Genomic DNA, 53,395 nt, shown 5'->3' on the forward strand with positions numbered 1-53,395 from the left:
CTCGACTTCCTCGCCGACCTTGACGATGCCGCGCTCGACGCGGCCGGTCACGACCGTACCACGGCCCGAGATCGAGAAGACGTCTTCCACCGGCATCAGGAACGGCAGGTCCACCGGACGCTCCGGCTGCGGGATGTAGGCGTCCACCGTCTCCATCAGCTTCAGCACCGACTGCTCGCCGATTTCCGGGTTCACGCCGTCGGTGGCGGCCTTGGCCGAACCGGCGGTGATCGGAATGTCGTCGCCCGGGAACTGGTACGACGAAAGCAGCTCGCGCACCTCCATCTCGACCAGCTCCAGCAGCTCGGCGTCGTCCACCAGGTCGACCTTGTTCAGATAGACCACCAGCGCCGGCACGCCGACCTGACGGGCCAGCAGGATGTGCTCGCGCGTCTGCGGCATCGGGCCGTCAGCGGCCGAAACCACCAGGATGGCGCCGTCCATCTGCGCGGCGCCCGTGATCATGTTCTTCACATAGTCGGCGTGGCCCGGGCAGTCGACGTGGGCGTAGTGACGGTTGGCCGTCTCATATTCCACGTGCGCCGTGTTGATCGTGATGCCGCGCGCCTTCTCTTCCGGGGCCGCGTCGATGTCCGCATAGGCCATCGCCTTGGCGCCGCCGGCCTTGGCCAGCGTCATCGTGATCGCCGCCGTCAGCGTCGTCTTGCCATGGTCAACGTGACCGATCGTGCCGATGTTGCAGTGCGGCTTGGTGCGTTCGAACTTTTCCTTGGCCATGGCCAAAACTCCTGTGGCCCGGGAAGGGGCGATTGGGTCAGCTTAAGAATTCTGGAGCGGGTAGACGGAATCGAACCGACATATTCAGCTTGGAAGGCTGCTGTACTACCATTGTACTATACCCGCACGGAGACGGCCTCGGGCCCGAAAGCCGTTGGCCGCCGACCCGATATGGGGTCCGGACCTTCGTTTCGAAACCGCGTGGTGGGGGAAGCAGGACTCGAACCTGCGAAGCTTACGCAGGGGATTTACAGTCCCCCCCCTTTGCCGCTCGGGACATTCCCCCAGCGCGTTTTCGAACCGTCGGACCGATGCCTCGCAGACCTTTCGGTCGTCGAAACAACAAAAGCTCTCGGTGTCCCGCGTCGCCTGGTTTAGGAGGGGCGCCTGACCCGAAAGCCCTCAGGGCTCCAAATCGGAGGGCGTCTTATAGTGTCGAGAAATCCAGAACGCAACGACCGGAAATCGGGCAAAAAACCGGCCTTCGGCGACCGGTCCGCACCCCGTTCCGGCGGGCCCGGAGCGGGCGCCAAGGGTCCATCCGCCGGCGGTCCCGACCGCGGCGGCTGGAACCCCAATCCCAAGCCGAAGAGCTTCTCTGATTCCGCCCCGCGCCCCTCGCGCGCCAAGGCGGACGCCGACAATTTCGTCTGGGGCCGTCATCCGGTCCTCGCCGCCCTCGCCAACCCGGCCCGCAAGGGCATGGGCCGGCTGCTGGCGACCGCCGACCGCGCCGCCGAGCTGGAGCGGGACAGGCTGGCCCACGGCCACAGGATCGAGATCATCGAGGCTCAGGCGCTCGACCGCATGCTGCCGCCCGGCGCGGTGCATCAGGGCCTGGCCTTCAAGGTCCAGCCGCTGGAAGGCGTGGCGCTGGAGGACCTGGCGGGCGAAGGCGGCGTCATCGTCATGCTGGACCAACTGACCGACCCCCAGAACGTCGGCGCCATCTTCCGCTCGGCCCTGGCCTTCGGCGCGAAAGGCATCGTGGTTCAGGATCGCCACTCCCCCGCCCTCGCCGGAGCCCTGGCCAAGGCGGCGGCGGGCGCGACCGAACGCCTGCCCTGCGCCCGCGTGACCAATCTGAGCCGCGCGCTCGAGAAACTGGCCGATCTGGGCTGGCGCGCCGTGGGCCTCGACGGCTCGGCCGAGCTGACGCTGGACCAGGCGCTGGACAGCCGGCCCACGGTGCTGGTCATGGGCTCGGAAGGCGATGGCATCCGCCGTCTGGTGGCCGAACATTGCGACGTACTGGCCAGGATTCCCATGCCTGGCGGGTTCGAAAGCCTGAACGTGTCCAATGCGGCGGCGGTAGCCCTGTATGAGGCGTCCCGGAAGCAGACCGCCTGATCCCGCATTGATGCGCGACTGATCCTGCCCTAGAGCGCCTGCATGGAATTTCTCTCGTCTCCCGAACTCGCCAGCCAGGCCTCCGCCCTGGGCCAGGTGCTGATGATCGACCTCGTGCTGGCCGGCGACAACGCCGTGGCCGTCGGTCTGGCGGCCGCCGCCCTCGCGCCGGAACAGCGCAAGAAGGCCATCCTGATCGGCTTGGCCGCCGCTGTCGTCCTGCGGATCGGCTTCGCCCTGATCACCGTGCAGTTGCTGGCCATAATCGGCCTGCTGCTCGCCGGCGGCGTCCTGCTGCTCTGGGTGTGCTGGAAGATGTGGCGCGAACTGCAGGAGCAGCGCACCCACGACCAGGCCGAGGCGGAGGCCGAGCTGGAGACCGCCCTGTCGGCCCACCACGGCGGCGGCCCGCCGCCCGAGGCCCTGGGCCTGAAGCGCAAGACATTCGGCGCGGCGCTGCTGCAGATCATGATCGCCGACGTCACCATGTCGCTGGATAACGTCCTGGCCGTCGCGGGCGCGGCGCATGACCACCCGATGATCATGGTGTTCGGCCTGATCCTGTCGATCGCCCTGATGGGCGTGGCGGCGACCTTCATCGCCAAGATGCTGAATAAATTCCGCTGGATCGGCTACGTCGGTCTGGTGATCGTGCTCTACGTCGCCCTGCACATGATCTGGGACGGCTACAGGTCGGTCGTCGTGCGCACCGGCAACACTGAACAGTTCAACGCCGCCGCCCCCGCCTTCCTCGAAATTTCCCCTCACGAGGTCGAGGAGTTCCAGCGCGGGATGAGCGGGCCAAAGGCGCCGGCGGCCGGAACGCCGGCGGCCTCCTCGGCTCCGCCGGCTACGACGGTTTCACCCGCGCCCGCTCCCGCCACGCCGCCCAACGCCTGAGGGCCGGCTTCAACCACTCCGGCGCACCGGCCAGATCGGGCTGGGCGTCGGTGATGGCCGCCGCCCGGGCCTCGAGTTCGGCCAAGGGCGGCACGTCGTTGGTCAGACGCTCGGCGTCCGTGGTCGCAGGATCGACGTCCCAGACCCGATAGGCGACGCCGTCGGGGACAATGTTTGTCCCGTATTTTTGCGGCTTGCCGGCGTACATCAGCGACCGGTCCAGCGCCGCAGCGGCCAGCCAGCGCGCCTTCGGATGACCAAGCTCCGCCGCCCGCGCCGCCAGCCGGCTGGCCAGCGCGGCCTCTTCGGCCTCATCCCCGTGGTTCAGGATCCAGGCGGCGGCGTAGAGATCGTCGGCGGCCTCGGGCCAGCCGTCCTCCAGCAGCGCCATCACCGCCTCCCGGCGCCCCCGGTCGCGGCTCCGCAGGGCCGTATAGACGGGCGTTCCGGCCAGAACCGCCCGGTCCTCGGCCTGATCCTCGGCCAGCAGCCTGATGAAGGCGGCGGACCGGGCGTCCGTCACGGGGCCTCGGCGCCGCCGAAGCGTTCAGACCACTCGGCCACCTGGGCGTCCTCGATCTTGGTGAACAGCACCCCGGCCGCGGCCACAGCCTGACCGCGCGGCAGTGCGTCCAGCAGGGGCGCGTCGGCCGCGGGCCAGCTGAGGTCCGTCGCCCCCACCGCCGCGGCGATCTTCACCGCCGAGTCCGGCATCACCGGCGCCGCCAGCCGGGCGAACAGGGCGACCAGGTTCAGGCCCGTGCGCACCCCGACCGCCGACCGTTCGACGTCGGTCTTGAAGGCGGTCCAGGGCGCCGCCTCCTGCAGATACTCATTGCCCAGCACCCAGACGGCGCGCAGGGCCACGGCGGCCTTGCGGAACTCCATGGCCTCGAACTGGGCCGTGGCCTCGGCGATGCCGGCGCGCAGGTCGGCCTCCAGCTTCGCTTCCAGCGGACCGGGTTCGCCCGCGTCCGGCACGACGCCGTCGAACTTGCTCTCGGCGAATTTGACGATGCGGTTGACGAAATTGCCCAGCACGTCGGCCAGGTCCTTGTTCGTCGTCGACTGGAACTGCTCCCAGGTGAAGGCCGCGTCCGAATGCTCGGGGCCATAGGCGGTCAGGTGCCAGCGCCAGTAGTCGGCGGGCAGCAGTTCCAGCGCCTGGTCCATGAAGACGCCGCGCTTCTGGCTGGTCGAGAATTTGCCGCCGTACCAGTTCAGCCAGTTGAAGGCCTTCAGAGTGTCGACCGTCTTCCACGGCTCGCCCGAGCCGAGAATGGTCGCCGGGAAGCTGACGGTGTGGAAGGCGACATTGTCCTTGCCCATGAACTGGACGTAGCGGACGTCGTCCGCCCCCTCGTCCGTCCGCCACCAGTCGCGCCAGGTGCGGCCGGTGGCGTCGGCCCATTCTTCGGTCGCGCCGATGTATTCGATCGGGGCGTCGAACCAGACGTAGAAGACCTTGCCCTCCATGCCCGGCCGCGGTTCGCCGTCGGGCCCCACAACCGGCACGCCCCATTTCAGATCGCGGGTGATGCCCCGGTCGATCAGGCCCTCGTCGAGGTGTTTCAGGGCGATCGACTTCGCCAGCGTCTGCCAGTCGCTCTTCGAATTGATCCATGAACGGATGCGGTCGGCCAGCTTCGTCTGCAGCAGATAGAGGTGCCGCGTGTCCCGCACCTCGAGATTGCGCGAGCCGGAGACCGCCGAATACGGATCGATCAGGTCGGTCGGATCCAGCAACCGCCCGCAGTTGTCGCACTGGTCCCCGCGCGCGCCGACGTGGGCGCAGTGCGGACAGGTGCCCTCGACATAGCGGTCGGGCAGGAAGCGGGCGTCGTCGACGGAATAGATCATCCGGTCGACGCGTTCCTCGATCAGGCCGTTCTGCTCCAGCACATGGGCGAAATGCTGGGTCAGGCGATGGTTGGGCGCGTTCGAGGACCGGCCGAACCAGTCGTAGCTCAGGCCGAACGCCTGCCCGGCCGCCTTCTGGACCTCATGCTGTTCGTCGCAATAGGTCCGCACCTCCTGACCGGCGGCGGCGGCGGCCAGCTCGGCCGGCGTGCCGTGTTCGTCGGTGGCGCAGATGTAGAGGACCTCATGGCCCTGAGCCCGCTTGAAGCGCGCCCAGACATCCGCCGGCAGCATCGAGCCCGCCAGATTCCCCAGATGCTTGATGCCGTTGATGTACGGCAGCGCCGAGGTGATGAGGATGCGGGCCATGGGAATCCGAAGTCTTGGGGGAGGCGACGGATATAGAGGGCGCGGGCGCGGGCGTCACCTCGGCTGTGCAATCAGGGTCCGCTCCTGTAAATTCGGGGCATGGCCATCATCCCGACCATGAAATGCAGCGACATCCGGCGCTCGGTCGACTTCTACACCGGCGTGCTGGATTTCGAGGTCCGGCGGGAATGGTCCGAGCTGACCGATCCGGGGTTCGCATGGCTGACGCGGGACGGCCATGTGCTGAACCTGTCCAGCCATAGCGGCGACGGCGTCTTCGGCCAGGCCGTCGTGGTCGAGGTGAAAGGCATCGACGCCCTGTTCGAGACCTTCCTGTCCCGGGGCCTGAAGACGCCCGGCTCGCCGGACTCGCCGGTCCACGAGGGCCCGCTGGACCAGAGCTGGGGCACGCGGGAGTTCTACGTCAACGACCCGGACGGCAATACGCTGCGCTTCACCCAGCGTTGACGGGAAGCCTTCTGGCCACGCGGATGAACCGCCCTGTGAGCAGGGCCGACGACACCAGACTGGCGACGATCACGGCCCAGACCAGACCGTCGACGCCGATCCGGTGCGCCCACCACCAGCCCAGCGGCATCATGATCAGGCTGTAGGCCCCGAAATGCATGATGGTCGGCCACCAGACGTCGCCCGCCGCGCGGTTGGCCGAGGCCGAGACCACCTGAATGCCGTCGGCGACGAAAAACAGCGTCGTCAGCACCAGCGCCGGTATCACCACGGCCAGCAGGTCAGGATCGCGGTTGTAGGCGCTGGCGATCAGCGGCGCACCGGGCCAGACGAACAGCGCCACCGCCAGCGTCAGGGCGATCACCACCCCGATCCCGACCAGACCCGCACGCAGCACGCCCTGCCCGTCCCGCGCTCCATAGGCCCGGCCGACCAGCACGGCCGTGGCGGCCGACAGCCCCATCGGGACCATAAAGACGATGGCCGAGACGTTCAGAACAATGGCCCAGGCCGCGGTCTCGATCGCGCCCAGCTGGCCGGCGATGAAGGTCATGGCCGCGAAGGCGCCGACCTCGATGAAGTACGAACTGCCGGCGCCGTAGCCGACCTTGCGCTGCTCGCGCTCGTCGGTCGGGTTGCGCTCGGGACGCCGGAACACGCCCAGGGCCCGCGCCTCGGGCAGGCGGACGATATAGACCAGCAGGAAGACGGCCAGCGAGGTCCGGGCGAAGAAGGTCGCCCAGGCCGAGGCCACGGCGCCATCGAGCCCGATGCCCAGGATGTCGGGCACCAGCAACAGGTTCAGCGCCAGGTTCAGGCCGTTGGCGATCCACATGGCCCACATGCCCGCGCGCGGCCGGTGCAGGGCCTCCAGGAAGAATTGCGCCGCCACGCTGACCAGATAGCCGGGCATGGACAGGGCGAAGACCACCAGCACCGGCGAGGCCCCTTCGCCCAGCCCCGGCGCCAGACCCATATGCCTCAACGCCCACGGGCCGATCAGGATCAGGCCGATCATCGAGCCGAAGCCGATCTGCATCGAATAGACTACGCCGCGGCGCAGCACGCCGCCGACCTCGCCGCGCCGACCCTCGCCGATCAGGCGGGCGGTCATGACCTGCACCCCCATCATCAGACCGACGGCCGTGGTGACGATGATGGCCGTAGGGGCCAGGGCCAGCGAGCTGTAGGCCAGCTCGATGCCGGACCAGTTTCCGACCACGATCACGTCGGTCAGCCCCATGGTCATGATGCCGATGCGCGCCAGCACCACCGGCCACGCGAGGTGCAGCAGCTCGGTCAGGGTCGCGCGGGTCCGGGTGTTGAAGCCGATCATGGGACGCGCGACAGGCCACGGCGGCGGTTGAAGGTCAACCAAGGAAAGCCGATGGAGCCATAAGCCCGGCATCAGGTGCGGCCGCGTGCCCGCGCCTGACCCCGTTGACGGATCGACCGTGGCCGGAGAACCTGACCCTCCAACTTCAGGACCCGTCCATGCTGGAATTGCTGTTCGCCGCCGCCCTGGTCGCCGCCCCCGTCCAGGACGAGGAGCCGCCGTGTGACGCCTATGGCAGCGACGACAGCCTGAGCATCGGCGCCGCCGTCTCGCCGGCCCGGCCGGGCGGCGAAATCTCCCTTTACGCCAACGAGGGCCTGCACGGCATGATCGGCGTACCGCTGAAATGCTTCAGCGGCTGGACCTCCTCCGATCCCGCCGTGACCGTCGCAGCCGCGCGCGGCAAGATCGTCATCGGTCGCGACGCGACGCCCGGACGGGATGTCGAAATCGCCGGAACCCTGGGCGCCCGCACTGTTCGGACCCGCTTCCGCATCGCCCCGGCCGAGGGCCCCGTGCTGACCGGCTTCTGGTCGCAGGCCTCGGTCGACTGCGGCGGGCCGATCCCGCGGGATCCGCTGCGCGAGCTCCGGTTCAACAGCGACGGGCATTTCGCCATCACCTTCGTGCCGTTCGAGGTGCGTCAGGACTATTGGGGCTCGGTCGAGTTCGATCCGGCCGCGGGGCGGATCGGCTTCGTGGTCGACCGCGGCAACACCGTGCCCGCCGGTCTGATGCTGAAGGGACAGGCGCGGGTCGAGGGCGACAACCGGCTGTTCATGGACGGAGTCTATTTCGGCGGATTGGACGCCGCCCCCGCCGCCGGCTGCAGCTACGTGTTCCAGAAGCGCTAGGGCTTTTCCCGACGCGGCAAGCCCCCTACACCAGCGGCATGCCCAAGCTGACTTCCGCGATCGATCCGCAAAGCCCCGCCTTCAAGGCTCTGGACGCCCGTAACCGGGCGCTCCGCGACGAACTTCACACCAAGGTGGCCAAGGCGGCGCGCGGCGGCTCCGACGCGTCGCGCGACCGCCACGTCTCGCGCGGCAAGTTGCTGCCGCGGGACCGCGTAGACCGCCTGCTGGACCCCGGCTCGCCCTTCCTCGAGATCGGCCAGCTGGCCGCCAACGGCATGTACGGGGACGCGAAGGATCCGGACGGAGCCCCCGGCGCGGGCATGATCTGCGGCGTCGGCCGGATCTCGGGCCGCGAGGTCATGATCGTCGCCAACGATCCGACGGTGAAGGGCGGCGCCTACTTCCCCCTGACCGTAAAAAAGCACCTGCGGGCGCAGGAGATCGCCGAACAGAACAACCTGCCCTGCGTCTATCTGGTCGATTCCGGCGGGGCCAACCTGCCGCATCAGGCCGAGGTCTTCCCCGACCGCGACCATTTCGGCCGCATCTTCTTCAACCAGGCGCGAATGAGCGCGAAGGGCATCCCCCAGATCGCCTGCGTCATGGGATCGTGCACGGCCGGCGGCGCCTATGTCCCGGCCATGTCGGACGAGAGCGTCATCGTCCGCAATCAGGGCACTATCTTCCTGGCCGGTCCGCCGCTGGTGAAGGCCGCTACGGGCGAGGTCATCTCGGCCGAGGAACTGGGCGGGGCCGAGACCCACGGTCGCCGCTCCGGCGTCGTCGACTACGTCGCCGAGAACGACGAGCACGCGCTGCAGATCGTCCGCACCATCGTCGACAGCCTGAACACGGTGAAACGGGTCGATCTCGACGTCCGTGAACCCCGCGCCCCCGCCTTCGACCCCGAAGAGCTGTACGGCCTGATCCCTGACGACGTCCGCGCCCCCTATGACGTGCGCGAGGTCATCGCCCGCCTCGTCGACGGCTCGGAGTTCGACGAGTTCAAGGCGCTGTACGGCACGACCCTGGTCTGCGGCTTCGCTCGCATCTGGGGCTATCCGGTCGCCATTCTGGCCAACAACGGCGTGCTGTTCTCGGAAAGCGCGCTCAAGGGCGCCCACTTCATCGAACTGGCCTGCAAGCGGAAGATCCCGCTGGTCTTCCTGCAGAACATCTCGGGCTTCATGGTCGGCGGCAAATACGAGGCCGAGGGCATAGCGAAGAACGGGGCCAAGCTGGTCACCGCGGTCTCATCGGCCGAGGTCCCCAAATTCACGATCCTGATCGGCGGCAGTTTCGGGGCCGGCAACTACGGCATGTGCGGCCGCGCCTTCGGCCCGCGCTTCCTGTTCACCTGGCCCAACAGCCGGATCAGCGTCATGGGCGGCGAGCAGGCGGCCGCGGTGCTGGCCACCGTCCACCGTGACGCCGACAGCTGGACGCCGGAACAGGCCGAGGCCTTCAAGGCCCCGGTGCGTCAGAAATACGAGGACGAGGGCAATCCGTACCACGCCACGGCCCGGCTATGGGACGACGGGATCATCGACCCCGTCCAGACGCGCGACGTGCTGGGCCTTGCCATCTCCGCCTCGCTGAACGCCCCGATCCCGGAGACGACGTTCGGCGTGTTCAGGATGTAAGCGGCGGCCTGACCGTCCCGTCCAGCGCCCAGCGGTAGGACTCCGGGCCGAACGGCAGTTCGAACAGATGGGGCGCGCCACACTCCTCGGCCGCGTCGGCGTGCAGTTCGAAGGCGGACAACAGCGCGCGCCTCGTGCGGTCGGCGGCGAGACCGCTCAGGCCCTTGCGCTGCAGGATGCGGCCGATGACCACGTCGCGGTGCGCGGCCCCGCCCTGGTCCATGAGCTGCTGTCTGATTTCGGCGGCCAGCTTCGCCTTCCGGGGCGTCAGGCGGGCCGGTTTTCGGGATCGTCTCGCATGCGGCATCGGGTTCCTCGCAGGCTCCTGACCTGCGGCGATCAATTCCCCCCTTCCCTGCCCTGTCAAGAAACGAGGCCGGGATTGACGAGCGTCGCTGCCATTCCGCGAGCCATGCGCTACAATCGATCATCCCCGAAGGACCGATCATGACCGACAAGCCAACCGAAGCCGACCTCAACGCCCTCGACATCACCGACGCCGAGGCTGCGGAGATCAACGCCATCGCCCATCCGCTGCTCGCCGACCCGGCGCCGGACGCAAACGACGATCTGGTCCAGATCGATTCCACCGCCGACGGCGTGGTCTTCGTCACCATCAACCGGCCCGACAGGCGCAACGCCTTCGACGCCCCGACCATCGCCGCCCTGTACGAGGCGTTCGAGACCCTGCACGGGGCCGACAATGTGCGTCTGGTCTTCGTTCGCGGCGCGGGCGGCACCTTCAGCGCCGGCGCGGACCTGGGCTGGATGCGCGACGCGGCCGGCTGGTCCGAGAGCGACAACCGCGACGACGCCATGGGTCTGGCAAAGATGCTGAAGGCCCTGCACGACGTACCGGCCCTGACCTGCGCCATCGTGGAGGGCGCGGCCATGGGCGGCGGCGCCGGCATCGTCGCCGCCTGCGACATGGCCGTGGCCGTCGAGGCGACCCGGTTCGCCTTCTCCGAGGTCAAGCTGGGCCTGATCCCGGCGACCATCGCCCCCTATGTCGTCGAGGCTATCGGCGCCCGCCGGGCGCGGCAGCTGTTCCTGTCGGCCAACATCTTCGACGCCGACTATGCGGCGCACGCCGGGCTGATCGACATGGTCCTGCCCGAGGGCTCGGTCGACGAATTCATCTCCATGCTGACCGACAGCATCAGCGCCAATGCACCCGGCGCCATGGGCGACGCCAAACGGCTGGTGAATGACGTCGCGGGCCAGAAGATCGATCATGGCATGATGGAAGACACCGCCAGACGCATCGCCCGCGCCCGCGTGTCGGCCGAAGGTCAGGAGGGGGTGCGCGCCTTCCTCGAAAAACGTAAACCGGCCTGGGCTCAGTAGGAATCAGACGGGGTATCGATGTCGGGGGAACTGGAAACGGCCGCGGCGGCCTCGGTCGGCGGCTGGCTGAAGTGGAAGCGCCAGCACGCGGATATTCCGGTCGGCACGCCCTGCGCCAACTGCGAAACCCCGCTGGCCGGGCCGCACTGCCATCAATGCGGCCAGCTGGCCGAGGATTTCCACAAGTCCATCTGGAAGCTGACCGTCGAGGCGGTGGAAAGCCTGCTGCACCTGGACGGCCGGCTGTTCAGCACCCTGCCTAACCTGATCCGCAATCCCGGCAAGCTGACCCGCGACTATATGGAGGGCAAGCGCGCCTCCCAGGTCGCGCCGTTCCGCATGTTCCTGGTCATCCTGCTGATCGCCTTCTTCGTCGGCCACGCCGCCATGAAGGCCGGGGGCGACAAGCATGAGGCGGCCGACGGAGATCACGCGCCGGCGGCCTCGGAACGGACGTTCAAATACAACGGCCGCGTCGTCACGCCGGGCAGCGCCGCCATGGCCGAATTCGAACGCGACGTCATGGCCGACCCCGACCTGAGCGAGGCCGAAAAACAGACCCAGATCGCGGCCGCGCGCGGCGACTGGGTCGGCTTCAGCCGCAGCCTGGCCGCCAACGTCACCGAGGAGGCCCGGACAAACGCCGCCGAGGCTCCGAAGATGAAGGACGGGCCCGACGCCGAAAACCTCCGCGGCTTCAAGGAATGGATCGAGACCCGGCAGGCCGCGATCCAGGACGACCCCGAACGGTTCGCCCTGATCCTGGAGATCTGGGCCCACCGCGTCGCCATCCTGGCCCTGCCGGTGTCGGCCCTGATGCTGACCCTGCTGTTCGCCTTCAACCGCCGCTTCTACGTATTCGACCACGTCATCTTCTCGATGCACTCGCTGTCGTTCCAGCTGCTGCTCCTGATCGTGATCATGGCGCTCGGCGTCCTGACGCCGCTGGCCTGGTGGCTGTTGTGGCTGGCTCCCGTGCACCTGTTCCTGCACATGAAGGGCGCCTATCAGCGCAGCGTCATCGGCACCCTGGCGCGGATGTTCGTCCTGTTCACCCTGACGACGGTGACCTTCACCCTGCTCGCGCTGCTGTGGCTCTATCTGGGCTTCAACGAGATGGCGGGACACTGATGGCGGCGGCGACGGTCTGCGGCTAGAGAGACGACATGTTCAAATCCGTCCTGGTCGCCAATCGCGGCGAGATCGCCTGCCGCGTCTTCCGCACCGCCCGCCGCATGGGCATCCGCGCCATCGCCGTCTATTCCGAGGCCGACGCCGGGGCCCTGCATGTGCGCGAGGCCGACGAGGCGGTGCTGATCGGCCCGGCTCCGGCGCGCGAGAGCTATCTGGACGCGGCGAAGGTGCTGGCGGCGGCGAAGGCGACCGGCGCCGAGGCGATCCATCCCGGCTACGGCTTCCTGTCCGAGAACGCGGACTTCGCCGAGGCCGTGACCGCCGCCGGCCTGGTCTGGATCGGCCCGCCGCCCGCCGCCATCCGCGCCATGGGTCTGAAGGACGCAGCCAAGAAATTGATGATCGAGGCCGGGGTGCCCGTGACCCCCGGCTATCAGGGCGAGGACCAGTCGCTCGAGACCCTGACCGCCGAGGCGGCCCGCATCGGCTATCCGGTTCTGATCAAGGCCGTGGCCGGCGGCGGCGGCAAGGGCATGAAACGCGTCGACCGGGCCGAGGACTTCGCCGACGGCCTCGCCTCGGCCCAGCGCGAGGGGCAGTCGTCCTTCGGCGATCCGCGCGTCCTGATCGAGAGCTACATCACCCGCCCCCGCCACATCGAGGTTCAGGTCTTTGGCGACAGCCACGGCAACGCCGTCCACCTGTACGAACGCGACTGCTCCCTGCAGCGCCGCCACCAGAAGGTGATCGAGGAGGCCCCGGCCCCGGGCATGGACGCCGCCACCCGCAAGGCCGTCACCGACGCGGCCGTCCGCGCCGCCCGCGCCGTGAACTACGAAGGGGCCGGCACCATCGAATTCATCGCCGACGCCTCGGACGGGCTCAAGGCGGACCGTATCTGGTTCATGGAGATGAACACCCGGCTGCAGGTCGAGCATCCGGTCACCGAGGCCGTCACGGGCGTCGATCTGGTCGAATGGCAGTTCCGCGTCGCCGCCGGCGAGCCGATTCCGCTGAAGCAGGAAGACATTCCGCTGAACGGCTGGGCCATGGAGGCGCGGCTGTATGCCGAGGATCCCGCCAACGGCTTCCTGCCGAGCATCGGCAAGCTCGAGCATTTCGACCTGCCTGGCCCGGATCGCAATCATCGGTCGGTCGACGTTCGCGTCGACACCGGCGTCGAGCAGGGCGGCGAGGTCAGCCAGTTCTACGACCCGATGATCGCCAAGCTGATCGTCCACGCCGACAACCGCGAGGAGGCCGCGCGGCGCCTGGCCGACGTCTGCGGGCAGGTCGAGGTCTGGCCTGTTAAAGCCAACGCCGGCTTCCTGAAACGCTGCCTCGAACATTCCCGCTTCGTCGCCGGCGACGTCGATACCGGATTTATCGCAGCAGAGGAGGATGAACTTATCCCCGCGGGCGTCCCGGGCGTCGTCGTCGCGGCCGCGTTCATCGCCCAGACCGACATCGACGACTATTACCGGACGAAGATGCATGGCGACGGCCAGGAAATCTGGCGCTCCTCCTCGGACGCCCTTTACGGTCTGCGCCTGAACGGGCCGCGCTGGCTGGAACGCCGTCTGCAGATCAATGGCTTGCCGGTCATGCTCAGCGCCCGGCCCCAGGAACATAACCAGTGGTGGACGCTCGACACGGACGACGGCCGTTGGATCGGGGGCGGAACGAGCGGAGTCTTTGTCACCGTCGGCCGCGAGGACGAGGACGCGCTGACCGAACTGCACCTGGTCATGGATCAGCCGGTCTTGTTCCATGAGGGACAGGCGTATGTTTTCGGCCCGGTGACCTACGGCGCCGGATCCGGGTCAGGCGTCGCCTCCGACGGCTCCCTCCGCGCGCCCATGCCGGGCAAGATCGTGGCCACGCCGGCCAAGGCCGGCGACGCCGTGACCAAAGGTCAGCCCGTCGTCGTGCTCGAAGCCATGAAGATGGAGCACGCCCTCGTCGCCCCCTTCGACGGCGTGGTCGGCGAGGTCGGGGTCGGGGTCGGCGATCAGGTCGCGGACGGAACCGTGCTGGCGGTGGTGACGGCGGCTGATAAATAGTTTCCGCGCCCGTCGCCGGGCGGCGGACTTGCGCCGGCCGGAGTCATCGCCGAGGCCGGCCGGCCGGCGGCGGTCGCCTGATGCTGCTGCTCAACCCGCGAAGCCCCGCCCTTGGCGCCGCGCCGACGATCACGAAGGGAAGGCCGCCGAGACCCAGCACCGTTTCGCCGACCTCGACGCCGGGCGGATAGAGAACGGAAGGCCCCACGATCCACGGGCAATGCGCCACGTCCGTCACCATGGAGCCTTGGGCCGCTTCTATCCGGACGGCGTGAAGTTCGGCCGGCAGGAAACGGCACATCGACCAACCCAGGTCGGGACGGGGCAACCTCACGCTGAGCAGGTTTGCGCCGACGCCGGGACTGCCCGTCGACGTCTCCCGGATGATTGCGGCGAGGCGCATCTCGACATCTTCGATGGTGCAGCACAGCCCGCGCGCAGTGCGCAATGACGCGAAATGCGCCTGGGCCGCCTCAGCCGACACCCTGGCGCCAATGCTGTGGACCCGGAACTCCTGTCCCTTGGGAAACCGGCGAGGCGAACGCCGTATCGTCGTGACGCCGGCCCGTCGCTCGATCTCGATCACGACAGGCCGCATCCCGTTACGATTTTCCTGCCATCCGGCGATGGTCAGATACAGACCGTGCGCCTCAATCGCCGCGGAGCCCAGCCCCCCGATCGCCTGTTTGAGGTGGGCGACAGCCTGGCCGATATCGCGAGTGACCGGCGCAAAACCCAGGCTCTTTGCAGGTCGGACGCCGTCCGCGCCGCGCGGGGGGAGTCCGCCCCACAGCGTCCCGGCGATCCACTCGTCCATCGGCATATCCCCGACATAGGCCACGCCGGAATAGCCGATCGACACCAGTGCATCCTTTGCACGGTAGATGACGGTCTTGTTGGAGACGGCGTCATGATCGCGGCCTCCCGCCGTAACGAGCCGGTCGCTGACCTGCACCACATGGAATGGAGACGCAGCTGTGAGAACGAGCGTCACGGTATTCGACCTTCAGGAACGCCCCATCGCGGCGCTATTGTTGCGCCAGCCCCGCCCCGCCCACCGGCGCCGTGACCTTCACTTCGTCGAACGTCGCGATCAGCGGCATCCCCCGCCGGATCGCTTCCTTGACCTCGGGAATCTGCAGCGAGGCCCGGTGCGACGCCTCGTCGGTCCAGACCTCGGTCACCCAGATGGCGGTCTCGTCGGCCGGGTCATGGGCGACGATATAGCTGAGGCAGCCCGGCATGGTCCCGAGGCTCTCCAGCAGGATCGCCGTCAGGGCGTCACGCTGGCCGGGAAGGGCCGTCATCTTGCCGATCAGTCCGTACATCGAAGTCTCTTTCAGCCTGGCGCGGACCGGCGGCGCGAGGCCCAGACTGGCCAGTCCCGCCAATCCCGCCGTCACGACTCGCCGGTTCACTCGCATGGCCATAAATCTAGCCGCATCGGGCCCGCAGGTCTCCCGCCTCGCGCGGATAGTGCTAAATCCCCGCCATGCCTCTCCACATGATCAAACTGTGCGTCGGCGTCGCCAAGGTGGAGACGCTGGAACGCCGCGCCGCCAAGGGTCAATGGCTGACGGTCAACACCCGGATGACGCCCAAACGCGCCGCGGAGCTCGAGGACGGCGGTTCGCTGTTCTGGGTCATGAAGGGCTCGGTCACCTGCCGCATGCCGATCCTCGACATCACGACCAAAGGCGAGGGCAGGACGTCACACTGCCTGATCAAGCTGTCGCCGGACGTGATCCGCACCGCGCCCCAGGCCCGCCGCCCCTTCCAGGGATGGCGCTATCTGGAGCCGAAGGACGCGCCGATGGACCTGTCGACCCTCGACGCCGGCGATGTGCCCGAGGATCTGGCGAAGCGGCTGAGAGAGATGGGGGCGTGGTAGACGAGGTCGGGCGCTGGCGTCAAACTGGCGGTCCCCTGGAAGGAGGCCGACATGGCGGACAACAACAACCACCGCGCCGGAGAACTGCCCCTCTCTCCCCATCCGGCCATGAAGCAACTCGAACACCTGATCGGTGTCTGGAAGAACGAAGGCGGTGCCCCGGGCACGTCGACATACCGTTGGGCGCTGGGCGGGCACTATGTCATCCAGGAATTCGAAACCGAAACCCCGAGAGGTCGGCGCCTGAGCGGTATCGAATACATCACCTGGGATAAGGATACCCGGTCCCTGCGTTCGCATCTCATGGCCGATGACGGCAGCAACTTCACCTATACTCACCAGACGGACGACGACGGCACGATCTGGACCTGGTTCGGGGACAAGGGTTCGAGCAACTACTTCAAGGGCAAGCTCAGCGACGACGGCCGGACGATCACTGGACGATGGCAGTGGCCGGGGGGCGGCTTTGATGCAAGGGCGACGCGACTTTCGGACTAATCGCTAATCACCTTCACCGACTCCCACTAGCCTGCCGTCATGCCCGCTCCCCGCTCCGACCGGCTTGAAGACGCCCTGCACCGCATCTTCGAAGGCGGCAAGACAACTCGCGCCAGCTGGTTCGCCCTGACGGGCGGCGAGACCCTGTTCGCGGAGGGCGACGGAGCCGACACCCTCTACCTGCTGCGCAGCGGCCGCCTGGGCGTATTCCGCCGCGATCCGGACGAGGACCGCCCGCCCCAGTTCGTCGGCGTCATCCGGCCTGGCGAACCGGCCGGCGAAATGGCCATGCTGGCCGGCACGGCCCATACGGCCGACGTTGTCGCCCTGCGCGACTGCGAGATCCTGGCCCTGCCCCGCGACGCCTTCTTCGAGGCCGCCCGCACCGAGCCCGATCTGATGGTCGAGCTGTCGCGGCTGATGATCCAGCGCGCCCGCGACCGCCGGTCCGGCGGCGGCGAGCCCAGCGTCTTCGGCTTCGTCTCCGCCCGCCCGCGTCCCATCCGCGCGTTCGTCGAGCGGATCGCGGCGGCGATCGAGGCGGACGGCTTCAGCTGTCAGGTCATCGACCATTCGGCCCTGGCCTCGGCCGCCGAATGGTTCAGCCGGGTCGAGGACGCCCACGACTTCGTCCTCTATGTCGCGGAACAGGACGAGCCCGCCTGGGCCGCCCTGTGCGCGCGCCAGGTCGACCGGGTGTTCGTCGTCGGCAACGGCCTGAACGCGCCGCCGAACCGGCCCCTGCCCCACGCCGGGGTGCTGGACGCCCAGAGACGAACCGACCTGATCCTGCTGCGCGATCCGCGCATGCTGCGGCCCGCAAACACAGCCGTCTGGCTGGATTCGATCCAGCCCGGCCGCTGGTTCCAATGTGTCGAGGGCGACCAGTCGGACGCGGACCGGATGGCGCGGGTGGTCACCGGCTCGGCCGTCGGCGTCGTCATGTCGGGCGGCGGCGCGCGGGCCTATGCCCACATCGGCGCCCTGCGGGCCCTGAAGGAAGCGCGCGTGCCCATCGACTTCGTCGGCGGATCGTCGATGGGGGCGGTGATCGCCGCGGGCCCCGCGCTCGGCTGGACACAGGAGGAACTGGAGGAGCGCATCCACAGGTCGTTCGTCGAAAGCGACCCCCTGTCGGACCTGGCCTTCCCCATGCTGGCCATGACGCGGGCGAAGAAAGTCGAACGCCTGCTGCTCCAGGCCTATGGCGAGATGGATCTGGCGGACCTGCAGCGTCCGTTCTTCGCCGTATCCACCAACCTGACCAGCGGCCGGATCGAGGTGCACCGGCGCGGACTGATGAGACAGGCCATCCGCGCCTCGATCTCCATCCCCGGCCTCCTGCCGCCGGTGGTCATGAACGGTCAGGTGCTGGTCGACGGCGCCGTGCTGAAGAACCTGCCAACCGAGGTGATGCGCCAGATGCACGGCGGGCCGATTATCGCCGTCGACATGTCGGAGGCGCGCGGCGTGGACCCGGCCCTGATCGAGCATCCGCCGTCGATCTGGCGGCTGATCGCCACCGGGGCGTGGCGGCGCGGCCCGCCCATCGTCTCGATCCTGATGCGGTCGGCGACCCTGACGACGGACGCCGATATCGAAAGCTCGCGCGCGGCCACCGACATCCTGATCCAGCCCACGCCGGACGGGCTGGATATCCGCGACTGGAAGGGTTTCGACGTGGGAGTCGCGGCCGGCTATCAGGCCACCCACGAAGTACTGGCGCTGCTGGACCGGCCGGTCACCGCCCTGCGTCGGCGCCGCTCGGTCAACGACGACGCGCCACCAGAAACAGCCGTGGAAACGGCAGCAACGTCGCTCCGTCCGGACGTGCTGGAAAAGCTTCGGCGAGGCGCGCGCCGAGGGCGGAAAGAAATGCCGCGCTTGTAGCGGGGTCGCCCTGAAGCGCAGACAGGTAAGGCCGCAGGGCCGTGCCCTTCATCCACTCCATCACCGGGTCCGGCCCGCCCAGGACATGCAGGTAGCGGGTCGACCAGATGTCGATCCCGGCGCAGTCGCGGGCCAGGAGGTCGTAATAGGCCTCGGCGGACAACAGCGGCGCGATGGTCCGGACGCCGGACAGACGGTCCCCCCAGGGCCCCCTGCCCGCGACCTCGCGCATCAGGGTGTGCTGAAGACTCTCATGGGCCATCGGCATCTGCACGGCGACGACGCCGCCGTGCGCCAGCGCCTCGATCAGCCGGGGAAACAGGACGGCGTGGTCCGGGACCCATTGCAGCGAGGCGTTGGCGAAGATCAGGTCCGCCGGGACCTCGGGACTCCAGTCGGCCAGGTCGCCCAGCCGCCAGTCGACATCCGGCCTCGCCGCCCTCGCCCGCTCCAGCATGGCCGGGCTGGAATCCACACCGTGGACGGCGGCCCCGGGATGACGGCGGTGCAGCTGGATCGCGTGCTGGCCGGCGCCGCAGCCCAGGTCCCAGATTTCGCGCGGCGTCATGTCAGCGGGCAGGCGCGCCAGAAGGTCCTGGGCGGCGCGATCGCGCTCGGCCTCGAACCGCTGATACTGTGAAGGATCCCAGCCTGTTCCGGGCTGCGGACGGGACGTATCGGTCATGCCGGAAACGCCCTCCGCCACGGTGAGGATGGTACCGCCTCTCAGGCTTGAACTGAGGACCTCCGGTTCCACAAACCGGCGCTCTAACCAACTGAGCTAAGGCGGCGCAATCAGCGCGAGGGCGGTATCTACCGGGACAGCCTCGCCCGATCAAGCGACCGGGCGGGATTATTCGCAGCCGAACGCTTCAGCTCCAGCCGCGGCTGGCGATGTACTGTTCCAGCGCGGCGATCCGTGTCGAGTCCGACGGGTGAGTCGAGGCGAATTCCGGATTGGATCCCTGACGCTGCTGCGCCATCAGCCGCCACAGCGCCACGGCCTCGGAGGGGCGATAGCCCGCACGCTGCAGATAGTCGACGCCGAGCCGATCCGCCTCAAGCTCGTGGCTGCGCGAGAACGGCAACAGGAAGCCCAGTTGCGCGCCCAGGCCGCCGATCGCGCCCGCTGCGCGGCCATAGTCGCCCGCGACGCCCTGAACCCCGCTGAGGCCGATGTTCGTCAAGGCGGTGGTCGAATAGCGTTCCGCCGCATGGCGCGCGACCACATGGCCGACCTCATGGCCGAGGACCGTCGCCAGCTGGTCGTCGTTGCGGACGAGGGCCAGCAGACCCGTGGTCACGCCGATCTTGCCGGAGGGCAGGACGAAGGCGTTGGGACTGTCGCTCACAAACAGGGCGTACTCCCAGCGGCGGTCGGTCAGGCCCGCGGCCTGGACGATCTTGTCGCCGACCCGGCGGATGCGGGCGTTGCCGGCGGCGTCGGAGGAAACCCGCTGGGTGCGAAGAGCCTCCGCCCACGCCGCATCGGACTGTTGCGCGAGGGAACTGTCGTCGACAATCAGCAGCTGGTTGCGGCCAAGGGTTTCATTGTAGGCGCACCCGCCGAGGGCGGCGGCGGAACAGGCCAGTAGGGCGGCGGCGGCAAGTGATCTCATGAGGACGTCTCCTGAACAGCGCCCTCATAATGTCCGGGGCCCCGAAAAGCTCCGCACAAAGAAAAACACCCCGGAGCGCTCCCCGGGGTGTTCCTGGGCCTGATGCCGGAGACGAACCTCGCCACCCTGCTACGCCTTCAAAGCCCGACAGGCTGAAGCGTGATCTAGCACTCGATCCGGCAGTACAGCAGCCGATGGGTATCCCGATCATAATAGCAGACGAGGGTTTCCGCCGGTTCTCCGGTCTCGGGACAGATGTAGGGCATCTGTTGCGCGGCGGCGGTTCCAACGCCGACAGGCGCTCCCAGGCAAGCGCCGACGATACCAACCACAGCCATCGCCCGGGTGACCAACTTACGCATGTCTCTCTCCTCAATGTCGCATTCAGACGCGCCGGAATGGACACGTCAAACGCGAATCTATCAGATTGTTTCTCGTTAGAAACACACGCTTAGGTGATAGCGAGGGTCAAAAAAACGCCCCGGAGGAGACCCCCGGGGCGTTCTGGTCGGAACCGGAAGGTTCCTATTCCTCGGCGGCGCGGAACCGCGTCGTGAACACGACCCGCGCATTGGTGGCGGCGCCGTCGACGGTGCGGGGCGAAAGCCTCGCCCGACGGGCCCCCGCTTGCGCGGCTTGTGCGAACCCGGCGCCCGCAGGCGTCTCCGAAACCACGTTGCAGTCCGTCAGGCTGCCATTGGCGTTCACCAGGCAGTTCATGACGACCGTACCGTTCTCGATACCGCGCGACATGGCGCGTTCCGGGAACTCACCAGCCGGCTGGCGTGACCAGCTGGGGTTGGTGATGGTCGACGGCCGCGGCGGAGCCGGCGGAGCCGGCGGCGGCGGAGGTCCGGGGACGATGACGGGCGGACCCGTATATTCGACCCGGTCTTCCTTCTTCGTCGGTTCGATCGGCAGCGTCACCGGAGGCGGCGGAGCGTTCGGAACGACGACCGGGGGACGCACCTGCAGCTTGGGCGGCGGGGGCGTGTCCGGCGGAGGCGGCGGCGGAGGCGGCGGCGGCGGCGGGATCGGCTCGATGATCTCGACGTCGACGGCGTCATCCGAATAGTTCACTTCGCGCAGTTTGAACTGGGCGTTGATGAAGTAGAAGGCCAGGGCCGCGAACAGGATCGAGACGATCAGCAGGCTGATCAGCAGGACCCCGGGGGGCACGCCGAACAAGCCTTTGGGCTTCGGCGCGTCGTACCTGGAGCGGTGGTATTCAACGTCTGTCATGTGCCCGGCGCCTTCGTGTCTTCACCCACCAGGGCGACGCTGTAGAAGCCGTTGTCCTGCAGCGAGTTCATGACCTGCATGAAATCACCGTAACGGGTGGTCCGGTCCGCACGGATGAAGATCCGTTCGTCCGCGGGGTTACGACGGCCGATCTGGCCCGTCAGTTCCGTACCGATCTGGTCCAGCTCGACGGGGAAATCGCCCAGGTAAGCCCGACCGTTCGGCGTGATCGAAATATAGATCGGCACGGGCGGGTTCGTCTGCGGAGGAGCGACAGCTCGCGGCAACTTCACTTCCACGGACGGGGTCGCCAGAGGCGCCGCGACCATGAAGATGATGAGCAGAACAAGCATGATGTCCACGAACGGCGTGACGTTGATCTCGCTGTTCTGCTCGACGTTGTACTTGCCGCCACCGCCGCCTGAAAGTTTGGCGGCCATCGGGCTTACGCTCCCTTGTCGAGGTTACGCGAGATGGCGTTGGTCAGCTCGGCCGAGAAGCCGTCCGAACGGGTGCCGTACGCCGAGATGCGGGTGTTGAAGTAGTTGTAGAAGATAACGGCCGGGATAGCGGCGAACAGACCGATACCGGTGGCGAGCAGCGCCTCGGCGATACCGGGGGCGACGACGGCCAGGTTGGTCGTGTTGGTGTTCGCGATGCCGATGAAGGAGTTCATGATCCCGTAAACGGTGCCGAACAGACCGATGAACGGACCGGTCGAACCCACCGAGGCGAGGAACTGCTGGCCGCCCGAGAGGCGCTTGGCCAGGCCGGCCTGAACGGCGCCGACGGCCTGCTGGGCGCGCATCAGGGCCGAGTCGGCGTGATCGCCGGTGACCGAGAGGCCCGCCTGGCGGGACAGTTCGATTTCGTCGGTGGCCGCGGCGGCCATGTCGGCCAGCGGGTTGCCGTCGAACTCGTCCGACGTGGCCACGCGGCGCATGTCGGCGATGGTGCGCGCCTGGCGGAAGTTCTCGAGGAACACGTCCGTCTTGCGGTTCAGCGAGCCGAACTCGAAGATCTTGATGAGCAGCAGCACCCAGGTGAAGACCGAGGCGAGCAGCAGGCCGGTCATGACGACCTTAACGACCACGTCCGCGTCCATGAACATGCGGGCCGGGGTCAGCTTGCCGTGCGATTCACCGCCGACGACGGCGGGTTCGGCGACATCGGCGGCCGGGGCGGCGTCAGCGGCGGGGGTAGCGGCCGGAGCGGCGGCGTCAGCGGCCGGAGCAGCTGCAGCGGCGGCCGGGGCGGCGGCGGGGGCATCCTGCGCGAGAACCGGCGTACCAGCCATAAGGACGGCGGCGCCGGCCATGGCCAGGAGGATGTTGGTTTTCTTGATATCGAACATAGTTCGCCAGTTCCTGCTGTTTTGGTCTGACTTGTGGAACCCAAAAGAAACGGCCGCAGACGACGACCGCCCTCGATGAAATTCTTGCCCGTAGAGCAGGGTTAAGGAACCCCGGTCTTTGGAACGCCTGCTGACGCTTCCGGTTGCCAAATGGCTTCCGGTGCGGCGCCGATGAACAGGGAAACCGTTTTCCCTCTTCGCCGACTGCCCGCCAAGGAAAGCGGTCAAGCTCCTTTGGCGAACGCATACCAGAGCGTCAAGTGCGGGAACGTGCTTTTCCCCTCGCGGGGGAGCCAAGGCCCCGATCACTGAAGATTGGGGCCGAAAGCGACATTTTCATGATGGTGGACCGGCCCGGTTCGGGCGTTCGCCGCACGCCGGGATCGGAAGCGATGGTGCCTGGGGGCGGATTCGAACCACCGACACGTGGATTTTCAATCCACTGCTCTACCAACTGAGCTACCCAGGCGCACGCTTCGCGGCGCGAGGCGGCGTCTATAGGCGAGCGCTCCGGGGGTGTCCAGCCGTCAGATCAGTCTTCTTCGCCATCGTCCGTCGGGACGTCTCCGCCGCTGTCAGGCAGGACGTATCCGCCCGTGAACCAACGCTGCAGATCGACGTCGGCGCAGCGCCTGGAGCAGAACGGTTTGTATTTTTCGTCGGCCGGATGGCGGCGGCAGATGGGACAGGTCGCCATGGTCACTCCGCCTCGATCACATGCTCGCCGGTCGGCAGGCTGTCGTCGGCCCTGAGATGGGCGCGCGGACCCAGTTGCGCCACCAGCGGCGCGGCCAGCCTGGCCACCTCGGCGGGGCACCGCGCGGTGATCCGCGCGCGGGTGGTGTCAGATAATAGTTCGAATTTGATCCGCCGCGTCACTTCCTGCGCGGCCTGACCCGCCCCGAAGGCGCGAATGGAAGGGTAACGGTACAGGACCTCTTCCAGAGGCGTGCGCTCCCACGGCAGGGCCAGTTGCAGCACGCCGAAACGGTTGACCGGGCCATAGGCGATCCGGGGATCGTCGCCGAACGCCGCCTTCGCAACCTTCAGGATGGCCGCGCCGTCGTGCCCCGCGCCGATCAGGTCGATCGCCACCAGTCCTGCCCAGCGCCTCAGCCGGATCGCCCGGGCCGCCTCCAGCAGCCCCCGGCGATTCGCGGCGTCCCGTTCGCGCGCCCGGCCCATGTCATGGCTGTTCAGATCGATGTCGACCGTGACCATGGCCCGGGTCCGCTCGACCGCGACCGTGCCGCCGGGAATGGCGGGATGGGTTTGAGATTCCTCTACGGCCTGCCAGCCCGCCTCGATGGCCGCCTTGCCGGTGACCGGCGTCACCCCGGGCGCCAGCCGGGCCAGCGCCTCCGTCAGCGTCGGCGCGGGTGTGAGCAGGCGCGGCTCGCCCTCGGCCGGCCCGATCCAGCGCACGGCGGGGGCCTTTCCGGCGCGGTGCTCGGCGACCAGTTCGACCTCGATCTTGGATCCCACGGGGGCGGCCACGCCGCCGCCGCGCAGGGACATGAAGGCCTCGCCGCCGGCGCCGAGGTCGACAAAGGCGCCCTTCAGGCCGGGGGCCGCCCGCCGGACGCGCGCCACGGAGCGGGCGCCCAGCCGCGTCTGTGGGTCGTCGCGTTCGCTCTCGATCAGCAGATGTTCGAAATGGCCGTCACGCCGGATGACGGCCCTCAGCTCGCCCGGCGTATCATCGAGGAAGACCTCGACGCTCACGCCCGCCAGCCCGCGCCGTTCAGCAGATTGACCGTCTCGAACAGCGGCAGGCCCATGACGGCGGGATAGCTGCCGACCAGACGGGTGACGAACGCCCCTGCCCGGCCCTGGATGCCGTAGCCGCCCGCCTTGCCACGCCATTCGTCCGAGGCGACATAGGCGGCGATCTCGGCGTCGGACAGAACCTTGAAGGAGACGCGCGTGTCGACCACCCGCTGCCTCGTCCGCCCGGCGGCCGTCACGGCCACACCGGTGAACACGCGATGGTTGCGACCGGACAGCAGTTTCAGAAACCGGGTCGCCTCGGCTTCGTCGGCGGCCTTTTCCAGCAGGCGCCGGCCAAGCGCCACGACGGTGTCGGCGGCCAGAACCACCGCGTCCGGCGACCGGGCGGCCGCGACCTGCGATTTCGACACGGCCAGCCGCGCGGCGAGCCGTGCCGGCGTCTCGTCCTTGAGGGGGGTCTCGTCGATGTCGGCGGGATCGACGCGGTCGGGCGTGATCCCGACCAGCGCCAGCAGTTCGATGCGGCGCGGGCTGGCCGAGGCCAGCACAAGTTCAGGACGCGACAAGCGCGCGCCCTTACTTGAAGCGGTAGGTGATGCGGCCCTTGGTCAGGTCATAGGGCGTCATCTCGACCAGAACCTTGTCGCCGGCCAGCACGCGGATGCGGTTCTTGCGCATCTTGCCGGCGGTGTGGGCGATGATCTCGTGGTCGTTCCCCTCGAGCAGCACGCGGAACGTCGCGTTCGGCAGCAGTTCGCTGACGACGCCGGGAAACTCGAGCAGTTCTTCCTTAGCCATGCGGCCTCTCGCGCCCTGTGAATACGAGTCAGGACGCGCGCCGGGCGAAAGCGCGCGTCGAAAAGAGCGGGCCTAATGCCCGAAAACGCCGGGATAGTCGAGATCAACCGCGCCGGTACAGCGCCGTCACCAGGGTAAACAGCCGCCGCGCGGTCTCGTGGTCGACGGCGATCTTGCCGTCCAGCCGGGTCTTCAGCAGATCGGCGCCTTCGTTGTGCAGGCCGCGGCGGCCCATGTCGACGGCCTCGATCTGGGAGGGCGAGGTGCCGCGCAGGGCTTCGTAATAGCTGTCGCAAATGGCGATATAGTCCTTCACCACCTTGTTCAGCGGTGTCAGCGACAGGCCGTGGACCCGGTGGAAATCCGGCCCGGTGATCTCGAACGCCAGCCGCCCGTCCACCAACGCCAACCTCAGCGCATAGGGGCCGCCCGCCGCGCCGACCGGCTCGAAACTGTTCTTCTCGATCAGATCGAAAATGGCGACGCGCCGCTCGTGCTCGATCTCGGCGGTCGCGGACGGCAGGGTCGCGGCGTCCAGATCGATCGAGGTCAGCCGGTGCTCGCTCACGCGGGGTCCGCCTCCCGCGACAGATGCGTCGGCGCGACCCTGGCGGGCCAGCGCTCGGACAGGTCCGTCAGCACCGCGTCCATGCACTCGACGTCGATGCGCAGATCGCCGCCGCCCGCGAACATCATGATCACCCGCCCGCCCGGCGCCTCGTCGGGCACGAAATCCATGGCCAGCAGCTCCAGCGCACTTTCCGGCAGGCGCGGGAGGCGGCGGCTCTTGACCGCGATCACGTCGCCGAACTGCATCGCCGCCATCACCCGTGTCCCGCCGCATTCCCAGCAGAAGCGGCTCAGCTTCAGCGTCACCCGCCGCGCCGCCGGCTCCCAAACGATGTCGACGGGGCGCAGGATGGCGTCCTGCAGCGCCGCCGAGATGATGTGCAGGTCGTCGGCGTCCTCGGCCAGCAGGCGGAGGGGCTCGGCCGGCGTCGCCGCCGCCGCGTCGGACTCTTTCTCCCGCGCCTCAGTGCTCATGCCCGTCGCTCTTGATGCGGCGGATTTCGGCTCCGCAAGCGCTCAGCTTCTCTTCCAGCCGTTCGAAGCCGCGGTCCAGATGATAGACGCGGCCGACCGTGGTCTCTCCCTCGGCCGCCATGCCCGCGATCACCAGGCTGACCGAGGCCCTGAGGTCGGTGGCCATGACCGGCGCGCCGTGCAGCACGGGCACGCCCCGCACAACGGCCTCGCCGGCATGGACATGGATGTCCGCCCCCAGACGCGCCAGTTCGGGCGCGTGCATGAAACGGTTCTCGAAGATATTCTCATGGATGACGCTGTCGCCCTCGGCGGTGGTCATCAGGGCCATGAACTGCGCTTGCAGGTCGGTGGCGAACCCGGGGTATACCTCGGTGGCCACGTCGACCGCCTTCAGCCGCACGGCCGGATCGCGCTTGACGATCACCCCGTCGGCGGTCGGCGTCACCTCGACCCCGGACTCGATCATCTTCTCGCTGAGCGCGGCCATCAGTTCGGGACGCGCCTTCGTCAGCCGCACCTCGCCGCCGGCCATGGCTGCGGCGACGGCGTAGGAGCCCATCTCGATCCGGTCGGGAATCACCGACCAGGTCGCGCCGCCCAGCGACGGGACTCCGGTGATGACCAGTTCGTCAGTGTCGATGCCGCTGATCTTCGCGCCCATGGCGGTCAGGCAGTGGGCCAGATCGCCGATCTCGGGCTCGCGCGCCGCGTGCTTCAGCACCGTCACCCCGTCGGCCAGCACCGCGGCCAGCAGGGCGTGTTCGGTCGCGCCGACGGAGACGAAGGGAAACTCGATCTCCGCGCCCTTCAGGCCGTGGGGCGCACGGGCCGTGACATAGCCCTCGTCCAATTCGATCTCCGCGCCCAGGGCGGTCAGGGCCTGCAGGTGCAGATCGACGGGGCGGGCGCCGATGGTGCAGCCGCCGGGCAGCGACACCTTGGCCTCGCCCGTGCGCGCCAGCAGCGGGCCAAGGACATTGAACGAGGCGCGCATCTGGCGGACCAGATCATAGGGGGCGAAGGTCGAGGCGATCCGCGGCGCGTGGAACAGCGTCTCCTGCCCGTCGGCGCCGTCGCGTTCCGTCACCTCGACGCCGAGTTCACGCAGCAGCCGGCCGAGGAATTTCGTGTCCGCCAGACGCGGCATGTTGGTCAGCAGCAGCGGCTGATCGGTCAGGATCGAGGCGGCCATCAGTTTGAGGGCGGAGTTCTTGGCGCCGCTGACCGGAATCGATCCGTTCAGGCGGGCGCCCCCTGTGATGGCGATGCTGTCCATGTCGTCTCTTGCAACCCCGTGCGGGGTGCAAGGGGGTTGGCTATCTAGCCCGGACGGTTGCGGTTGCGAAAGGCCGACGGCGGAGTCGGCGATGACATTCAGTTGCGCGGCGTTGCCGGCTTGACCGCCCTGCCCGCCGCCTTGCGGCGTCGCAGATTGTCGCGCAGCGCCGTGGACAGCCGCTGGGCGCGTTCCATGGCGGGGGTTTTCGCCGGGGCCAACGGATCCGGCAGGCTCGTCGGCAGCGGCGGGCGGGACCCTGTGATCTTCGACTCATCCATGGGTCGAGGAGAGCCCGCGCCGAACTTTTCCGCAAGCATCCCAAATCGGGGCTTCCCCCATTGTCCACGGTTGGCTATAGGGCCGCTTCCTCAGATCAGGCCGCCGTAGCTCAGTGGTAGAGCGCATCCTTGGTAAGGCTGAGGTCGTGGGTTCGATTCCCCCCGGCGGCACCACTCTGAAACCCTTACGGGGCCTGACTTCGCGGTCAGGCCCCGTTTGCGTTCCGGCCCGGAACGAGGCGCGACTCAAAGAAAAAGCCCCGCCGGCGTCGCCGGCGGGGCTTTTGTATTCCGGCGTCAGACTCAGTCGCTTTCGGAATCGTCATCCGTGGCGACGACGATGGTCGCGACGATGACGGCGGCGCCGATCAGCAGCACGGCCACCGGCACGCCGGCGAACTCGCTGGACTCAGCGGTCGATGCGCCGACGCGGTCGCCAATGCGAGCGGTGGCGGTGGTGTTGGCCGCGGTCGCCTGGCCGGCGATCAGCAGCAGGCCCGCCGTAACGGCGGCAATGGTTTTCTTCATGGGCGTGATTCCTGTAGCCGGGTTATGGTGGACGACGCCTGACGGCGCCGATGCGTGTCATGGCATACAACTGGGGGCATTGCGACGGCGTTAACGAATTAAGCTTCGCCGTGGCGCCAAGGGCCCACTTCGCCAGATCAGGTCCATTCTCGCCTGGATGGAAATCCGACCGTCCGGATCAGGCGGTCTTGTCAAGGCTCGGCGCGATTTTGCTGAACCAGCGGCCACCGGTTCGGAGGACCGTCGGGCCGCATGACGCGAGCCTCGAACTGCGCCGCCGCCCCGGGGCGATATCCCGGGAAGACGTAGCCGCTGTCGTCGAGCGCCGCACCGCCGTAACCTTGGTCGTAGCCATGGCCGGACCCGTAACCGTAGCCGTACCCGCCATAGGGGTAGCCGTTCTCGATCTGGCGGTAGCTGAGACTCAACCGACCGTTCTCGCCGATGGGGAGGGAGACCGCGGCTCCATAGTCGCGATAGCCGCCCGTGCCGACGCTGACGCTGACCTCACCGTGCGGCAGCCCGTCGTCCAGCGGTTCGCCCCGGGCCCGGTCATACGGCCGCTCGTCCGCGGTCCGGGCGGCGATCCAGCGGTCGATCTGTTCGTCGGTGGTGAGGTTGTGGGGCACGCCCGCCTGGGCTGCGCCTTCAACCGACGGCGCGACCGGCGGGGCGGTGACCCCGAGATCGACGGCGGTGGCGGGAGCGGTGGCCACAACGCCGTCGGGATCGCCCGCCGTCAGGGCTCCGGCCATCAACAGTGCGGTGATCAGCATTCGCCCTACTCCTGTACGACCAACACCCTAGCTTCAAATAAGGCCGGAGCGTGATCCGAAAAATGTTCGCGGCTTCCGGAGGAAGCTCCGCACGGGACCACAGGCGCGATCGCGCCATGGTCAGGCGTTGCCGTCTCCCCGGCCGAGGGGGTCCGGCAGAGGCGCTCCTTCCGGCACGAAGCTCAGCGCCACGGAGTTGATGCAATAGCGCAGACCCGTCGGTCCCGGACCGTCCGGAAACACATGGCCCTGGTGGCTGTCGCAGCGCGCGCAGCGGGTCTCGGTCCGGGTCATGCCGTAGGAATGGTCGCTGATCGCGGTCACATGCGTTGGATCCACGGGCTCGGTGAAGCTGGGCCAGCCGGTTCCGCTCTCGAACTTGGTCCCGGTGCGGAACAGCGGCAGGCCGCATTCGCGGCAGCAGAACACGCCCGCCCGCTTCTCACCCAGCAGGGTCCCGCAGAACGGCGCCTCGGTGCCATGGGCCAGAAGCACCCGCCTCTCCTCGGCGGACAGATCGGCTTCCAGCGCCGCGCGCTGACTGTCGGAGGGCGGGGTCAGGTCGTAGCCGGAGGGGGAACGCAGGGTCGGGGCGATGTCGGTGTCGGGCATACTGGTCACTTGGGGACTCCGCGGCAGTTCGCAACTCGCCGTCGGAACGGCCTGTGTCGGCAACCGTTCTCTGCCCATGACTGACAAACCTCGCTCCGATCTGATCACCGAGCCGCTGACCCCGAAGGCCAGGCACGGAGTCGTGGAGATCAAGGACCCGCCCGAAGCGGCCATGAACTTGACCGCGGACGCCGCGGAAGTCTCCGGCATCCGCATGCTGGACGCCGCCGACCGCGCCCGAAAGCGCGACTGACCATCTACTCTCCAACAAAAAAGGCCGGCCGGGTCGCCCCGGCCGGCCTCTTTAAATTCTGCACCGAAGACCGGATCAGCCGCCGAACAGGCTGCCGACCCAGGTCCGCACAGCCGTCTCGTCAGCGGGGTTGCCCGTGTAGACCAGGCCTTGCGCGGGAGTGAAGGGCTGGTTGTTGGGACGGGGACGCGAGGTCCAGGCCTTGTGACCGTAGCTGAGGTCCGAATAGTTCGAAGGCAGGCGCATCACGGTCGGCTCGACGAAGATCGAGTCGGTGGCGGTGGTCGAACCGGCGATGCGCACGTTCGGCAGCTTCGACAAAAGGTCCAGCGTGTCCAGGCAGCCCCCCGAGCAGCCGGCGTCCACCAGAACGATCACCGGGCCCTGCACCGGGTTGGCGGCGCCCGTGTCGGCCACGGCGGCGCGGCCGGCCAGGGTGAAGGTCGGCTGGCCAGCGGCGATGGCGGCGTCGAAGGCCGCCACGATCTCGCGCGTCTGTTCGATCACGGGGCCGGCTTCCTGCACGAACTGCGGGTCGGCCTCCATGCGGCCGAGGGCGGCGGCGTACCAGTCGCGGTTGCCCTGGGTGGCGCGGTAGGTCAGTTCGCCGGCGGCGGGCTGGCGGCTGACGGTGAACTCGGGCGTCCAGATGCGGTTGGCCAGGCCATAGCCGCGCGCGGTCGAGGAATTCTGGCCGGTGCCCGAGGCGGCGCGCAGGTCCAGCACGAAGCCCTGGGGTCCGCGCAGCGCGGCCGCCTGGCCTTCGACGGCGGCGTTGAACGAGCGCCAGTCGGCGCTGTCCGCGAAGGAATGGACATGCACCCAGGGCCGGCCGTTGACGGTCTCGACGCCCAGCGGGGTCGCAGGCGGCATGTAGACGGTGGCGCGGTAGGCGGCCTCGAGATCGCCGGCGACCACCGGCATGGGGCGGATCTGGATTTCACGCGGACGGCCGCGGCCGGACTGGAAGCTGCAGATCGACGGCACGCCGGCGGCGAACGGATTGTTGCGGTTCCACATCAGATAGGGGGCGGAGGTCACGCGACCCGCCTCGGTGTCGAGGTTGCCTTCCCACAGGTCCAGCTTCTTGCGGGCGAACTCCTCGATGGGGGTCAGATTGCAGTCGACGACCGTGTCGCCGACCCGAGGCGCGCCGCGGGTGCCGGGCTTCACATAGGTGACGACGTATTTGCCGCCGCGCCAGCCGGTGGCGAAGCCGGGCCAGCTGGTGCCGAAATAGGGGCCCATGCCTTCGAAGGTCGGGGTGATGGCGATGTTGGAGTCCCGGAAGCCCGCCGCGTAGTAGCGCATCAGATAGGCGTGGGCGTCGCCGCTGTTGGCCTGGCCGGCCCGGCCCAGGGCGTCCTGCAGGCCGGCGTCCAGCCAGCCGCGGAACGTCTGGCTGGCGGCGCCCGACACCGCGGGAGCCGGATGGTTGGCCGCCAGTTCGTCATGGGCCCGTTGCAGGTCCTGACGGGCCAGGGCGCGGAAGTCTTGCGCCGCGGCCGATCCGGCGGTCATCGCCACGGTCAGGGCCGCAGCGGCGGCGAAGGTAAGCATGCGGGACATCAGGTCAGGCTCCGGGCCAAATAAGCGGGACGGGGGAGTGGTCGACAATGAACGGGCGCCGATGAACGGAACTGGAACGGGGTTTAACCTCATCGGGACTGGCTTTGCCAACCCCGAACGCCGCGCAGTTGAACGCCCCCTTGGTTTACTCCCGCCAGATCGCGGCCTAATCGGGGCAACCGCTTCACGCGGCGATCACGTTCGCCTCAGATTCAGAGCCCAATGTTCTCCAAAATCCTGATCGCCAATCGCGGCGAAATCGCCGTCCGCATCATCAAGACCTGCCGCCGCATGGGCATCAGGACGGTGCAGGTCTATTCCGAGGCCGACGCCGGTTCGCTGGCGGTCGAGATGGCCGACGAAACCGTGCTGATCGGCCCCGCCCCCGCCGCCCAGTCCTATCTGCTGCAGGACCGGATCGTCGACGCCGTGCGCCAGACCGGCGCCGAGGCGGTCCACCCCGGGTTCGGCTTTCTGAGCGAGAACGCGTCCTTCGCGCGCCGTCTGGAAGCCGAGGGCATCACCTTCATCGGCCCCAATCCCCACGCCATCGAGGCCATGGGCGACAAGATCACCTCCAAGAAATTCGCCGCCGAGGCCGGGGTCTCCACCGTGCCCGGCCACATGGGCCTGATCGAGACCACCGAGGAGGCCGTGAAGATCGCCCGTGAGATCGGCTATCCCGTGATGATCAAGGCCTCCGCGGGCGGCGGCGGCAAGGGCATCCGCGTCGCCCACGGCGACGACGACATGGCCGAGGGCTTCGCCGCCGTGAAGGCCGAGGCGCTGAACGCCTTCGGCGACGACCGGGTCTTCCTCGAGAAATTCATCATCGATCCGCGCCACATCGAGATCCAGGTCCTGGGCGACAAGCACGGCGCCGTGGTCCATCTTTTTGAACGCGAGTGCAGTATCCAGCGCCGCAATCAGAAGGTCATCGAAGAGGCGCCGTCGCCGCTGCTGGACCCCGAGACCCGCGCCGCCATGGGGGCCCAGGCGGTGGCTCTGGCCAAGGCGGTGAACTACGACTCGGCCGGTACGGTGGAGTTCGTTGCTGGTCAGGATAAGTCGTTCTTTTTCCTTGAGATGAACACGCGTCTTCAGGTCGAACACCCGGTAACCGAGCTGATCACGGGGGTCGATCTGGTCGAGCAGATGATCCGGTCGGCCTGGGGGGAAAAGCTGGCGTTCGGGCAGAAGGATCTGGCCATCAACGGCTGGGCCATCGAGAGCCGGATCTATGCGGAGGATCCGTACCGGGGCTTTCTGCCGTCGATCGGCCGCCTCGTCCGCTATGAGCAGCCGGAGGAGGGCGAGCACGAGGACGGCTATGTCGTCCGCAACGATTCCGGCGTCCGCGAGGGCGACGAGATCAGCATGTTCTACGACCCCATGATCGCCAAGCTGTGCGCCTGGGGCCCGACGCGGGACGAGGCCCTGACCGGCATGGCCCGGGCGCTGGAGGACACCCATCTGCAGGGCGTCGGCCACAACATCCCCTTCCTGTCCGCCGTCATGGACCAGCCGCGCTTCCGCAGCGGCCATATCTCGACCAGCTATATCAAGGACGAATTCCCGGACGGCTTCCATGGCCTGAAGCCCGACGCGCGCCAGACGCAGATCATGATCGCCGCCGCCGTCGCCATGAACGAAATCGCCGCCGAACAGGCCGGCGACCCGTCCGACCGCACCGACTGGGTCGTGCTGATCGACAAGGCGCCCCACGGCGTCGACCTGTCCTACGACGCCGACGAGGCGCTGCTGCTGGCCTTCACCGGGGGCGGCCAGGCCCGCCTGACGGAGATCGACTGGCGGCCCGGCCTGGCCCAGTTCCGCGCCGAACTGGACGGCGAGCCCTTCACCGCCGAGGTCTCCCGCGTCGCCGACGGTTTCATCATCCGGCACCGCGCCGCGAAGGCGCGCGTCCGCGTCCTGACCCCGCACACGGCCGAGCTCTATGCCCGCCTGCCGGAAAAGGTCGCCGCCGACACCTCGAAACTGATCGCCTCCCCCATGCCCGGCCTGGTCGTCTCCATCCCCGTGACCGTCGGCCAGGAGGTCAAGGCCGGCGAGACCGTCGCCATCATCGAGGCCATGAAGATGCAGAACATCCTCAAGGCCGAACGCGACGGCGTGGTGAAAGCCGTCAGCGCCGCCGCCGGCGACCCGGTGGCCGCCGATGACGTGCTGGTGGAGTTCGCGTGAGCCTCAGTCCGCGCCCGGCCGGGTGAATCTCAGGCCGGGCAGCAGCGGATCGCTGTAGCTGAAACCCGTTACCGCGCCCGCACCGTTGCGGTGAAACCGCGCCACCATCGACCCCAGCCGGAACACGTCCGGCGCCGCCGCCGCCAGCTCCAGCCGGCTCAGCGAGCCGCGTCCGAAACGCAGGGCCAAGCCGCCGTCGCCGGCCGTGACCTCGGCGCAGGCGCCCAGCTCGCCGCTGTCGTATCGTCCGGCGTAGTCGCGCAGTTCGGGGTGGCTGGGCATGGGATCACCTTGATCGAGCACAGCCTGCAGACTGACGCAGCGCCGCGTGAGCGGCATGAGCGAACCATGAGCATTCGCTGAAATCCGCAGCGGCGATCGGAACCAGGCCGAGGGGCCCGCCTATGGCGCGCAGATGGCGATGGTCGGGACGGTCGGGCGGATCAACAGGTTGTCGCGCACAGTCTGTCTGGCTGGCCGGCGATCGCCAACAGAGATACGGTGCCCCTACCCCGCCGCCGCCATCGCCTGAACCGGCTCCGGCACGGTCGCTTTGATCGCTTCCATCAGCGCCCCCGGCGTGATCGGCTTGGCCAGATGGGCGTCGGCGCCGGCCTCGGCGGCGTCCTGGACGTGTTTGGCCATGGCGTTGGCGCTGAGCATGATCAGGGGGGTGCGCGCCCGGCCCTGCGCCTGCTCCAGCTCGCGGATGGCGCGTGTCGCGGTCAGGCCGTCCATGACCGGCATCTGCATGTCCATCAGGATCAGGTCGAAGGCGTCGGCGGTGAAGGCCGCGACCGCCTGGTCGCCGTCGCCGACGGTGGTCACCTGCATGCCGCTTCCCGACAGTATGGCCTGGACGACGCGCTGGTTGACCGGGTGATCCTCGGCCAGCAGCACGCGCAGGGCGGCGTCGCCGATCCAGGGCGCGGGGCCGATCCCGACGGGGGCCAGATCGGCGGCGCGGGCGCGGGCGGCGTCATTGGCCGCGTCATGGGCGGCGACCGAGCGGGTGCGCGACAGGGGGATGCTGACGGTGAAACAGCTGCCCTCGCCGGGCGCGGACTCGGCCGTGATCTCGCCGCTCATGATCTCGACCAGCGAGCGGCAGATGGACAGGCCCAGGCCGGTGCCGCCGAAGCGGCGGGTGATGGTGCTGTCGGCCTGGCTGAAGCGCTGGAACAGCGCCTCGCCCGCGGCGGCGTCAAAACCCACGCCGGTGTCGCGCACGGTCAGGCGCAGCTGGGCGATACCGGGCTCCGGAGTGTCGTCGGCCACCTCGACGGAGACCGAGACCTGACCCTCGGGCGTGAACTTCACAGCGTTCGAAAGCAGGTTGGACAGCACTTGGCGGATGCGGGTGGCGTCGCCCAGGAAGTCGCCGCGTGCGCCCGGGCCGCGCTCGACGTGGAACGCCAGCCCCTTGGCCTCGGCCTTGATCCGGGCGGTCTCGATGACGCCGTCCAGCTCGCGCTCCAGATCCATGTCGCCGATGGCGAAATCCAGATGGCCGGCCTCGATCTTGGCGACGTCGAGGATGTCGGACACCAGCCGCTCCAGGGTCACGCCCGACTGTTCGATCAGCCCGACCAGTTCGCGCTGTTCCGGGGTCAGGTCGCTCTGCCCCAGAGCCCCGATAAGGCCGATGACGCCGTTCAGGGGCGTGCGGATCTCGTGGCTCATATTGGCCAGGAAGTCGGTCTTGGCCTGGTTGGCCACCTCGGCCGCGGCCTTGGCGTCCAGCAGTTCGCGCTCGGCGGCGACGCGGTCGGTGACATCGCGGGCCACACCATAGACGCGGTCGCCGACCCGCCGGGCGCGCCATTCGATCGTGCGGTAGCCGCCGTCCTTGTGGCGATAGCGGTTCTTGAAATCCACCATGGGGTCGCGGGGGCCGCGGGTCTCGACCTCGATGACGCTTTCAAGGGTGGCGATCTCGTCGTCGGGATGAAGCAGGCGCAGCAGCGGCAGGCCCTCCATCTCGTCGGGCCGCCAGCCGAGGACGGTCTCCCACGATGGACTGGCCCGGACGACCCGCCCGTCCAGCTCGCGGATCACCAGCAGGTCCAGCGACACGTCGAAGAAGGTGCCGATGGCCAGCGCATCGGCGTCCTGTTCGGGGCGGGACGGCTGGGCGGGCATCAAGCGATAATCCTCACGGAACGGCGACGTGCCCGATTCTGCACCGGCGAGGTTAAGATGGCCCTCCCTTCATGCCAATACACGTCATGATTGTACTATCCGCGGCCGCCGTTCCGGCGTAGGAAGGGGCGTTCGTCCCGAAGCTCGGCTGCCGCCGCCGGTGCGATCGCCGTTCGTGGGGGGCGGCGGAATCACAGGCGCGCTGATCACGGCGCGCGGGGGACCAGCATCCATGGGCTCGCTTATCCGCGCCAAGGCCGCGCGCGCCGGGACGAAACCGGCCGCGGCGAAAGTCTCGACTACCAAGGGCCACGCCGGGGATGTGACCCTGGGCGAACGGATCCGCTACGCCTTCGACAAGAGCATGGCGGCGGGGCCGGTGGCGCTGGCGGGGTGGCTGGCGCTGGTGTCGGTCGTCACGATCGCGCTCGCGGCCACCATACTGGCCCTGACCCGTATCGGCCCTGACGGCGGTTTCGACTTCGGCGAGGCGGCCTGGCAGTCGCTGATGCGGACCATGGACGCCGGGACCATGGGCGGGGACTCCGGCTGGGTCTTCCGCTTCGTCACCCTGGTGGTGACCCTGATGGGCATTCTGGTCTTTTCGGCCCTGATCTCGATCATCTCGGCCGGACTGGACTCGGCGCTGGAGGGGCTGCGCAAAGGCCGCTCGCGCGTGCTGGAGACCGATCACACCATCATCCTGAATTGGTCGCCGTCGATCTTCGACATCCTGTCGGAGCTGGTCATCGCCAACGCCAGCCGCCGGAATCCGCGCATCGTTATCATGGCCGACAAGGACAAGGTCGAGATGGAGGACGAGATCGCCGACAAGGTCCCGAACCTCGGCAACACCCGCATCATCTGCCGCAACGGCGACCCGACGGACCTGTTCGACCTCAGCCTGGTCAACGCCCAGACCTGCCGCTCGATCATCGTCGTCTCGCCCGAGGGCGCGGCCGATCCCGACAGCCAGGTGATCAAGACCGTCCTGGCCCTGACCAACGACCCCCAGCGCCGCATCGAACGCTACCGCATCGCCGCCGAACTGCGCAGCGCCGGCAACGCCGAGGTGGCCCGCATCGTCGGAGGCGACGAGGTCCAGCTGGTCCTCGCCGACGACCTGATCTCGCGCATCGTGGTCCAGTCCAGCCGGCAGGCCGGCCTGTCCGCCGTCTATTCCGAACTGCTCGATTTCGACGGCTGCGAAATCTACACCACCGAACTGGAGGAGCTGGTCGGCGTGACCTGGGGCGACGCCATCATGGGCTATGAGGACTCGGCCCTGATCGGCCTGCGCTATCCCGACGGCCGGGTGCGGATGAACCCGCCGATGGACGAGGTCATCACCGCCGGCAGCCGCGCCATCATCATCGCCGAGGACGACGCCGCCATCCGCCTGACACCCATGGCCGACGACGCCGTCGATCCGACGGTCATCCGCAAGCCTGTGGCGGTCAAGCGCGTCGCCGAGCGGGTGCTGATCATCGGCTGGAACCGCCGCGGCCCGATGATCGCCCACGAGCTGTCGCGCTACGTCAAGGCGGGCTCGGTCCTGACCATCGCCGGCGACGTCCCCGGTCTGGCCGAGGAGGTGCGCGCCATGCCCCTCGGTTCGAGAAACATGAAGGTCGAGGTCCGCATCATCGACACCAGCCACGCCGCCGCGCTGGAGGCGCTGGAGCCGCTGACCTACGACAGCATCATGGTGCTGGGCTATTCCGACCACATGGAGGCCCAGTCGGCCGACACCCGGACGCTGATCACCCTGCTGCACCTGCGCAAACTGTCGGAACGGCTGGGCGAGCACATCAGCGTCGTCTCGGAGATGATCGACATCCGCAACCGGGAGCTGGCCGAGGTCACCCGCGCCGACGACTTCGTCGTCTCCAACCGGCTGGTCAGCCTGATGCTGGCCCAGGCGTCCGAGAACGAATACCTGTCCGCCATCTTCGACGACCTGCTGGATGAGGACGGGTCGGAAATCTACATGCGACCCGTCGGCGACTACGTCGATCTGGACCAGCCCGTCAGCTTCTACACCATCGCCGAGGCCGCCGGCCGCAGGGGTGAAACCGCCATCGGCTATCGCCGCCGCCGCCCGGACGAAGCCGACGACGGCCGCAACATGGGCGGCGTGGTCGTCAATCCATCGAAGTCGGAACGGCTGTCGTATGAGCCCGAGGACCGGGTGATCGTGCTGGCTGAAGACTAGCCCGTCCGGCCCTCATCTGCGGGAGTTCGGGTCTCCAGCAGATAGGCCAGCAGGGCCTCATAGTGGCGGGCCAGCTCGGCGCTGGCCTCGCGCTCGCGGGCGTCCAGCGCGTCGGCGGCGCGGCGGCGCCAGCATTCGACGCGGCTGCGCAGGGTTTCCTCGTCCATGCGGACCTCGTCGGGATCGGGTGAAAGCGCCCGTTGTCCAACGAACGGCCCCGCCTGTTTCATCCCGTCCGGCGTCAGCGCCAGCCGGCGTCCCGCGCCCGCGCCTCGGCCGCGGCGTCCAGCGTCTCGCCGGCGATCAGGGCGTCGACGGCGGCCAGCACCGCCGCCGGCGTGTCGGCGCCCGCCGTGCGGACCTCGGAACCCGAAGCCTGGAACGGCGCCAGCGCCTGCATGCGCCAGTCGCCGTCGGTGCGGCAGGCGAGGCCGGCCACTCCGGCGTCGCCCGCCCGGAAGGTGCGGCACCAGCGCCCGTCGGCGTCGCGGAAGGTCAGGCCCACGGCCCGCCCCTCGCCGTCCGCCCCGTCCGCCGCGAGGCCGCCATCCAGCACGCGCACCAGCGCAGCGTCGGCGAGCACGCCGTCGGACGCGACCGCAAAACCCTCGGGCGTGCGGTCCCGCCCCAGCCAGCCCACGGTCAGGCCCAGCACGAAACAGGCGGCCGCCGCCCCGGCCCAGACGGGTGCGTGACGCGGCGCGAACGCCTCGCGCAGGCCGCCCGCCAACCGGGCCGTCCAGGGCCGGTTCCGGGTTCCGCCGCTCATGATCAGGCGCGTCAGGTCGGCGTCGCGCGGGTCCTGGGCCGCCGGGAAGGCCTCGCGCGTCAACGCCCTCAGGGAGCGCAGCCGCTCCAGCCGCCGCGCCAGCGCCGGATCGCCGGCGGCGGCCGCGTCGATCGCCGCCCCGGCGTCGGGGCCCAGTTCGCCGTCCACCCGCCGCATCAGGATTTCGTCATCGTACAAGTCGTTGGTCATGCGCTCACTCCCTGTTCGGTCAGGGTCTGGATCAGGGTCTGGCGGCCGCGCACGAGGCGGCTGGTCAGGGTGCCGGCGGGCACGCCCAGCACGTTGGCCGCCTCGGCGTAGGACAGGCCGTCGACCAGCACCAGCGCCACGGCCAGCCTCTGATCGTCCGGCAGTCGGTGGATCGCCTCGCGCACGGCCAGGGCGTCGGCGCGCAGGCCCTCGTCCGCCTGCCCCGCGTCCGCCACATGGGGCGTCATGGCGTCCTCGGGCGAGACCACGCGGCCCCACCGCGTCCTCGACCGTCCCTCATCGATGTGGATCCGTCTCATGATCGTGAAGGCCCAGCTGTCCAGCCGCGTCCCGGCACGGTAGCCGCCGCGTTTGGCCAGGGCCCGCTCCACCGTGGCCTGGACCAGGTCCTGGGCGTCGGCGTCGGAGCGGCAGATGGCGCGCGCGAAACGACGCAGCCTTGGCAGAAGCGCCACCAGCTCCGTCTGAAATCCATCCAAGCGCGCACTCCGGTCATGGGGATGAAACGCCCCGCCCCCGACGTTTCATCCATTGTCGGGCCCGGGCCAATGGCCTTTGATGAAATGTCCGAACGGAGCCGCCCGTGTCGATACGAATTTTTCTGGCGACCGGCCTTGCGGGACTGGTCCTGGCCGCTGCGGCCCCGGCGTGGGCGCAGCTCGGCCTGCCCGGCGGCGTGCCGAGCCTGCCGCGCACCCTGCCGGACCGTTTGCCGGTCGAGACGGGCCCGCTCCAGGACGACGTGCTGCGCCGCGTCGACCGGGCGCTGCAGGCGCCGTCGCGGCTGCGCGACCTGATCCGGCGTTCGGACGGCGCTCTGGAGGCCGATCCCGAGGGCTGGCCGGCCGTGCGCGCGGAAATCGTGGCGATCGATCCCTCCCCCGCCGGCCGGCGCATGGCGCTGGACGCCGGATTCTCCGTCATCCGCGAGGAACGGCTCGAGGACCTCGACCTCGCCGTCGTCGTGCTGGCCCCGCCGCGCGGCCTGTCGCTGCGTCGGGCCGTCGAACGCCTGCGCGACCTCGATCCCGGAGGGTCGTACGAATTCAACCATGTCCACACCCCGGCCGGGACCCTGACCGAGGGGGCCGTTCACGCGCTGGACGCCGGCTCGAACGCCGCGCCCCGCGCTCCGGCGCAGGCGGGCGGCGCGCGGATCGGGCTGATCGATACGGGGGTCGACGCCAGCCATCCGGCCCTGGCCGGCGCCACGGTCCGCCAGCAGGGTTTCGCCGGCGCCTATCGGTCCGGCGCCCATGGCACGGCGGTGGCCTCGTTGCTGGCCGGGCGGTCCGGCGCCTTTTCCGGCGCGGCGCCCGGCGCCATCCTGTTCGCGGCCGACGTCTACGGCGGTTCCCCTTCGGGCGGTTCCTCGACCGGGGTCGCCGAGGCCCTGGCCTGGATGGTCCGGAACGGCGTGCCGGTGGTCAATATCAGCCTGGTCGGCCCCCGCAACGCCCTCGTCGAGGCCGCGGTCCGCCGGGCATCCGGACGCGGTGTGCTGGTCGTCGCGGCGGTGGGCAATGACGGCCCCGCCGCCCCTCCTCTCTATCCAGCCAGCTATCCCGACGTGGTCGGGGTGACCGCCGTCAACGCGCGCGGCCGGGTGCTTCCGGAAGCCGGCCGCGGTCCGCAGGTCGATTTCGCCGCCCCCGGCGCGGACATGGCCGCCGCCGGTCCGGGTCAGGGCTATGTCTCCGTGCGCGGCGCCTCGTTCGCCGCGCCGCTCGTGGCCGGGCTTCTGGCGCGCCGGCAAGGACGGGGCGACGCCGTGCAGGCTCTTGCCGCCGGGGCGCGGGACATGGGCGCTCGCGGACCGGACCCCGTCTATGGCCGCGGGCTCGTCGCCGCCGACCTGCGCGTCGATCCGGCCGCCGTCGGGGCCCGAGGTCGGCTTTCGCGCTGATTTCCTCGCCGATTTTCTCCGGACGGCGTCGAGGCGGGATGAATCCCGGGAGGCCGGTCGTTGGACCCTGCGAGGGCGGCTTCCCGCCCGCTCAACTCCAGGAGAAGCTCACATGCGCAAGACCCTTATGCTCATGACCACGGCGGCCTTCAGCATGGCGCTGGCCGGCGCCGCGAACGCCCAGATTCTGGGCGGTTCCGGCGGATTGGGAGGCGGCCTCGGCGGCCAGGTCGGGGGCCTCGGCGGTCTCGGGGGCCGGGCCGGCGGCAGTCTGACGGGCGGCCTCTCCGGCTCGGTGGACGGCTCCGTTGTCCGCGACCGTCTGGGCGAGACCACCAGCCGAGCCGACCGCCTGCGCGCGCGGGCCGAACGCCGCGCCGCCGCCGCGCGCGATCGCGCCTCGGCCACGGCGGACGAGGCGCGCGGAACGGCCGGCTCGGCCGCCGCGAACGCCTGGGGCTCCGGTCAGGGCGCGCTTCAGGGCGCCGCCGGTTCGGCCTCCGGGTCCCTGACGGGCGTGCTGAACGGCGCGGCCTCGGCGGGCGGCGGCTCGATCTCCGGCGACGCCTCGGGCTCGGCCGACGGGTCCGCGCGCGCGGACCGCGAGCCCGCCGATCAGCCGCGGCAGAACCGCCGCCGCCGCGTCGACGCCAACGGCTCGGCTGACGGCTCGGCCTCGGCCTCCGCGAACCGCAACGGCGCCTCCGTCAGCGCCGGCGCGAACGCCGGGGCGTCGGCCGGGGCGCGCCGCGACGACTGATCGCGGAACAGGGTGACCGGATCGCCCCGCCGGCCCGCGCCGGCGGGGCGTTCACGGTCAGACGGGCGGTTGCGCCGGGGTCGTCTCCCCGAACACCCGCCCGAAACTGGTCTTCAGCGCGGCATCGGCCTCGTCCATCGTCGCCGGAACGCCCAGGTCGACCAGGCTGGTGACCCCGTGTTCGGCGATGCCGCACGGCACGATGCCGCCGAAATGATCCAGGTCCGGCTCCACGTTCAGGCTGATCCCGTGGAAGCTGACCCATTTGCGCACCTTGACGCCGATGGCGGCGATCTTGTCCTCACGCGACCAGCCGGGGCCCTTGCGCTCGACCCAGACCCCGACCCGACCCTCGCGCACGTCCGCCGGCACGCCGAATTCGCCCAAGGCGCCGATGATCCACTGTTCCAGACCGCGCACGAACGTCCGCACGTCCTTGCCGCGCGCGTTCAGGTCCAGCATCACATAGGCCACCCGCTGGCCCGGTCCGTGATAGGTGAACTGTCCGCCCCGCCCGCTCCGGTGCACCGGAAACCGGCCCGCATCCAGCAGGTCGCCGTCCTTCGACGACACCCCCGCCGTGTACAGCGGCGGATGCTCCAGCAGCCAGACCAGTTCCGCCGTCTCGCCCGCCGCGATCGCCGCCGCCCGGGCCTCCATGGCCGCGACCGCCGCCTCATAGCCGACGAGACCTTCGGACACGGCCCATTCCACCGGGCGACCGTCGGCGCGGAGCAGTTTCGATGCGGCTGAGCTTAAGGCTTGGGAAAGCATGATGCACCCAATGTGGGGGTCGGGAGCGCCATGCAAGTCCAGACCGCGCCGTCAGAGTCAGTATCCGAGTCCCCCATGAGCCAGATCGAAGCCGTCGAAGTCGAGATCTCGGTCGTCCTGGGGCGCTCCGTCCTGCCCATGAGCCAGCTGCTGCGGATGGGCCGCGGGGCGGTGATCCCGCTCGACGCCTCGGAAACCGACGAGGTCTGGATCCTGGCGAACAACCACCCGGTGGCCCGCGGCGAGATCGAGATCCGCGAGGACCGCATCGCCATCACCGTGACCCGGGCGGCGGACGTTTACGATTTCATGGCCGGAGCGGCCTGAACCGCTTGGCAGCGGCGCATCTCTCCGCTATCAGCCCCGCTCCGATGCGAGCGGTCGTGGCGGAATTGGTAGACGCGCAGCGTTGAGGTCGCTGTTCCTTAACCGGAGTGGAAGTTCGAGTCTTCTCGACCGCACCATCGATTTTATAAGGCAGATCAACGAGTTATCGCTGATAAATGGCAGGGAGGCCGAGCGTGATCACCACCGCAACCGCCCCCCTGCCGCCTTCTCTGGATGACGATATCGATCACGACGCCCTGGACGAAGATTACGTCCTGACGGCCTCGTTCGTCGAAAAGGTCGTCGACGCCTCCGACGCCGGCGACGGCCTCAAGCTCCGCTCCCTGCTGGAAGACCTGCACCCGGCCGACGTGGCCGACCTGATGGGCTTCCTGACGGCCGAACACCGCGCCGTCGTGGTGCTGTGGCTGCCGGCCGACCTGCTGGCCGAAACCCTGCCCGAGCTGGACGACAACATCCGCGAGGAGGTGCTGGAGCGCGTCCCGCACCTGACCCTGGCCGAGGCCCTGCAGGAACTGGACTCCGACGACGCCGCCGCCGTGGTCGAGGATCTGGAGGACGACCAGCGCGAAAAGGTGCTGGCGGCCATGCCCGAGGTCGACCGCGCCGCGATCGAAAGCTCGCTGCGCTACGCCGAGGACTCGGCCGGCCGCCTGATGCAGCGCGAGGTCATGGCCGCGCCGTCGTTCTGGAACGTCGGCGACACCATCGACCACATCCGCAAACAGGGCGAGGACCTGCCCGAGCTGTTCTTCGACATCTATATCGTCGACCCGTCGAACAAGCCGGTCGGCGGCCTGCCGGTCAGCGGCCTGCTGCGCGCGCCGCGTTCCGCGGCCCTGGTCGACATCATGGAGCCGATCAACGAGATCACGGTCGACCAGGACCAGGAAGAGGTCGCCTACATCTTCGAGAAATACCACCTGATCTCGGCGCCGGTCATCGACGCGGCAGGCCGGCTGGTGGGTCAGATCACCGTCGACGACATCGTCAACATCATCCAGGAAGAAAACCGCGAGGACATTCTGCGCCTCGCCGGCGTCAGCGACGAGGACCGCGGCTCGTCCGTGTCCGAGATCGTGCGGGGCCGCGTGCCGTGGCTGGCCATCAACCTGGCCACGGCGGTGCTGGGAGCCAGCGTCATCGCCTTCTTCGGCGCCACGATCGAGCAGATCGTGGCGCTGGCGGTGCTGATGCCGATCGTGTCGGCCATCGGCGGCAACGCCGGGACCCAAGCCCTGACCGTGACCGTCCGCGCCCTTGCGACGCGTGAGCTGAACAGTTCCAACGCCCCGCGCACCTTCCGGCGCGAACTGGCGGTCGGCCTGGCCAACGGTCTGGTTCTGGCGCCCCTGATCGGCGGCGCCGCCGCCCTGTGGTCGGGCGACTGGCGGATCGGGGCGGTGATCGCCCTGTCCATGGTGCTGAACCTGATCGTCGCGGCGACGGTCGGGGTTCTGACGCCTCTGACCCTGTCGCGGCTCAAGTTCGACCCGGCCGTGTCCTCGGCGGTGTTCGTGACGGCGACGACGGACTTCTTCGGCTTCCTGATCTTCCTTGGTCTCGCCACGCTTGTGTTGATCTGATTGCGGCCCGCCGTTTGCTGGCTCTCCCAATGGGCGAGCCCGCCCGTCTCGATTTGGGTCATTCAGTGTCCGACGCGACCACGCCACGTCTGAAGGTCTCCCGCGAGGGGGTCGTCCTCATCAAGAGTTTCGAGGGCTTCCGGCCGCACGCCGTTCGGGACGAGGACGGGCGCTGGGTCATCGGCTACGGCCACACCGCCTCGGCCCGCGAGGGACTGAGCGTGGGCGAGCAGGACGCCGAACTGCTGCTCCAGTATGATCTTCTGCCGGTCGTGAAGGCCCTGAACGAACGCGCCCCGGCCGGGCTGAACCAGCACCAGTTTGACGCCCTCGCCAGTTTCGCCATTTCCGTGGGGGTCGAGCGGTTCCTCGCCTCCGACGTCCTTCAGCGCCTGAACGAAGGCCAGGCCGGACAGGCCGCCGACGCCCTGATCGGCTGGCCGGAATCGCCGTCGCCCGACGCCCGCCTGCGCCGCCGGGCCGCCGAGCGCGCCCTGTTCATCGCCGATCCGGGCGCGGCCGTGACCCTCGCCGACCTGCTGGCCGCCCCCCTGCCGCCCCCGCCGGTCGAGTCCACGGAACCGGAAGCCGAGGCAGCCGGCGCACCGGATGCGCGGGCCGCCGCTGTCGCTGCTCTTCTGGGGGAAGCGATCGAGCCGGAGACGGCCGGCGCCGCGCCCGTCGACGCCGTCGAACCGCAACACGACCAGCAGGCCGAACCCGACCCGGCCCCCGCCGCGCCCGCTGCCGTCTTCAGCCCGGGCCCGAACCGCTATTCGCCCTACGCCGCGACCATCGTCGGCCCCCTCCCCGGCTTTGAGCCGGCGGCGCCCGCGCCCGCAGCGGCCGCGGAAGCCGTCCAGCCCGAGGCCCCGGCGGCCGGGACGGAGGCCGCCCCACCGATCCCGCCCGCGCCGGAATCCTTCGATCCGACGCCCGTCATTCCTCTGGTTTCGCCGGCGCCCGCCATTTCGCCGTTCCCGCCGATGGACGAGCCGCTGGTCCTGACGCCCCTGACCGAATCCGACCTGGTCACGGCCGAACGTCCGGTCTGGCCCGAGGAAGCCCGCGCGGCCCCGTCGACGGGGGACGAGACCGTGCTGTTCGAGGACGAGCCGACCTCGTCGGTCCTGCGCCACGAGGTCGAACCGGAGCAGCCGCGCCGTTTCGACTGGGCCGACACGGGCGCCTTCCTGATCATGGGCGGCGTGGGCCTGGCCGCCTGCGGGGCCTCGGCCGCCGCCTTCCGCCTCGCGGTCGAACAGCCCTCGCCCATGGGCGAGACCAGCGTGATCGCCTGGGCCCTCGCCCTGATCGGGGTGATCTGCGTCGGGGTGTCGTCGTGGAACCTGTACGTGCGGTGGGGCAAGCCGGACTGACTTTCCGGCGGCGCCGCGCGGTGCTAACCCCGCGCTCATGAGCATTCCCAACGCCCCCCAATCGATGGATTTCGGCCTCGGCGAAAACGCCGACATGATCCGTGAGACCACCGCCCGCTGGGCGACCGACCGTCTGGCCCCGCTGGCCGCCGAGATCGACGAGAAGAACCAGTTCCGCCGCGAGCTGTGGCCCGAGATGGGCGAACTGGGCCTGCATGGCGTCACCGTCGAGGAAGAATACGGCGGCCTTGGTCTCGGCTATCTGGAACACGTCGTGGCGATGGAGGAGGTCTCCCGCGCCTCGGCCTCGATCGGCCTCAGCTACGGCGCCCACTCCAATCTGTGCGTCAACCAGATCCGCCGCTGGGGCACGGACGAGCAGAAGCGCAAATATCTGCCGAAACTGATCTCGGGCGATCATGTCGGCTCGCTGGCCATGTCCGAGGCCGGCTCCGGCTCGGACGTCATGTCGATGCGGACCCAGGCCGTGAAGACCGGCGACCGCTACGTCCTGAACGGGACCAAATTCTGGATCACCAACGCCCCCTCGGCCGACACCCTGGTGGTCTACGCCCGCACCGGCGAAGGCAACGGCGGCGTCACCGCCTTCCTGATCGAGCGCGGCATGAAGGGTTTCAGTGTCTCGAAGAAGCTGGACAAGATGGGCATGCGCGGCTCGGACACCGCCGAATTGGTGTTCGAGGACTGCGAGGTCCCCGAAGAGAACGTCATGGGCCCGGTCGGCGGCGGCGCCGGCGTGCTGATGAGCGGTCTGGACTATGAGCGGGCGGTGCTGGCGGCCGGTCCGCTGGGGATCATGCAGGCGGCGCTGGACGTGGTCCTGCCCTACGTTCGCGAACGCAAACAGTTCGGCAAGGCCATCGGCAGCTTCCAGCTGATGCAGGCCAAGGTCGCCGACATGTACGTCGCCCTGAACTCGGCCCGGACCTATGTCTACGCCGTGGCCCGCGCCTGCGACGCCGGCAAGACCACCCGCTATGACGCGGCCGGGGCGATCCTGCTGGCCAGCGAGAACGCCGTGAAGGTCAGTCTCGAGGCCGTCCAGGCCCTCGGCGGCGCCGGCTATACGAAGGAATGGCCGGTAGAGCGGCTGGTCCGCGACGCCAAGCTTTACGACATCGGCGCGGGGACCAATGAGATCCGTAGGTTCCTGATCGGGCGGGAGCTGCTGGGATCGTGAAAACCGTCGCCGCCATCGCCGCCGTGCTGGCCCTGTCAGCCTGCGCGACGGGAGGCGGGGCTGCATGTACGACGGGCTCGCAGGCCGGCAGCACGGCCGAACTGTATTTCGGCCGCAACATCGGCGACCAGCCCGGGGTGTCGGAGGCCGATTGGCGCGCCTTCCTCGACGAGGAGGTCACGCCCCGCTTCCCCGACGGCCTGACCGTCATCGACGCCGCGGGCCAGTGGCGCAGCCAGTCCGGTGCGATCGGCCGAGAGGCCTCCAAGGTGCTGGTCATCGTACTTTCCGGCCGGTCTGACGAACGCGCGCGGCTCGACGCCATCCGCGAAGCCTACAAGCGCCGCTTCAGGCAGGAAGCCGTCATGCTGGTCGAACGCGCCGCCTGCGTCGCCTTCTAGGCGGAACAAGGCGCGGGAGACCGGGTTTCTAGCGTGGCGCAGAAGGAGACCCAGCCATGCCCGCCAAGTCCGCCGCCCAGCAAAAGGCCGCCGGCGCCGCCCTGTCGGCCAAGCGCGGCGACACCCCGAAGTCCGAACTGAAGGGCGCGTCGAAGTCGATGCTGTCGATGACCGAGAAACAGCTCGAGGAATTCGCCCATACGAAGCGCAAGGGCAAACCCGAGCACGTGAAGCACTGACATATCCCGGCGCGAGAGCCCGAATGACGCTGTCATGCCGCGCCGCTAGCGTCGCCGCATGACCCTGACCGAGACGTCGACCGGACGGCCGCGCGCGTTTTCGGACGTGCTGGACATCCTGTCGGCGCGCCGGTCTGAAAGACTGTGTCTGGGCGAGGTCGTCGAGGCGTTCGGGGACCGGGCCTTCGGGCCGGTGATGTTCTTCTTCGCCCTGATCAACCTGCTGCCCTGGCCGCCCGGGGGCACGACCCTGACCGGGGCGCCGCTGCTGCTGCTGTCGCTCGAACTCGCCTGGGGGCGGGAGACCCTGTGGGTCCCGCGCTGGGCGGAACGTATTTCGATCCACCGCGAGACCTTCCGCCGGCTGACCCGGCGGTTCATGCGTCCGCTGCGCTGGACCGAGGCGGTCTCCCGGCCGAGGCTGTATTTCCTGACCGGCGGGTTCGGCCAGGGCCTGATCGGCCTGGCCTGTCTGTTCCTGTCGGCGGTGCTGGTGTTGCCGATCTTCGGCGGCAACCTGATCCCGGCGGTGGCCATCGGCTTCTTCAGCCTGGGGGTGATGCAGCGCGACGGCCTGGCCGTTCTGCTGGGCTGGCTGACGACGGCCGTCGCCGTCGCCGTCCTGTTCCTGGCGTGGAAGCTGATCGTCGCCGGATTCCAGCATGGGATCGACGCGGTTCAACGCATGATCTGAGCCCCGTTCCAGGATTGACGTTTGTTAAGTGGCGTCCACCTACGGTCGCGCCTAGATCGGATCATCACCTCCGGACGCCGCCGATGCCCGACTACGACTATCAGAGCGACACACGGCCCTTCTCGCGGGTGCTGGAGGATATCGGCGCCAAGGACGACCCCAAACTGTATCTGGGCGAGCTGGCGAACGCCTTCGGAGAGCGGGCCTTTGGCGCCCTGATGCTGTTCTTCGGCCTGATGAACATCGCCATCGGCATCATCCCCGGAACGACGACCATCCTCGGCGCGCCGCTGCTGCTGATGGGTTTCCAGCTGATGATCCGTCAGGACCAGCTGTGGTTGCCGCGCTGGGCGCTCCGGCGCTCGATTGAGCGCGAGACCTACCGACACGGCGCGGCGAAGGTGCTGCCCCGTTTGCGAATGGTGGAGCGGCTGTCCAAACCCCGCCTGTCTATCATGACCAGCGAGGTGTCCGAGGTGCTGATCGGCATCGCCACCGTCATCCTCGCCTTCATCCTGGTGCTGCCGATCTGGGGCGGAAACCTGGTGCCCGCCCTGATCATCTCTACCTTCGGCTTCGGCCTGATGCAGCGTGACGGCCTGGTCGTCCTCATCGGCTGGGGCGGCGTGGCCGGCGTCTGCCTGTTCATCTGGCTGGCGTGGGAGCTGGTCACCCGGGCGTTCGGTCCGGTGATCGCCTGGGCCTTGGGCCTGTTCTGAACGACGAAACGCCGGAGAGGTCTCCCTCTCCGGCGCTTGTTCGAACCTGAAACAATCAGCTGCGGAACAGCGACAGCACCAGTTGCGGCGTCTGATTGGCGATGCCCAGAGCCTGAACCCCCAGCTGCTGCTTCGTCTGCAGAGCCTGAAGCTTGGCGCTTTCCTTCGCCAGATCGGCGTCGACCAGATTGCCCACCCCCGCTTCCAGAGCGTCCGACAGCTTGCCGACGAACGTCAGGTGGGTCGAGAGCGCCTTCGACTTGGTGCCCAGCCGCGCGAGCGAGGCCGAGACCTTGTCGATGGATGCGGTGACGGCCGTAAGCGCGGTCGTCGCCTTGGTCAGGGTGTCGATCGACTGCGTCGTCGCGACCGTCACATTCGCGCCGCCCAGAGCCAGGACTTCCGCACCAACCGTCAGGCTGGAAGAACCCGTCACGTTCGCCAGAGCCTGGAACCCCGTCGCTCCCGTCTTCAGCAGGTTGACCCCGTTGAATTCGGCATTGCCGGTGACCGTGGCGATCTGGTCGCGAAGGGCCTTGAAATCCTCGTTCAGAGCTGCGCGCGCCGAGGTCTTGAGTGACGCATCCGTCGCCGCGAGTGCCTTCTCCTTCAGTTGGAGCAAGAGGTCGGAGACCGTCTCGCCCGCCGCCAGAGCCACATCAACCGCGGCGATGCCGCGATCGAGAGACTGTTTCACCGCGCTCAGCGCCCCGATATCGGCGCGTTGCCCCTGGGCGATGGCCCAGATGGCTCCGTTGTCCTTGGCGGTGGCGACAGATTTGCCGGTGTTGATCCGGTTCTGCACCGTCGCCAGGGAGGCGTTGGTCGCGTTCAGGTTCTGGAGCGCGACTTGCGCGCCCACGTTCGTGTTGACCGACATAACCATCGGCTGTCCTTCCATTCTGGTCGGGTGAAGAACGGCCTTCTGGCCGTCGAACCAGTTCTGGTTCGCGCACGCCCACGCAAGGATCGGGCCGGACTGCGGGCCGATCATGCGCCAATATTTTCAGTGAGTTAGTTACTGCCGAGGCAGAGGCCCGGCAGGTCTGACCGCCCCGGCGCGTCGCGTCTTGCCTACCAGACGGCGGTCAGGCCGCCTGGGCGGTTCCCGGGCCGGCCAACCCCTGCATGACCATCTTGTTGATGTCGATCAGGGCCTCGAAATCGTCCTCGCCGCGCATGATCGCCGAGGAATGGCGGCTGACGAACAGGCTGATCGAGATGATCTGGGCCCGCAGGTTCTTGTCCATCGCATTGTCGGGATTGGCGCAGTCGGTCGCCAGCGCCGACCACAGCCGGCGGTTCCAGTCCAGCGCGTCGATCCGGGTGGCGACGTCGGTCGTCTCCACGGTCGAGGCGTGCATCAGCGCCCGGGTCACCTGCCCGAACAGCCGGTACTCCATCTCCCGCGGATTTTCAGCCCGCGTGGCTGCGGTCTTGTAAGCCTGCAGCGACATTCGCCAGCCCCTCTTCGTAATCCACCAGTTTTCGCGCCGCCATCAGGGCCTTGTAGTATTCGCGCGCCATGACGTGACGCGACGCCGCCACGCAATCCGCCAGAACCTGCGGGTTGCGCGTGGCGCTCATGAACTCGGTCAGACGCAGCGCGAACTCGTCATAGACCTTCGGCGCCGCGGTCTCGTCCAGGTACATCATCATGACCGGAAAATAGACGCGGGTCGCCGGGCTGTTGACGTCCTCCGGCTGGAGAATGTCCTTCTCGCGCAGGACCGAGGCCTTGTTCTGCAGAATCAGCACGCCCCGGCGGTCGCCGTTCTGGACGACCGCGCCGTTCAGAACGAATTTCTCGCCGGGTTTGAGCGACAGCTTGAGCGGCATTTGCGGGGGCATCTCCTGACGGGCCCGCGGCGACGTTAGGAAGCCGGGAACAAACGCAGGCTAAACAGTCGTGGTTAACCATGTCTTGTGACCCCGGCGGCGATCCTGCCGGAACACCTTCAGGATCCCCCCATGTCAGCAGCCGATCTGGCCCCGGAATTCGTCCACGCGCCCCAGCTGGCGGCGCAAGGCATGGTCGGCGATTCCGCCTCGCCCGAGGCCATCCGCAAACTGTCGCGCCAGCTGGCCAGTCCGAAGCTGGCGGTGAAGGCCCAGCGCAAGGCGCTGGAGAAGCTGAAGGCCGCCCTGATGGCGATCCGCGCCGGCGATTTCGCCCTCGGCGCCCGGCGCGCGCTCGATGCGCTGCAGATCGACGAGACCAGCGGCCTGGCCTGGCACGTCCTCGCCATCTGCCGCGAGAAGTCGGGCGATTTCGGCCAGGCCCTGATGGCCTATGAGGCGGCGCTGAAACTGCTGCCCAACGAGACCGACGTGGCCCACGATCTGGGCCGGCTGGCCCAGCAGATGGGCTATCTGGAAATCGCCGAGAAACTGCTGCTCAAATATCTGGCGGCCGATCCGGGCCACGTCGAGGCGACCAACAACCTGGCCTGCGTTCAGCGGGACCAGAAACGCTATGGCGACGCGGTCGAGACCCTGCGCGCGCTTCTGGGGATCGAGCCGGAATCGCCGGTGCTGTGGAACACCCTCGGCACGGTGCTGAGCGACCAGGGCGACATGTCCACCGCCCTGACCTTCTTCGAGGAGGCGCTGCGCCACGACCCGACCTTCGCCAAGGCCCGCTACAACCGGGCCAACGCCCGCCAGCCGCTGGGTGACGCCCTCGGCGCGCTGGAAGATCTGGACGCCGCCCTGCCCGGCGCGGAAAGCCCGTATGAGCGGGCCATGATGACCATGGCGCGGGCCCTGCTGCTGATGACCCTGGGCCGCATCCCCGAAGGGTTCGAGACCTATGAGGTGCGGCTGGACCCGCATCTGCCCGAGGCCATGCGGGTGGCTGTCGAGGCCCCGTGCTGGGATCCGAAGACGCAGGACGTGCGCGGCAAGCGGCTGCTGATCGTCGGCGAACAGGGAATCGCCGACGAAATGATTTTCGGAACCTGCATCGGCGACGCGATCGAGGCGGTCGGACCGGAGGGCAAGGTGTTCGTCGCCGTCGAACCGCGTCTGATCGGGATGTTCCAGCGCACTTATCCCCAGGCGATCTTCGGCGCCCACAGGGCGGTCAAGCTGGAAGGGCGGATCACCCGCTACGTCCCGTTCGTCGAGGAACTGGAAGGCGGCGTGGATCTGTGGATTCCGATGGCCTCCCTGCTGGCCGTCTATCGCCCCTCGATCGACCGCTTCCCGGACCGCCGGGGCTATTTGAAGGCCGATCCCGACAAGGTGGCCCACTGGCGGACCGAACTGGAGAAGCTGGGCCCCGGTCTGAAGGTCGGCCTGCACTGGAAGAGTCTGGTCCTGACCGGATCGCGGGCCCGCTACTTCTCCAGCTTCGAACGCTGGCGGCCTGTGCTCGAAACGCCCGGCGCCATAATGGTCAATCTGCAGTGCGGCGACGTCGCCGAAGACCTGGCCGCGGCCGAGGCGGCGGGGATTTCGATCTGGACGCCGCCGATCAATCTGAAGGACGATCTGGAGGACGTGGCGGCCCTGTCGGTGGCGCTGGATCTGGTGATCGGCCCGGGCATCGCGGGGACCAATCTGGCGGCGGCCGTCGGCGGAACGGCGTGGATGATCACCGCACCGGACGACTGGCATTTCCTCGCCACCGAAAAATACCCGTTCTATCCGCACCTCCGCTATTTCCGGCGCGACAGCTTCGACGCTTGGGAAGGCGCCATCGAGCGCATCCGCGCGGCGCTGGACGAAGCCGTGAAAGCGGGGAACGCCGGATAGCGGAGCAGCGTTGATCTCCCGAACAGGGAGCTGAGCCATGCCGGACCTCGACGACTATTCGGACGATCAGGAACAGTCGGAAGTCTTTGACGAAACCCACATCGACGATGAGGGCGACGGCGACATCCTGCTCGACGAGGCCGATCCCGTTCTGGATGTAACCCAGGCCGACGGCGACGCCGACGAGGACGAGTTCGACGAGGACGAGGACGAGGATCTGGACGAGATCCAGGGCGCCTCGGGCATCGAGGCCGAGGCCGACGCCCTGCTGGGCGTCGACGGCGAGCGCCTGACCGAGATCGACGGCGAAAGCGCAGGCGGGCGTGGTCCGGACGAGGTCGAGCTGGTCTACACCGGCCTGATGCGCAACGTCCGCGGGGCCCAGGCCAGCGCCGCCCACTGGGAGGCCAAGAACCTCTCTGACGACGACATCGCCGACCTCGGCTACGGCCCCGACGGCGAAGAAGATCACCCGAAAAACTAAGGAGGGCGGCCGTGACCACTCAAACGCACAAACCCGATCATCAGCAGTCGCCCGCCGACGACATCCCCCACGCCCGCAAGGCGCCCCGCGAAGAGGGCAAGCCGGACCAGCTCTGCGAGGAGGAACGCCACGCGGAAGACCGTCAGGAAGCCC

At 68.6% G+C, this 53,395-nt stretch carries 60 protein-coding genes, 6 tRNA genes and 1 pseudogene (1 of these 67 cut by a window edge); 29 read left to right on the forward strand and 38 right to left on the reverse strand.

Translation table 11 applies throughout. The annotated features are described in order from the left end of the window. From BrevBR_RS09570 to BrevBR_RS09580, 3 genes are all read right to left on the reverse strand, one after another. On the reverse strand, positions 1-738 hold a 738-nt coding region (locus BrevBR_RS09570; protein WP_340000782.1), incomplete at its 3' end, for an elongation factor Tu. A gap of 52 nt (positions 739-790) precedes the next feature. Further along, positions 791-864 (reverse strand) — tRNA-Gly (locus BrevBR_RS09575). Positions 865-940: 76 nt separating this feature from the next. Then, positions 941-1,024: transfer RNA gene (locus BrevBR_RS09580), tRNA-Tyr, on the reverse strand. 146 nt (positions 1,025-1,170) lie between these two features. Here BrevBR_RS09580 and rlmB point away from each other — a divergent pair. Both rlmB and BrevBR_RS09590 read left to right on the forward strand, forming a co-directional pair. Continuing rightward, complete coding sequence (gene rlmB / locus BrevBR_RS09585) at positions 1,171-2,088, forward strand: 23S rRNA (guanosine(2251)-2'-O)-methyltransferase RlmB (RefSeq protein ID WP_340000783.1); 918 nt, start codon at positions 1,171-1,173, stop codon at positions 2,086-2,088. A 42-nt stretch (positions 2,089-2,130) separates the two neighbouring features. Further along, positions 2,131-2,988 (forward strand): TerC family protein, encoded by an 858-nt coding sequence (locus tag BrevBR_RS09590; protein WP_340000784.1) that lies wholly within the window; start codon positions 2,131-2,133, stop codon positions 2,986-2,988. Here the strand turns inward: BrevBR_RS09590 and BrevBR_RS09595 are convergent. Further along, positions 2,939-3,511 (reverse strand): hypothetical protein, encoded by a 573-nt coding sequence (locus BrevBR_RS09595; RefSeq protein WP_332639344.1) that lies wholly within the window; start codon positions 3,509-3,511, stop codon positions 2,939-2,941. The two genes, BrevBR_RS09590 and BrevBR_RS09595, sit on opposite strands and share 50 nt — an antisense overlap. Then, positions 3,508-5,217 carry a methionine--tRNA ligase gene (gene metG / locus BrevBR_RS09600; RefSeq protein WP_340000785.1) on the reverse strand — a complete coding sequence of 570 codons (1,710 nt, stop codon included), beginning with the start codon at positions 5,215-5,217 and terminating at the stop codon, positions 3,508-3,510. The genes BrevBR_RS09595 and metG overlap by 4 nt, the downstream gene beginning before the upstream one ends. Positions 5,218-5,316: 99 nt before the next feature. On the opposite strand from metG, the gene BrevBR_RS09605 reads away from it, so the two are divergent. Beyond that, positions 5,317-5,685 (forward strand): bleomycin resistance protein, encoded by a 369-nt coding sequence (locus BrevBR_RS09605; RefSeq protein ID WP_340000786.1) that lies wholly within the window; start codon positions 5,317-5,319, stop codon positions 5,683-5,685. On the opposite strand, the gene BrevBR_RS09610 is transcribed toward BrevBR_RS09605, so the two are convergent. Continuing rightward, the gene (locus tag BrevBR_RS09610; protein WP_340000787.1) at positions 5,672-7,021 is read right to left on the reverse strand and encodes an MATE family efflux transporter; all 1,350 of its coding nucleotides are present in this window, start codon (positions 7,019-7,021) and stop codon (positions 5,672-5,674) included. The genes BrevBR_RS09605 and BrevBR_RS09610 overlap by 14 nt on opposite strands. A gap of 158 nt (positions 7,022-7,179) precedes the next feature. On the opposite strand from BrevBR_RS09610, the gene BrevBR_RS09615 reads away from it, so the two are divergent. Next, complete coding sequence (locus BrevBR_RS09615) at positions 7,180-7,875, forward strand: hypothetical protein (RefSeq protein WP_340000788.1); 696 nt, start codon at positions 7,180-7,182, stop codon at positions 7,873-7,875. A gap of 38 nt (positions 7,876-7,913) precedes the next feature. Further along, positions 7,914-9,521 (forward strand): carboxyl transferase domain-containing protein, encoded by a 1,608-nt coding sequence (locus BrevBR_RS09620; RefSeq protein WP_340000789.1) that lies wholly within the window; start codon positions 7,914-7,916, stop codon positions 9,519-9,521. On the opposite strand, the gene BrevBR_RS09625 is transcribed toward BrevBR_RS09620, so the two are convergent. After that, positions 9,511-9,744, reverse strand: a complete 234-nt coding sequence (locus tag BrevBR_RS09625; protein WP_332639350.1) for a hypothetical protein — start codon at positions 9,742-9,744, stop codon at positions 9,511-9,513. The two genes, BrevBR_RS09620 and BrevBR_RS09625, sit on opposite strands and share 11 nt — an antisense overlap. Positions 9,745-9,968: 224 nt before the next feature. Between BrevBR_RS09625 and BrevBR_RS09630 the strand changes: the two genes are divergently transcribed. Genes BrevBR_RS09630 through BrevBR_RS09640 form a run of 3 tightly spaced genes read left to right on the forward strand, consistent with a single transcriptional unit; the run spans position 9,969 to position 14,065 of the window. Continuing rightward, on the forward strand, positions 9,969-10,868 hold the full coding sequence (locus tag BrevBR_RS09630; RefSeq protein WP_340000790.1) for an enoyl-CoA hydratase-related protein: 900 nt from the start codon (positions 9,969-9,971) through the stop codon (positions 10,866-10,868). An 18-nt stretch (positions 10,869-10,886) separates the two neighbouring features. Next, on the forward strand, positions 10,887-11,999 hold the full coding sequence (locus BrevBR_RS09635) for a DUF3667 domain-containing protein (protein ID WP_332639352.1): 1,113 nt from the start codon (positions 10,887-10,889) through the stop codon (positions 11,997-11,999). Positions 12,000-12,034: 35 nt separating this feature from the next. Further along, positions 12,035-14,065: an acetyl/propionyl/methylcrotonyl-CoA carboxylase subunit alpha gene (locus BrevBR_RS09640; protein ID WP_340000791.1), complete on the forward strand. Its 2,031-nt coding sequence runs from the start codon at positions 12,035-12,037 to the stop codon at positions 14,063-14,065. Between the two features lie 43 nt (positions 14,066-14,108). Here the strand turns inward: BrevBR_RS09640 and BrevBR_RS09645 are convergent, their stop codons facing one another. Then, on the reverse strand, positions 14,109-15,020 hold the full coding sequence (locus BrevBR_RS09645) for a hypothetical protein (protein WP_340000792.1): 912 nt from the start codon (positions 15,018-15,020) through the stop codon (positions 14,109-14,111). 73 nt (positions 15,021-15,093) lie between these two features. Next, positions 15,094-15,483 carry a putative quinol monooxygenase gene (locus BrevBR_RS09650; RefSeq protein WP_340000793.1) on the reverse strand — a complete coding sequence of 130 codons (390 nt, stop codon included), beginning with the start codon at positions 15,481-15,483 and terminating at the stop codon, positions 15,094-15,096. A gap of 74 nt (positions 15,484-15,557) precedes the next feature. On the opposite strand from BrevBR_RS09650, the gene BrevBR_RS09655 reads away from it, so the two are divergent. The 3 genes from BrevBR_RS09655 to BrevBR_RS09665 are packed head-to-tail and all read left to right on the forward strand — an operon-like array spanning position 15,558 to position 18,344. Next, complete coding sequence (locus tag BrevBR_RS09655) at positions 15,558-15,956, forward strand: DUF1489 domain-containing protein (protein ID WP_340000794.1); 399 nt, start codon at positions 15,558-15,560, stop codon at positions 15,954-15,956. Between the two features lie 51 nt (positions 15,957-16,007). After that, positions 16,008-16,454, forward strand: coding sequence for a hypothetical protein (locus BrevBR_RS09660; protein WP_332639357.1), 447 nt, complete (start codon positions 16,008-16,010; stop codon positions 16,452-16,454). A gap of 39 nt (positions 16,455-16,493) precedes the next feature. Beyond that, positions 16,494-18,344 (forward strand): patatin-like phospholipase family protein, encoded by a 1,851-nt coding sequence (locus BrevBR_RS09665; protein ID WP_340000796.1) that lies wholly within the window; start codon positions 16,494-16,496, stop codon positions 18,342-18,344. 235 nt (positions 18,345-18,579) lie between these two features. On the opposite strand, the pseudogene BrevBR_RS09670 reads toward BrevBR_RS09665, so the two are convergent. The 16 genes and pseudogenes from BrevBR_RS09670 to BrevBR_RS09745 all read right to left on the reverse strand — a co-directional run. Further along, positions 18,580-19,029: pseudogene (locus tag BrevBR_RS09670) on the reverse strand (methyltransferase domain-containing protein); the annotation flags it as partial. Between the two features lie 29 nt (positions 19,030-19,058). Then, positions 19,059-19,135, reverse strand: a tRNA-His gene (locus tag BrevBR_RS09675). 81 nt (positions 19,136-19,216) lie between these two features. Then, positions 19,217-19,963, reverse strand: a complete 747-nt coding sequence (locus tag BrevBR_RS09680; RefSeq protein ID WP_332639359.1) for a M48 family metallopeptidase — start codon at positions 19,961-19,963, stop codon at positions 19,217-19,219. Positions 19,964-20,127: 164 nt separating this feature from the next. Beyond that, entirely contained in the window at positions 20,128-20,325 is a 198-nt protein-coding gene (locus BrevBR_RS09685) for a hypothetical protein (RefSeq protein WP_332639360.1), read from the reverse strand. A gap of 163 nt (positions 20,326-20,488) precedes the next feature. Beyond that, positions 20,489-21,205 (reverse strand): TonB family protein, encoded by a 717-nt coding sequence (locus BrevBR_RS09690; protein WP_332639361.1) that lies wholly within the window; start codon positions 21,203-21,205, stop codon positions 20,489-20,491. After that, on the reverse strand, positions 21,202-21,645 hold the full coding sequence (locus tag BrevBR_RS09695) for a biopolymer transporter ExbD (protein WP_056620816.1): 444 nt from the start codon (positions 21,643-21,645) through the stop codon (positions 21,202-21,204). Before BrevBR_RS09695 ends, BrevBR_RS09690 begins: the two co-directional genes overlap by 4 nt. A 5-nt stretch (positions 21,646-21,650) precedes the next feature. After that, positions 21,651-22,559: a MotA/TolQ/ExbB proton channel family protein gene (locus tag BrevBR_RS09700; RefSeq protein ID WP_332639362.1), complete on the reverse strand. Its 909-nt coding sequence runs from the start codon at positions 22,557-22,559 to the stop codon at positions 21,651-21,653. Between the two features lie 393 nt (positions 22,560-22,952). Beyond that, positions 22,953-23,028, reverse strand: a tRNA-Phe gene (locus tag BrevBR_RS09705). A gap of 63 nt (positions 23,029-23,091) precedes the next feature. Continuing rightward, positions 23,092-23,256: a DNA gyrase inhibitor YacG gene (locus BrevBR_RS09710; protein WP_332639363.1), complete on the reverse strand. Its 165-nt coding sequence runs from the start codon at positions 23,254-23,256 to the stop codon at positions 23,092-23,094. A gap of 2 nt (positions 23,257-23,258) precedes the next feature. Further along, entirely contained in the window at positions 23,259-24,284 is a 1,026-nt protein-coding gene (locus BrevBR_RS09715) for a ribonuclease E/G (RefSeq protein ID WP_340000797.1), read from the reverse strand. Beyond that, entirely contained in the window at positions 24,281-24,856 is a 576-nt protein-coding gene (locus tag BrevBR_RS09720) for a Maf family protein (protein WP_340000798.1), read from the reverse strand. Before BrevBR_RS09720 ends, BrevBR_RS09715 begins: the two co-directional genes overlap by 4 nt. A 10-nt stretch (positions 24,857-24,866) precedes the next feature. Then, entirely contained in the window at positions 24,867-25,088 is a 222-nt protein-coding gene (gene infA / locus BrevBR_RS09725) for a translation initiation factor IF-1 (RefSeq protein ID WP_013269122.1), read from the reverse strand. Between the two features lie 103 nt (positions 25,089-25,191). After that, entirely contained in the window at positions 25,192-25,656 is a 465-nt protein-coding gene (locus BrevBR_RS09730; protein ID WP_332639366.1) for a UPF0262 family protein, read from the reverse strand. Next, positions 25,653-26,132: a DUF2948 family protein gene (locus tag BrevBR_RS09735; protein WP_340000800.1), complete on the reverse strand. Its 480-nt coding sequence runs from the start codon at positions 26,130-26,132 to the stop codon at positions 25,653-25,655. The genes BrevBR_RS09730 and BrevBR_RS09735 overlap by 4 nt, the downstream gene beginning before the upstream one ends. Next, a complete protein-coding gene (gene murA, locus BrevBR_RS09740) occupies positions 26,122-27,411 on the reverse strand; it encodes a UDP-N-acetylglucosamine 1-carboxyvinyltransferase (protein WP_340000801.1) in 1,290 nt (429 codons plus the stop codon). The genes BrevBR_RS09735 and murA overlap by 11 nt, the downstream gene beginning before the upstream one ends. A 98-nt stretch (positions 27,412-27,509) precedes the next feature. Then, positions 27,510-27,692: a hypothetical protein gene (locus BrevBR_RS09745; protein ID WP_332639369.1), complete on the reverse strand. Its 183-nt coding sequence runs from the start codon at positions 27,690-27,692 to the stop codon at positions 27,510-27,512. Between the two features lie 99 nt (positions 27,693-27,791). Between BrevBR_RS09745 and BrevBR_RS09750 the strand changes: the two genes are divergently transcribed. Beyond that, positions 27,792-27,866 (forward strand) — tRNA-Thr (locus BrevBR_RS09750). A 129-nt stretch (positions 27,867-27,995) separates the two neighbouring features. Here BrevBR_RS09750 and BrevBR_RS09755 read toward each other — a convergent pair. The 3 genes from BrevBR_RS09755 to msrB form a co-directional block, all read right to left on the reverse strand. Further along, positions 27,996-28,220, reverse strand: a complete 225-nt coding sequence (locus tag BrevBR_RS09755) for a hypothetical protein (protein ID WP_332639370.1) — start codon at positions 28,218-28,220, stop codon at positions 27,996-27,998. A gap of 191 nt (positions 28,221-28,411) precedes the next feature. Next, entirely contained in the window at positions 28,412-28,996 is a 585-nt protein-coding gene (locus tag BrevBR_RS09760; protein WP_340000802.1) for a hypothetical protein, read from the reverse strand. A gap of 120 nt (positions 28,997-29,116) precedes the next feature. Then, on the reverse strand, positions 29,117-29,608 hold the full coding sequence (msrB, locus tag BrevBR_RS09765; protein ID WP_332639372.1) for a peptide-methionine (R)-S-oxide reductase MsrB: 492 nt from the start codon (positions 29,606-29,608) through the stop codon (positions 29,117-29,119). 76 nt (positions 29,609-29,684) lie between these two features. Here msrB and BrevBR_RS09770 point away from each other — a divergent pair, with 76 nt between their 5' ends. Beyond that, complete coding sequence (locus BrevBR_RS09770) at positions 29,685-29,861, forward strand: hypothetical protein (protein ID WP_340000804.1); 177 nt, start codon at positions 29,685-29,687, stop codon at positions 29,859-29,861. A gap of 75 nt (positions 29,862-29,936) precedes the next feature. Here BrevBR_RS09770 and BrevBR_RS09775 read toward each other — a convergent pair whose 3' ends face one another. After that, positions 29,937-31,430 carry a hypothetical protein gene (locus BrevBR_RS09775; protein ID WP_340000805.1) on the reverse strand — a complete coding sequence of 498 codons (1,494 nt, stop codon included), beginning with the start codon at positions 31,428-31,430 and terminating at the stop codon, positions 29,937-29,939. Between the two features lie 222 nt (positions 31,431-31,652). Between BrevBR_RS09775 and BrevBR_RS09780 the strand changes: the two genes are divergently transcribed. Further along, complete coding sequence (locus BrevBR_RS09780; protein WP_340000806.1) at positions 31,653-33,635, forward strand: acetyl/propionyl/methylcrotonyl-CoA carboxylase subunit alpha; 1,983 nt, start codon at positions 31,653-31,655, stop codon at positions 33,633-33,635. A 3-nt stretch (positions 33,636-33,638) separates the two neighbouring features. Here the strand turns inward: BrevBR_RS09780 and BrevBR_RS09785 are convergent, their stop codons facing one another. Both BrevBR_RS09785 and BrevBR_RS09790 read right to left on the reverse strand, forming a co-directional pair. Continuing rightward, the gene (locus BrevBR_RS09785) at positions 33,639-33,917 is read right to left on the reverse strand and encodes a DUF3471 domain-containing protein (RefSeq protein WP_340000807.1); all 279 of its coding nucleotides are present in this window, start codon (positions 33,915-33,917) and stop codon (positions 33,639-33,641) included. A gap of 225 nt (positions 33,918-34,142) precedes the next feature. Continuing rightward, positions 34,143-35,777, reverse strand: a complete 1,635-nt coding sequence (locus BrevBR_RS09790) for a PAS domain-containing hybrid sensor histidine kinase/response regulator (RefSeq protein WP_340000808.1) — start codon at positions 35,775-35,777, stop codon at positions 34,143-34,145. Between the two features lie 232 nt (positions 35,778-36,009). On the opposite strand from BrevBR_RS09790, the gene BrevBR_RS09795 reads away from it, so the two are divergent. Further along, a complete protein-coding gene (locus BrevBR_RS09795) occupies positions 36,010-37,992 on the forward strand; it encodes a CASTOR/POLLUX-related putative ion channel (protein WP_340000809.1) in 1,983 nt (660 codons plus the stop codon). On the opposite strand, the gene BrevBR_RS09800 is transcribed toward BrevBR_RS09795, so the two are convergent. The 3 genes from BrevBR_RS09800 to BrevBR_RS09810 form a co-directional block, all read right to left on the reverse strand. After that, positions 37,989-38,159 (reverse strand): hypothetical protein, encoded by a 171-nt coding sequence (locus tag BrevBR_RS09800; RefSeq protein WP_340000810.1) that lies wholly within the window; start codon positions 38,157-38,159, stop codon positions 37,989-37,991. The two genes, BrevBR_RS09795 and BrevBR_RS09800, sit on opposite strands and share 4 nt — an antisense overlap. Positions 38,160-38,233: 74 nt before the next feature. Further along, positions 38,234-38,971: a hypothetical protein gene (locus tag BrevBR_RS09805; protein WP_340000811.1), complete on the reverse strand. Its 738-nt coding sequence runs from the start codon at positions 38,969-38,971 to the stop codon at positions 38,234-38,236. Then, complete coding sequence (locus BrevBR_RS09810; RefSeq protein WP_340000812.1) at positions 38,968-39,471, reverse strand: RNA polymerase sigma factor; 504 nt, start codon at positions 39,469-39,471, stop codon at positions 38,968-38,970. The genes BrevBR_RS09805 and BrevBR_RS09810 overlap by 4 nt, the downstream gene beginning before the upstream one ends. 104 nt (positions 39,472-39,575) lie before the next feature. Here BrevBR_RS09810 and BrevBR_RS09815 point away from each other — a divergent pair, with 104 nt between their 5' ends. Together BrevBR_RS09815 and BrevBR_RS09820 are read left to right on the forward strand one after the other, a co-directional pair. Beyond that, positions 39,576-40,898, forward strand: a complete 1,323-nt coding sequence (locus tag BrevBR_RS09815; protein ID WP_340000813.1) for a S8 family serine peptidase — start codon at positions 39,576-39,578, stop codon at positions 40,896-40,898. A 112-nt stretch (positions 40,899-41,010) separates the two neighbouring features. Further along, entirely contained in the window at positions 41,011-41,658 is a 648-nt protein-coding gene (locus BrevBR_RS09820) for a hypothetical protein (protein WP_340000814.1), read from the forward strand. Between the two features lie 57 nt (positions 41,659-41,715). On the opposite strand, the gene lipB is transcribed toward BrevBR_RS09820, so the two are convergent. Further along, positions 41,716-42,432, reverse strand: coding sequence for a lipoyl(octanoyl) transferase LipB (gene lipB, locus BrevBR_RS09825; RefSeq protein WP_332641545.1), 717 nt, complete (start codon positions 42,430-42,432; stop codon positions 41,716-41,718). Positions 42,433-42,462: 30 nt separating this feature from the next. Between lipB and BrevBR_RS09830 the strand changes: the two genes are divergently transcribed. The 9 genes from BrevBR_RS09830 to BrevBR_RS09870 all read left to right on the forward strand — a co-directional run bounded on the left by BrevBR_RS09830 (position 42,463) and on the right by BrevBR_RS09870 (position 48,999). Next, positions 42,463-42,759: a FliM/FliN family flagellar motor switch protein gene (locus BrevBR_RS09830; RefSeq protein WP_340000815.1), complete on the forward strand. Its 297-nt coding sequence runs from the start codon at positions 42,463-42,465 to the stop codon at positions 42,757-42,759. A 50-nt stretch (positions 42,760-42,809) separates the two neighbouring features. Then, a tRNA-Leu gene (locus BrevBR_RS09835) sits at positions 42,810-42,896 on the forward strand. A gap of 57 nt (positions 42,897-42,953) precedes the next feature. After that, positions 42,954-44,366 (forward strand): magnesium transporter, encoded by a 1,413-nt coding sequence (gene mgtE / locus BrevBR_RS09840; protein WP_332641543.1) that lies wholly within the window; start codon positions 42,954-42,956, stop codon positions 44,364-44,366. A 65-nt stretch (positions 44,367-44,431) separates the two neighbouring features. Then, the gene (locus tag BrevBR_RS09845) at positions 44,432-45,745 is read left to right on the forward strand and encodes a lysozyme (RefSeq protein WP_340000816.1); all 1,314 of its coding nucleotides are present in this window, start codon (positions 44,432-44,434) and stop codon (positions 45,743-45,745) included. 37 nt (positions 45,746-45,782) lie between these two features. Next, positions 45,783-46,946 (forward strand): isovaleryl-CoA dehydrogenase, encoded by a 1,164-nt coding sequence (locus BrevBR_RS09850; RefSeq protein ID WP_332641541.1) that lies wholly within the window; start codon positions 45,783-45,785, stop codon positions 46,944-46,946. Beyond that, positions 46,943-47,347 (forward strand): DUF3574 domain-containing protein, encoded by a 405-nt coding sequence (locus BrevBR_RS09855; RefSeq protein WP_340000817.1) that lies wholly within the window; start codon positions 46,943-46,945, stop codon positions 47,345-47,347. Before BrevBR_RS09850 ends, BrevBR_RS09855 begins: the two co-directional genes overlap by 4 nt. Positions 47,348-47,403: 56 nt before the next feature. Continuing rightward, positions 47,404-47,586: a DUF3008 family protein gene (locus BrevBR_RS09860; RefSeq protein ID WP_305758585.1), complete on the forward strand. Its 183-nt coding sequence runs from the start codon at positions 47,404-47,406 to the stop codon at positions 47,584-47,586. Positions 47,587-47,644: 58 nt separating this feature from the next. Beyond that, the gene (locus BrevBR_RS09865) at positions 47,645-48,280 is read left to right on the forward strand and encodes an exopolysaccharide biosynthesis protein (protein ID WP_340000818.1); all 636 of its coding nucleotides are present in this window, start codon (positions 47,645-47,647) and stop codon (positions 48,278-48,280) included. 83 nt (positions 48,281-48,363) lie between these two features. Next, positions 48,364-48,999 (forward strand): exopolysaccharide biosynthesis protein, encoded by a 636-nt coding sequence (locus BrevBR_RS09870; protein WP_332641538.1) that lies wholly within the window; start codon positions 48,364-48,366, stop codon positions 48,997-48,999. 55 nt (positions 49,000-49,054) lie between these two features. Here the strand turns inward: BrevBR_RS09870 and BrevBR_RS09875 are convergent, their stop codons facing one another. From BrevBR_RS09875 to flbT, 3 genes are all read right to left on the reverse strand, one after another. Continuing rightward, positions 49,055-49,885 (reverse strand): flagellin, encoded by an 831-nt coding sequence (locus BrevBR_RS09875; protein WP_340001188.1) that lies wholly within the window; start codon positions 49,883-49,885, stop codon positions 49,055-49,057. Positions 49,886-50,087: 202 nt separating this feature from the next. Then, on the reverse strand, positions 50,088-50,456 hold the full coding sequence (gene flaF, locus BrevBR_RS09880) for a flagellar biosynthesis regulator FlaF (RefSeq protein ID WP_332641537.1): 369 nt from the start codon (positions 50,454-50,456) through the stop codon (positions 50,088-50,090). Further along, positions 50,416-50,838 carry a flagellar biosynthesis repressor FlbT gene (gene flbT / locus BrevBR_RS09885; RefSeq protein ID WP_332641536.1) on the reverse strand — a complete coding sequence of 141 codons (423 nt, stop codon included), beginning with the start codon at positions 50,836-50,838 and terminating at the stop codon, positions 50,416-50,418. Before flbT ends, flaF begins: the two co-directional genes overlap by 41 nt. 132 nt (positions 50,839-50,970) lie before the next feature. On the opposite strand from flbT, the gene BrevBR_RS09890 reads away from it, so the two are divergent. The 3 genes in view from BrevBR_RS09890 to BrevBR_RS09900 are tightly spaced (at most 37 nt apart) and all read left to right on the forward strand, a layout consistent with a single transcriptional unit that may run on beyond the window. Beyond that, positions 50,971-52,758, forward strand: a complete 1,788-nt coding sequence (locus BrevBR_RS09890; protein WP_340000819.1) for a tetratricopeptide repeat protein — start codon at positions 50,971-50,973, stop codon at positions 52,756-52,758. A gap of 37 nt (positions 52,759-52,795) precedes the next feature. Next, positions 52,796-53,242 carry a hypothetical protein gene (locus tag BrevBR_RS09895; protein ID WP_340000820.1) on the forward strand — a complete coding sequence of 149 codons (447 nt, stop codon included), beginning with the start codon at positions 52,796-52,798 and terminating at the stop codon, positions 53,240-53,242. A gap of 11 nt (positions 53,243-53,253) precedes the next feature. Beyond that, positions 53,254-53,395: the 5' portion of a hypothetical protein gene (locus tag BrevBR_RS09900; protein ID WP_332641533.1), read on the forward strand. The gene runs 68 nt beyond the window's last position; only the first 142 of its 210 coding nucleotides appear in the window; the start codon lies at positions 53,254-53,256; its stop codon lies beyond the right edge, outside the window.

The organism is Brevundimonas sp. BR2-1 (assembly GCF_037626195.1).
Taxonomy (GTDB): Bacteria; Pseudomonadota; Alphaproteobacteria; order Caulobacterales; family Caulobacteraceae; genus Brevundimonas.

Excerpts from the sequence above, each read along its gene's own strand:
- BrevBR_RS09590 (WP_340000784.1), top strand. The coding sequence starts at position 2,131 with ATGGAATTTCTCTCGTCTCCCGAACTCGCCAGCCAGGCCTCCGCCCTG.
- metG (WP_340000785.1), bottom strand. The coding sequence starts at position 5,217 with ATGGCCCGCATCCTCATCACCTCGGCGCTGCCGTACATCAACGGCATC.
- BrevBR_RS09605 (WP_340000786.1), top strand. The coding sequence starts at position 5,317 with ATGGCCATCATCCCGACCATGAAATGCAGCGACATCCGGCGCTCGGTC.
- BrevBR_RS09610 (WP_340000787.1), bottom strand. The coding sequence starts at position 7,021 with ATGATCGGCTTCAACACCCGGACCCGCGCGACCCTGACCGAGCTGCTG.
- BrevBR_RS09615 (WP_340000788.1), top strand. The coding sequence starts at position 7,180 with ATGCTGGAATTGCTGTTCGCCGCCGCCCTGGTCGCCGCCCCCGTCCAG.
- BrevBR_RS09620 (WP_340000789.1), top strand. The coding sequence starts at position 7,914 with ATGCCCAAGCTGACTTCCGCGATCGATCCGCAAAGCCCCGCCTTCAAG.
- BrevBR_RS09625 (WP_332639350.1), bottom strand. The coding sequence starts at position 9,744 with ATGGACCAGGGCGGGGCCGCGCACCGCGACGTGGTCATCGGCCGCATC.
- BrevBR_RS09630 (WP_340000790.1), top strand. The coding sequence starts at position 9,969 with ATGACCGACAAGCCAACCGAAGCCGACCTCAACGCCCTCGACATCACC.
- BrevBR_RS09635 (WP_332639352.1), top strand. The coding sequence starts at position 10,887 with ATGTCGGGGGAACTGGAAACGGCCGCGGCGGCCTCGGTCGGCGGCTGG.
- BrevBR_RS09640 (WP_340000791.1), top strand. The coding sequence starts at position 12,035 with ATGTTCAAATCCGTCCTGGTCGCCAATCGCGGCGAGATCGCCTGCCGC.
- BrevBR_RS09655 (WP_340000794.1), top strand. The coding sequence starts at position 15,558 with ATGCCTCTCCACATGATCAAACTGTGCGTCGGCGTCGCCAAGGTGGAG.
- BrevBR_RS09660 (WP_332639357.1), top strand. The coding sequence starts at position 16,008 with ATGGCGGACAACAACAACCACCGCGCCGGAGAACTGCCCCTCTCTCCC.
- BrevBR_RS09665 (WP_340000796.1), top strand. The coding sequence starts at position 16,494 with ATGCCCGCTCCCCGCTCCGACCGGCTTGAAGACGCCCTGCACCGCATC.
- BrevBR_RS09680 (WP_332639359.1), bottom strand. The coding sequence starts at position 19,963 with ATGAGATCACTTGCCGCCGCCGCCCTACTGGCCTGTTCCGCCGCCGCC.
- BrevBR_RS09685 (WP_332639360.1), bottom strand. The coding sequence starts at position 20,325 with ATGCGTAAGTTGGTCACCCGGGCGATGGCTGTGGTTGGTATCGTCGGC.
- BrevBR_RS09690 (WP_332639361.1), bottom strand. The coding sequence starts at position 21,205 with ATGACAGACGTTGAATACCACCGCTCCAGGTACGACGCGCCGAAGCCC.
- BrevBR_RS09695 (WP_056620816.1), bottom strand. The coding sequence starts at position 21,645 with ATGGCCGCCAAACTTTCAGGCGGCGGTGGCGGCAAGTACAACGTCGAG.
- BrevBR_RS09700 (WP_332639362.1), bottom strand. The coding sequence starts at position 22,559 with ATGTTCGATATCAAGAAAACCAACATCCTCCTGGCCATGGCCGGCGCC.
- BrevBR_RS09710 (WP_332639363.1), bottom strand. The coding sequence starts at position 23,256 with ATGGCGACCTGTCCCATCTGCCGCCGCCATCCGGCCGACGAAAAATAC.
- infA (WP_013269122.1), bottom strand. The coding sequence starts at position 25,088 with ATGGCTAAGGAAGAACTGCTCGAGTTTCCCGGCGTCGTCAGCGAACTG.
- BrevBR_RS09735 (WP_340000800.1), bottom strand. The coding sequence starts at position 26,132 with ATGAGCACTGAGGCGCGGGAGAAAGAGTCCGACGCGGCGGCGGCGACG.
- murA (WP_340000801.1), bottom strand. The coding sequence starts at position 27,411 with ATGGACAGCATCGCCATCACAGGGGGCGCCCGCCTGAACGGATCGATT.
- BrevBR_RS09745 (WP_332639369.1), bottom strand. The coding sequence starts at position 27,692 with ATGGATGAGTCGAAGATCACAGGGTCCCGCCCGCCGCTGCCGACGAGC.
- BrevBR_RS09755 (WP_332639370.1), bottom strand. The coding sequence starts at position 28,220 with ATGAAGAAAACCATTGCCGCCGTTACGGCGGGCCTGCTGCTGATCGCC.
- BrevBR_RS09760 (WP_340000802.1), bottom strand. The coding sequence starts at position 28,996 with ATGCTGATCACCGCACTGTTGATGGCCGGAGCCCTGACGGCGGGCGAT.
- msrB (WP_332639372.1), bottom strand. The coding sequence starts at position 29,608 with ATGCCCGACACCGACATCGCCCCGACCCTGCGTTCCCCCTCCGGCTAC.
- BrevBR_RS09770 (WP_340000804.1), top strand. The coding sequence starts at position 29,685 with ATGACTGACAAACCTCGCTCCGATCTGATCACCGAGCCGCTGACCCCG.
- BrevBR_RS09775 (WP_340000805.1), bottom strand. The coding sequence starts at position 31,430 with ATGTCCCGCATGCTTACCTTCGCCGCCGCTGCGGCCCTGACCGTGGCG.
- BrevBR_RS09780 (WP_340000806.1), top strand. The coding sequence starts at position 31,653 with ATGTTCTCCAAAATCCTGATCGCCAATCGCGGCGAAATCGCCGTCCGC.
- BrevBR_RS09785 (WP_340000807.1), bottom strand. The coding sequence starts at position 33,917 with ATGCCCAGCCACCCCGAACTGCGCGACTACGCCGGACGATACGACAGC.
- BrevBR_RS09790 (WP_340000808.1), bottom strand. The coding sequence starts at position 35,777 with ATGCCCGCCCAGCCGTCCCGCCCCGAACAGGACGCCGATGCGCTGGCC.
- BrevBR_RS09795 (WP_340000809.1), top strand. The coding sequence starts at position 36,010 with ATGGGCTCGCTTATCCGCGCCAAGGCCGCGCGCGCCGGGACGAAACCG.
- BrevBR_RS09800 (WP_340000810.1), bottom strand. The coding sequence starts at position 38,159 with ATGGACGAGGAAACCCTGCGCAGCCGCGTCGAATGCTGGCGCCGCCGC.
- BrevBR_RS09805 (WP_340000811.1), bottom strand. The coding sequence starts at position 38,971 with ATGACCAACGACTTGTACGATGACGAAATCCTGATGCGGCGGGTGGAC.
- BrevBR_RS09820 (WP_340000814.1), top strand. The coding sequence starts at position 41,011 with ATGCGCAAGACCCTTATGCTCATGACCACGGCGGCCTTCAGCATGGCG.
- lipB (WP_332641545.1), bottom strand. The coding sequence starts at position 42,432 with ATGCTTTCCCAAGCCTTAAGCTCAGCCGCATCGAAACTGCTCCGCGCC.
- BrevBR_RS09830 (WP_340000815.1), top strand. The coding sequence starts at position 42,463 with ATGCAAGTCCAGACCGCGCCGTCAGAGTCAGTATCCGAGTCCCCCATG.
- BrevBR_RS09850 (WP_332641541.1), top strand. The coding sequence starts at position 45,783 with ATGAGCATTCCCAACGCCCCCCAATCGATGGATTTCGGCCTCGGCGAA.
- BrevBR_RS09860 (WP_305758585.1), top strand. The coding sequence starts at position 47,404 with ATGCCCGCCAAGTCCGCCGCCCAGCAAAAGGCCGCCGGCGCCGCCCTG.
- BrevBR_RS09865 (WP_340000818.1), top strand. The coding sequence starts at position 47,645 with ATGACCCTGACCGAGACGTCGACCGGACGGCCGCGCGCGTTTTCGGAC.
- BrevBR_RS09870 (WP_332641538.1), top strand. The coding sequence starts at position 48,364 with ATGCCCGACTACGACTATCAGAGCGACACACGGCCCTTCTCGCGGGTG.
- BrevBR_RS09875 (WP_340001188.1), bottom strand. The coding sequence starts at position 49,885 with ATGGTTATGTCGGTCAACACGAACGTGGGCGCGCAAGTCGCGCTCCAG.
- flaF (WP_332641537.1), bottom strand. The coding sequence starts at position 50,456 with ATGTCGCTGCAGGCTTACAAGACCGCAGCCACGCGGGCTGAAAATCCG.
- flbT (WP_332641536.1), bottom strand. The coding sequence starts at position 50,838 with ATGCCGCTCAAGCTGTCGCTCAAACCCGGCGAGAAATTCGTTCTGAAC.
- BrevBR_RS09890 (WP_340000819.1), top strand. The coding sequence starts at position 50,971 with ATGTCAGCAGCCGATCTGGCCCCGGAATTCGTCCACGCGCCCCAGCTG.
- BrevBR_RS09895 (WP_340000820.1), top strand. The coding sequence starts at position 52,796 with ATGCCGGACCTCGACGACTATTCGGACGATCAGGAACAGTCGGAAGTC.